The 55,488-nt window shown below is 70.2% G+C and carries 48 protein-coding genes and 1 riboswitch (1 of these 49 only partly in view); of the genes, 24 read left to right on the top strand and 24 right to left on the bottom strand.

Going from position 1 to position 55,488, the window contains the following annotated elements; translation table 11 throughout:
- Together dnaN and dnaA are read right to left on the bottom strand one after the other, a co-directional pair.
- Positions 1–871, bottom strand: the 5' portion of a protein-coding gene (gene dnaN, locus ABWV53_RS05650) for a DNA polymerase III subunit beta (protein ID WP_353363810.1). It extends 248 nt beyond the left edge of the window; only the first 871 of its 1,119 coding nucleotides appear in the window; the start codon lies at positions 869–871; its stop codon lies beyond the left edge, outside the window.
- A gap of 154 nt (positions 872–1,025) precedes the next feature.
- On the bottom strand, positions 1,026–2,447 hold the full coding sequence (gene dnaA, locus ABWV53_RS05645; RefSeq protein WP_353363808.1) for a chromosomal replication initiator protein DnaA: 1,422 nt from the start codon (positions 2,445–2,447) through the stop codon (positions 1,026–1,028).
- A gap of 322 nt (positions 2,448–2,769) precedes the next feature.
- Here dnaA and rpmH point away from each other — a divergent pair, with 322 nt between their 5' ends.
- From rpmH to ABWV53_RS05605, 8 genes are all read left to right on the top strand, one after another.
- The gene (gene rpmH / locus ABWV53_RS05640) at positions 2,770–2,904 is read left to right on the top strand and encodes a 50S ribosomal protein L34 (RefSeq protein ID WP_005798102.1); all 135 of its coding nucleotides are present in this window, start codon (positions 2,770–2,772) and stop codon (positions 2,902–2,904) included.
- A gap of 88 nt (positions 2,905–2,992) precedes the next feature.
- Positions 2,993–3,538 carry a ribonuclease P protein component gene (locus ABWV53_RS05635; RefSeq protein ID WP_353363805.1) on the top strand — a complete coding sequence of 182 codons (546 nt, stop codon included), beginning with the start codon at positions 2,993–2,995 and terminating at the stop codon, positions 3,536–3,538.
- Entirely contained in the window at positions 3,535–3,828 is a 294-nt protein-coding gene (yidD, locus tag ABWV53_RS05630) for a membrane protein insertion efficiency factor YidD (protein WP_353363803.1), read from the top strand. Before ABWV53_RS05635 ends, yidD begins: the two co-directional genes overlap by 4 nt.
- The gene (gene yidC / locus ABWV53_RS05625; RefSeq protein WP_353363801.1) at positions 3,825–5,549 is read left to right on the top strand and encodes a membrane protein insertase YidC; all 1,725 of its coding nucleotides are present in this window, start codon (positions 3,825–3,827) and stop codon (positions 5,547–5,549) included. Before yidD ends, yidC begins: the two co-directional genes overlap by 4 nt.
- Positions 5,550–5,718: 169 nt before the next feature.
- A complete protein-coding gene (locus tag ABWV53_RS05620) occupies positions 5,719–7,293 on the top strand; it encodes an ABC transporter substrate-binding protein (RefSeq protein WP_353363799.1) in 1,575 nt (524 codons plus the stop codon).
- Between the two features lie 258 nt (positions 7,294–7,551).
- Positions 7,552–9,015 (top strand): tRNA uridine-5-carboxymethylaminomethyl(34) synthesis GTPase MnmE, encoded by a 1,464-nt coding sequence (mnmE, locus tag ABWV53_RS05615; protein ID WP_353363797.1) that lies wholly within the window; start codon positions 7,552–7,554, stop codon positions 9,013–9,015.
- Positions 9,016–9,088: 73 nt separating this feature from the next.
- Positions 9,089–9,589, top strand: coding sequence for a Crp/Fnr family transcriptional regulator (locus ABWV53_RS05610; protein WP_353363795.1), 501 nt, complete (start codon positions 9,089–9,091; stop codon positions 9,587–9,589).
- A gap of 109 nt (positions 9,590–9,698) precedes the next feature.
- Positions 9,699–10,535: a hypothetical protein gene (locus ABWV53_RS05605; protein ID WP_353363793.1), complete on the top strand. Its 837-nt coding sequence runs from the start codon at positions 9,699–9,701 to the stop codon at positions 10,533–10,535.
- Between the two features lie 88 nt (positions 10,536–10,623).
- Here the strand turns inward: ABWV53_RS05605 and ABWV53_RS05600 are convergent, their stop codons facing one another.
- Positions 10,624–11,178, bottom strand: coding sequence for an adenine phosphoribosyltransferase (locus tag ABWV53_RS05600; protein ID WP_353363791.1), 555 nt, complete (start codon positions 11,176–11,178; stop codon positions 10,624–10,626).
- 152 nt (positions 11,179–11,330) lie between these two features.
- Between ABWV53_RS05600 and ABWV53_RS05595 the strand changes: the two genes are divergently transcribed.
- The gene (locus ABWV53_RS05595) at positions 11,331–14,462 is read left to right on the top strand and encodes an EAL domain-containing protein (RefSeq protein WP_353363789.1); all 3,132 of its coding nucleotides are present in this window, start codon (positions 11,331–11,333) and stop codon (positions 14,460–14,462) included.
- A gap of 13 nt (positions 14,463–14,475) precedes the next feature.
- On the opposite strand, the gene ABWV53_RS05590 is transcribed toward ABWV53_RS05595, so the two are convergent.
- Positions 14,476–16,461: a monovalent cation:proton antiporter family protein gene (locus tag ABWV53_RS05590; RefSeq protein WP_353363787.1), complete on the bottom strand. Its 1,986-nt coding sequence runs from the start codon at positions 16,459–16,461 to the stop codon at positions 14,476–14,478.
- A 58-nt stretch (positions 16,462–16,519) separates the two neighbouring features.
- Between ABWV53_RS05590 and ABWV53_RS05585 the strand changes: the two genes are divergently transcribed.
- From ABWV53_RS05585 to ABWV53_RS05570, 4 genes are read left to right on the top strand one after another with little or no spacing between them, the layout of a single operon-like run.
- Positions 16,520–17,521 carry a KpsF/GutQ family sugar-phosphate isomerase gene (locus ABWV53_RS05585; RefSeq protein ID WP_353363785.1) on the top strand — a complete coding sequence of 334 codons (1,002 nt, stop codon included), beginning with the start codon at positions 16,520–16,522 and terminating at the stop codon, positions 17,519–17,521.
- Positions 17,521–18,108, top strand: coding sequence for a KdsC family phosphatase (locus tag ABWV53_RS05580; protein WP_353363783.1), 588 nt, complete (start codon positions 17,521–17,523; stop codon positions 18,106–18,108). The genes ABWV53_RS05585 and ABWV53_RS05580 overlap by 1 nt, the downstream gene beginning before the upstream one ends.
- The gene (gene lptC / locus ABWV53_RS05575) at positions 18,105–18,740 is read left to right on the top strand and encodes an LPS export ABC transporter periplasmic protein LptC (protein WP_353363781.1); all 636 of its coding nucleotides are present in this window, start codon (positions 18,105–18,107) and stop codon (positions 18,738–18,740) included. The genes ABWV53_RS05580 and lptC overlap by 4 nt, the downstream gene beginning before the upstream one ends.
- Before the next feature lie 47 nt (positions 18,741–18,787).
- On the top strand, positions 18,788–19,588 hold the full coding sequence (locus tag ABWV53_RS05570) for an SDR family oxidoreductase (protein ID WP_353363779.1): 801 nt from the start codon (positions 18,788–18,790) through the stop codon (positions 19,586–19,588).
- A gap of 133 nt (positions 19,589–19,721) precedes the next feature.
- On the opposite strand, the gene rbp (ABWV53_RS05565) is transcribed toward ABWV53_RS05570, so the two are convergent.
- Positions 19,722–20,276 (bottom strand): RNA-binding regulator, encoded by a 555-nt coding sequence (gene rbp, locus ABWV53_RS05565; RefSeq protein WP_353363777.1) that lies wholly within the window; start codon positions 20,274–20,276, stop codon positions 19,722–19,724.
- A 315-nt stretch (positions 20,277–20,591) separates the two neighbouring features.
- Complete coding sequence (rbp, locus tag ABWV53_RS05560; RefSeq protein WP_353363775.1) at positions 20,592–20,993, bottom strand: RNA-binding regulator; 402 nt, start codon at positions 20,991–20,993, stop codon at positions 20,592–20,594.
- A gap of 236 nt (positions 20,994–21,229) precedes the next feature.
- Positions 21,230–21,345, top strand: a riboswitch (yybP-ykoY riboswitch).
- A gap of 99 nt (positions 21,346–21,444) precedes the next feature.
- Between rbp (ABWV53_RS05560) and ABWV53_RS05555 the strand changes: the two genes are divergently transcribed.
- From ABWV53_RS05555 to metW, 3 genes are all read left to right on the top strand, one after another.
- On the top strand, positions 21,445–22,011 hold the full coding sequence (locus ABWV53_RS05555) for a TMEM165/GDT1 family protein (RefSeq protein ID WP_353363773.1): 567 nt from the start codon (positions 21,445–21,447) through the stop codon (positions 22,009–22,011).
- Positions 22,012–22,227: 216 nt separating this feature from the next.
- Complete coding sequence (gene metX, locus ABWV53_RS05550; protein WP_353363771.1) at positions 22,228–23,373, top strand: homoserine O-succinyltransferase MetX; 1,146 nt, start codon at positions 22,228–22,230, stop codon at positions 23,371–23,373.
- Positions 23,370–23,954: a methionine biosynthesis protein MetW gene (gene metW, locus ABWV53_RS05545; protein WP_353363769.1), complete on the top strand. Its 585-nt coding sequence runs from the start codon at positions 23,370–23,372 to the stop codon at positions 23,952–23,954. Before metX ends, metW begins: the two co-directional genes overlap by 4 nt.
- Positions 23,955–23,996: 42 nt before the next feature.
- Here the strand turns inward: metW and eutC are convergent, their stop codons facing one another.
- From eutC to eat, 3 genes are read right to left on the bottom strand one after another with little or no spacing between them, the layout of a single operon-like run.
- A complete protein-coding gene (gene eutC, locus ABWV53_RS05540; RefSeq protein ID WP_353363767.1) occupies positions 23,997–24,854 on the bottom strand; it encodes an ethanolamine ammonia-lyase subunit EutC in 858 nt (285 codons plus the stop codon).
- A gap of 5 nt (positions 24,855–24,859) precedes the next feature.
- Positions 24,860–26,248: an ethanolamine ammonia-lyase subunit EutB gene (locus ABWV53_RS05535; RefSeq protein WP_353363765.1), complete on the bottom strand. Its 1,389-nt coding sequence runs from the start codon at positions 26,246–26,248 to the stop codon at positions 24,860–24,862.
- 17 nt (positions 26,249–26,265) lie between these two features.
- The gene (eat, locus tag ABWV53_RS05530; RefSeq protein ID WP_353363763.1) at positions 26,266–27,675 is read right to left on the bottom strand and encodes an ethanolamine permease; all 1,410 of its coding nucleotides are present in this window, start codon (positions 27,673–27,675) and stop codon (positions 26,266–26,268) included.
- Between the two features lie 193 nt (positions 27,676–27,868).
- Here eat and ABWV53_RS05525 point away from each other — a divergent pair, with 193 nt between their 5' ends.
- The 3 genes from ABWV53_RS05525 to ABWV53_RS05515 all read left to right on the top strand — a co-directional run bounded on the left by ABWV53_RS05525 (position 27,869) and on the right by ABWV53_RS05515 (position 31,380).
- On the top strand, positions 27,869–28,909 hold the full coding sequence (locus ABWV53_RS05525) for a helix-turn-helix domain-containing protein (RefSeq protein ID WP_353363761.1): 1,041 nt from the start codon (positions 27,869–27,871) through the stop codon (positions 28,907–28,909).
- A gap of 90 nt (positions 28,910–28,999) precedes the next feature.
- Positions 29,000–30,493 carry a M20 family metallopeptidase gene (locus ABWV53_RS05520; protein WP_353363759.1) on the top strand — a complete coding sequence of 498 codons (1,494 nt, stop codon included), beginning with the start codon at positions 29,000–29,002 and terminating at the stop codon, positions 30,491–30,493.
- Between the two features lie 23 nt (positions 30,494–30,516).
- Positions 30,517–31,380: an alpha/beta hydrolase gene (locus ABWV53_RS05515; protein ID WP_353363757.1), complete on the top strand. Its 864-nt coding sequence runs from the start codon at positions 30,517–30,519 to the stop codon at positions 31,378–31,380.
- Positions 31,381–31,487: 107 nt separating this feature from the next.
- Here the strand turns inward: ABWV53_RS05515 and ABWV53_RS05510 are convergent, their stop codons facing one another.
- From ABWV53_RS05510 to ABWV53_RS05495, 4 genes are all read right to left on the bottom strand, one after another.
- Entirely contained in the window at positions 31,488–32,234 is a 747-nt protein-coding gene (locus ABWV53_RS05510; RefSeq protein ID WP_353363755.1) for an SOS response-associated peptidase, read from the bottom strand.
- A 143-nt stretch (positions 32,235–32,377) separates the two neighbouring features.
- Positions 32,378–33,418 carry a diguanylate cyclase gene (locus ABWV53_RS05505; RefSeq protein WP_502903843.1) on the bottom strand — a complete coding sequence of 347 codons (1,041 nt, stop codon included), beginning with the start codon at positions 33,416–33,418 and terminating at the stop codon, positions 32,378–32,380.
- Positions 33,419–33,913: 495 nt separating this feature from the next.
- The gene (locus tag ABWV53_RS05500; RefSeq protein WP_353363751.1) at positions 33,914–34,642 is read right to left on the bottom strand and encodes a 16S rRNA (uracil(1498)-N(3))-methyltransferase; all 729 of its coding nucleotides are present in this window, start codon (positions 34,640–34,642) and stop codon (positions 33,914–33,916) included.
- Positions 34,643–34,719: 77 nt separating this feature from the next.
- Positions 34,720–35,856, bottom strand: a complete 1,137-nt coding sequence (locus ABWV53_RS05495) for an aminoglycoside phosphotransferase family protein (protein WP_353363749.1) — start codon at positions 35,854–35,856, stop codon at positions 34,720–34,722.
- An 82-nt stretch (positions 35,857–35,938) separates the two neighbouring features.
- On the opposite strand from ABWV53_RS05495, the gene ABWV53_RS05490 reads away from it, so the two are divergent.
- From ABWV53_RS05490 to rsmA, 3 genes are all read left to right on the top strand, one after another.
- Complete coding sequence (locus ABWV53_RS05490; protein ID WP_353363747.1) at positions 35,939–38,458, top strand: LPS-assembly protein LptD; 2,520 nt, start codon at positions 35,939–35,941, stop codon at positions 38,456–38,458.
- Positions 38,459–38,548: 90 nt separating this feature from the next.
- Positions 38,549–39,988, top strand: coding sequence for a peptidylprolyl isomerase (locus ABWV53_RS05485; RefSeq protein WP_353363745.1), 1,440 nt, complete (start codon positions 38,549–38,551; stop codon positions 39,986–39,988).
- Complete coding sequence (rsmA, locus tag ABWV53_RS05480; RefSeq protein ID WP_353363743.1) at positions 39,985–40,758, top strand: 16S rRNA (adenine(1518)-N(6)/adenine(1519)-N(6))-dimethyltransferase RsmA; 774 nt, start codon at positions 39,985–39,987, stop codon at positions 40,756–40,758. The genes ABWV53_RS05485 and rsmA overlap by 4 nt, the downstream gene beginning before the upstream one ends.
- 569 nt (positions 40,759–41,327) lie before the next feature.
- Here rsmA and ABWV53_RS05475 read toward each other — a convergent pair.
- The 10 genes from ABWV53_RS05475 to ABWV53_RS05430 form a co-directional block, all read right to left on the bottom strand.
- Positions 41,328–41,753: a barstar family protein gene (locus tag ABWV53_RS05475; protein ID WP_056661609.1), complete on the bottom strand. Its 426-nt coding sequence runs from the start codon at positions 41,751–41,753 to the stop codon at positions 41,328–41,330.
- Between the two features lie 151 nt (positions 41,754–41,904).
- Positions 41,905–42,321, bottom strand: a complete 417-nt coding sequence (locus tag ABWV53_RS05470) for a guanyl-specific ribonuclease (RefSeq protein ID WP_353363740.1) — start codon at positions 42,319–42,321, stop codon at positions 41,905–41,907.
- 155 nt (positions 42,322–42,476) lie between these two features.
- The gene (locus ABWV53_RS05465; protein WP_353363738.1) at positions 42,477–44,789 is read right to left on the bottom strand and encodes an NADP-dependent malic enzyme; all 2,313 of its coding nucleotides are present in this window, start codon (positions 44,787–44,789) and stop codon (positions 42,477–42,479) included.
- A gap of 180 nt (positions 44,790–44,969) precedes the next feature.
- Positions 44,970–46,439, bottom strand: a complete 1,470-nt coding sequence (locus ABWV53_RS05460; protein ID WP_353364302.1) for a M81 family metallopeptidase — start codon at positions 46,437–46,439, stop codon at positions 44,970–44,972.
- A gap of 2 nt (positions 46,440–46,441) precedes the next feature.
- The gene (locus ABWV53_RS05455) at positions 46,442–47,695 is read right to left on the bottom strand and encodes a Zn-dependent hydrolase (RefSeq protein ID WP_353363736.1); all 1,254 of its coding nucleotides are present in this window, start codon (positions 47,693–47,695) and stop codon (positions 46,442–46,444) included.
- Positions 47,696–47,729: 34 nt separating this feature from the next.
- Positions 47,730–48,437 carry an ABC transporter ATP-binding protein gene (locus ABWV53_RS05450; protein ID WP_353363734.1) on the bottom strand — a complete coding sequence of 236 codons (708 nt, stop codon included), beginning with the start codon at positions 48,435–48,437 and terminating at the stop codon, positions 47,730–47,732.
- Positions 48,434–49,210: an ABC transporter ATP-binding protein gene (locus tag ABWV53_RS05445; RefSeq protein WP_353363732.1), complete on the bottom strand. Its 777-nt coding sequence runs from the start codon at positions 49,208–49,210 to the stop codon at positions 48,434–48,436. Before ABWV53_RS05445 ends, ABWV53_RS05450 begins: the two co-directional genes overlap by 4 nt.
- Positions 49,207–50,202: a branched-chain amino acid ABC transporter permease gene (locus ABWV53_RS05440; RefSeq protein ID WP_353363730.1), complete on the bottom strand. Its 996-nt coding sequence runs from the start codon at positions 50,200–50,202 to the stop codon at positions 49,207–49,209. The genes ABWV53_RS05445 and ABWV53_RS05440 overlap by 4 nt, the downstream gene beginning before the upstream one ends.
- Positions 50,203–50,210: 8 nt before the next feature.
- Complete coding sequence (locus ABWV53_RS05435) at positions 50,211–51,071, bottom strand: branched-chain amino acid ABC transporter permease (RefSeq protein WP_013597079.1); 861 nt, start codon at positions 51,069–51,071, stop codon at positions 50,211–50,213.
- A gap of 73 nt (positions 51,072–51,144) precedes the next feature.
- Positions 51,145–52,350, bottom strand: coding sequence for an ABC transporter substrate-binding protein (locus ABWV53_RS05430; protein ID WP_353363727.1), 1,206 nt, complete (start codon positions 52,348–52,350; stop codon positions 51,145–51,147).
- A gap of 242 nt (positions 52,351–52,592) precedes the next feature.
- Here ABWV53_RS05430 and ABWV53_RS05425 point away from each other — a divergent pair, with 242 nt between their 5' ends.
- On the top strand, positions 52,593–53,405 hold the full coding sequence (locus tag ABWV53_RS05425; protein ID WP_353363725.1) for a FadR/GntR family transcriptional regulator: 813 nt from the start codon (positions 52,593–52,595) through the stop codon (positions 53,403–53,405).
- 30 nt (positions 53,406–53,435) lie between these two features.
- Here the strand turns inward: ABWV53_RS05425 and ABWV53_RS05420 are convergent, their stop codons facing one another.
- Positions 53,436–54,593, bottom strand: a complete 1,158-nt coding sequence (locus ABWV53_RS05420; protein WP_353363723.1) for a sensor domain-containing diguanylate cyclase — start codon at positions 54,591–54,593, stop codon at positions 53,436–53,438.
- 341 nt (positions 54,594–54,934) lie between these two features.
- On the opposite strand from ABWV53_RS05420, the gene ABWV53_RS05415 reads away from it, so the two are divergent.
- A complete protein-coding gene (locus ABWV53_RS05415; RefSeq protein ID WP_353363721.1) occupies positions 54,935–55,477 on the top strand; it encodes an OmpA family protein in 543 nt (180 codons plus the stop codon).
- Positions 55,478–55,488: the final 11 nt, after the last annotated feature.

Raw genomic sequence — 55,488 nt, 5'->3', positions numbered from 1 at the left:
TGTTCAGGCGCACGCCCTTGAACTTGTCGCTCGTCATGATGGCCGTGCGCTGCAGGCTGGCCAGCAGGGGCGCGCGGCCCAGGGTGACGCTGTTCTTGTGGCCCTTGGGGATCACGCGGTTGTAGTCGGGGAACTTGCCTTCCACCAGCTTGGTGACGAACTCCATGCCACCGAAGGTGAACTTCGCCTGGTTGTTGGCAAACTGCATCTCGATGTGGGGCTGGTTCTCGCCGCCGGCGTCCGACAGCAGGCGCTGCAGCTCCAGCACCGTCTTGCGCGGCAGGATGACTTCCTGCTTGGGCACTTCGACGTCGAGCGTGGCGCTGGCGAAGGCCAGGCGGTGGCCGTCGGTGGCGACCAGGCTCAGCGTCTTGCCCTCGGCCACGAACAGGATGCCGTTCAGGTAGTAGCGGATGTCCTGCACCGCCATGGCGAACGAGACCTGGCCCAGCAGGTCCTTGAGCACCTTCTGCGGCACGCTGAACGCGGGGCCGAAGGCGGCCGATTCCTGCACCAGCGGAAAGTCTTCGGCCGGCAGCGACTGCAGCGTGAAGCGGCTCTTGCCGCCCTTGAGCACCAGCTTCGACTGCTGCGATTCCAGGCTCACCGTCTGGTCGCCGGGCATGGTCTTCAAAATGTCGATCAGCTTGCGCGCGCCCACTGTGGTGGTGAAGTCGCCCGTGTCGCCGCCCAGCTCGGCCGTGGTGCGGATCTGGATCTCCAGGTCGCTGGTGGTGAGCTGCAGCGCGTTGCCCGTCTTGCGGATCAGCACGTTGGCCAGGATGGGCAGCGTGTGCCGGCGCTCGACGATGCCGGACACCGACTGCAGAACCGCGAGAACCTTGTCTTGTGTTGCCTTGAGGACAATCATGTCGTCAACCTTCGGTGATTGGGGAAAACGTGCGTGGGCGGTGCTTCATGGCCTGGAAGCCGCAGGCCCCCCTCCGGGCGCCCAACACGCCATTTTGCCTTTGAAAGCGGCCGCGAATGCGGGCGTGCTCCATCGGGCCAGGGCGCGCCACCGGCTAGCCCTTGAGCGTCTGCTCCAGCACGTGCAGTTGCTGGTTCAGCTCGGTCAGTTGCTGGCGCTCGCCAGAGATCTTGCGCACCGCGTGCAGCACCGTGGTGTGGTCGCGGCCGCCGAACAGCTCGCCGATCTCGGGCAGGCTCTTTTGCGTCAGCTCCTTGGCCAGGTACATGGCGATCTGCCGCGGCCGCGCGATGGAGGCCGGCCGCTTCTTGCTGTACATGTCGGCGACCTTGATCTTGTAGTAGTCGGCCACCGTCTTCTGGATGTTCTCCACGCTGATCTGCCGGTTCTGGATCGACAGCAGGTCGCGCAGGGCTTCGCGCGCCAGCTGGATGGAGACTTCCTTCTGGTTGAAGCGCGAATAGGCCAGGATCTTGCGCAGCGCGCCTTCGAGCTCGCGCACGTTGGAGCGCACGTTCTTGGCGACGAAGAAGGCCACCTCTTCGGGCATGTCGGCGCTCTCGGCGCGGGCCTTGTTGATCAGGATGGCCACGCGCATCTCCAGCTCGGGCGGCTCCAGCGCCACCGTCAGGCCTGAATCGAAGCGCGACACCAGCCGGTCGTGGATGTTGGTCAGGCCCTTGGGGTAGGTGTCCGACGTCATCACGATGTGGCTCTTCTTGGTCAGCAAGGCCTCGAACGCGTTGAAGAATTCTTCCTGCGTGCGGTCCTTGTTGGCGAAGAACTGCACGTCGTCGATCAGCAGCAGATCGAGCGAGTGATAGCGCTCCTTGAACTCGTCGAAGGTGCGCCGCTGGTAGGCCTTAACCACATCCGAGACGAACTGCTCCGCATGGATGTAGAGAACTTTGGCGTCCGCCTTGTCCTGCAGCAGGCGGTTGCCCACCGCGTGCATCAGGTGGGTCTTGCCCAGGCCCACGCCGCCATAGATGAAGAGCGGGTTGTAGAGGTGGCCAGGTGAGCCCGCCACGTGCATGGCGGCGGACCGTGCCATGCGGTTGGCGGTGCCTTCCACCAGCGTCTCGAAAGTCAGTGCGCTGTTGAGTCGGGTGCGGAACGCGCCGGCCCCCGGCGCGGACTCGTCGGCCGCCGCGGGCAGGGCCTCGCTGTGCGGTGTGGGCTCCACTGCGGCGGGGCGCACGTAAGTGCGGACCACGCTTTCCCGCTGAGCGAGCGCTAACTCCAGAGTCACGGGCTGGCCGTAGAGGCCCTCCAGCAGGGCGGCGATGCGGCCGGCGTACTGGGCACGGATCCAGTCGAGCTTGAAACGGTTGGCCACCAGCACGGTGACCTTGGTGAAATCGGGCGCCACCTGGGCGGCCAGCGGCTTGATCCAGGTGTTGAACTGCTGCTCGGGCAGGTCTTGGGCCAGCTGTTCCACGCAGGCTTGCCACAACCCCTGGCCGGCATCGCCGCCGGGCTCGTTCATCGGGTCGTGGGAGAGTTCCTCGGTCATGGCTGCGGCTTCTTTTTGTGTGGATAGGAGGAACGAATGAAGGGGCGCGATTCTAGCTTGTCAAGGAGTTATCCACAACCTGCGGCCTCTTGTCCCGGCAGCTTTGCGGGCCATCGCGCGCCGGCCGCCACGGCGGCGGCGAAAAAGTGTTGAAGCGGCATTCGATTGCCAGCCACGCCCAAGCCTGCAATAATCTCGGGTTTCCCTGAATGTGTTCAGGGTGATGAAGCCCGGGCGGCCTTTTTCTCCTTTTCGTGGGAAGTTGCTCGGCGGCGCATGCCCCTTACAGGGCCGGCCCGTAACTGACCCCCAAGGATCGATCATGAAACGTACTTACCAGCCTTCCAAGACCCGCCGCGCCCGCACCCACGGTTTCCTCGTGCGCATGAAGACCCGCGGCGGCCGCGCCGTCATCAACGCCCGCCGCGCCAAGGGCCGCAAGCGCCTGGCCGTCTAAGCGCGCAGGCCGTTCGGCTTTCGGCCCACCACCGCCTTCCCCGCTTGCTGCCTTGCGCTGCCACGTCCCCGGCCGGGACATCGCTGCCATGCACCGGCTGAAGACCCGCCTGCAGTTCCAGGCCGCCATGGCCGGCGGAACTGTTTCCCGCACCGCGCACTTCGCGTTGCACCGGCTGGGTCTGCAAGGAGGCGGCGGCGCCCCTTCCGCCCCCCCCGGGGCGGCGGTAGCATCGCCTTCCACAGGGCCCGGTTCCTTGCCGACGACGCAGGGGCCGCAGGCCCTGTTTGCCGTGGCGCGGAGCGAACGCCCCGGGCCGTGGATGGGGGCGATGGTGCCCAAGCGCTGGGCGCGCCGCGCGGTGACGCGCAATGCCATCAAGCGGCAAATCCACGCCGTGGCGGCCACCTTCGAGGCGCAGCTGCCGGTGGCCGCGCACGTGGTGCGGCTGCGGGCCACGTTCGACCGCAAGCAGTTCCTGAGCGCCACGTCGGATGAGCTCAAGCGGGCCGTGCGCGCCGAGCTGCTGCAGCTGTTCGGCCACGCCGTGCGGCGTTCCGGCGGCGCCCCCGCTTCGGCGGCTGCCCCCGCAGCGGCGGCGCCTTCCGCGGCGCCCGGCGGAGTCGCGGCATGATGCGCGCACTGCTCATGGGCCTCGTGCGGGGCTACCGCCTGCTGCTCAGCCCCTGGCTGGGTTCGGCCTGCCGGTTCGAGCCCACCTGCTCGGCCTATGCGCTGCAGGCGCTGGAGCGCCATGGCGCCGCGGCGGGCAGCTACCTGACCGTGCGCCGGCTGGCGCGGTGCCATCCGTGGTGCGACGGCGGGCTCGACCCCGTGCCGGACGAGCCGCCCCGGGCGGCGCGCCTGTTTTCGCGGCTGATGCCCTCCGCCTCCCCTTCGTCCTCACCTAAGAAGACTTCATGAACGACATTCGCCGCACCATCCTGTGGGTGATCTTTGGCTTCTCCATGGTCCTGCTCTGGGACAAATGGCAGATCCACAACGGCAACAAGGCCACCTTCTTCCCCGCGCCGGTCGCGCAGACGGAATCCGCGCCCGCCAATGCGCCCGCTGCTTCCGCCTCTTCGGCCCCGGCCGCCGCCAGCGGTGCCAACAGCGTGCCCGCCGCGCCCGCGGCCACCGGCACGGCTGGCGCTCAGCAGGTGCCGGGCGGCGCCGTGCCACCCGCGCAGGCCGCTGCCCGCGAGCGCGTCACGGTCACCACCGACGTGCTGCGCCTGGGCTTCGACACCGAGGGCGGCACGCTGGTGCATGGCGAGCTGCTGCAGTACGCCGACATGGCCGACAAGTCCAAGCCCTTCGTGCTGCTCGACGAGAGCTCCCAGCGCGTCTACCTGGCGCAGACCGGCCTGATCGGCGGCAACTTCCCCACGCACAAGACGCCGATGACGCTGGTGCCCGGCTCGCGCACGCTGGGTGACAACGAGAACGAGCTGAGCGTTCGTTTCGAGTCGGCCGACCTGGGCGGCGTGAAGCTGGTCAAGACCTGGACGGCCAAGCGCGGCGCCTACGACATCTCGGTCAAGCACGAGATCGTCAACACCGGCACGGCCCCCGTGTCGCCCCAGCTCTACCTGCAGCTGGTGCGCGACGGCAACAAGCCGCCAGGCGAGTCGTCGTTCTATTCCACCTTCACCGGCCCGGCCATCTACACCGAGGCCAAGAAGTACCACAAGGTCGAGTTCAAGGACATCGAGAGCGGCAAGGCCGAGATCGACAAGTCCTCGCCCAACGGCTACGTGGCCATGGTGCAGCATTACTTCGCCTCGGCCTGGCTGCTGGCCGACGGCATCCAGCGCGACCTGTTCGTGCGCAAGGTGGACAACAACCTGTATTCCGTCGGCATGATCATGAAGGTCGGCGAGATCGCACCGGGCCAGTCCAAGGCCGTCGATGCGCGCCTCTTCGCCGGCCCGCAGATCGAAACCATGATGGAAAAGCTGTACCCGGGCCTGGAACTGGTCAAGGACTACGGCTGGCTCACCATCCTGTCCAAGCCGCTCTACTGGCTGCTCGACCAGCTGCACAAGCTGCTGAACAACTGGGGCTGGTCCATCGTCGCCCTGGTGCTGCTGCTGAAGATCGCCTTCTACTGGCTCAATGCCAAGGCCTATGCGTCCATGGCCAAGATGAAGGCCATCAACCCCAAGATCACGGAAATGCGCGAGCGCCTGAAGGACAAGCCGCAGCAGATGCAGCAGGAGATGATGCGCATCTACCGCGAGGAGAAGGTCAACCCGATGGGCGGCTGCTTCCCCATCATGATCCAGATCCCGGTGTTCATCGCGCTCTACTGGGTGCTGCTGTCCAGCGTGGAGATGCGCAACGCGCCCTGGATCGGCTGGATCCGCGACCTGTCTTCGCCCGACCCGTACTTCATCCTGCCGCTTTTGATGACGGCCAGCTCGCTGCTGCAGACCGCGCTCAACCCCGCGCCGCCGGATCCGCTGCAGGCCAAGATGATGTGGTTCATGCCGCTGATCTTCAGCGTGATGTTCTTCTTCTTCCCGGCCGGCCTGGTGCTGTACTGGCTGACGAACAACATCCTGTCGATCGCGCAGCAGTGGATCATCAACACCCGCATGGGCGTGCCGCCGCAGTTCAATCTGCCGAAGTTCCGCTGACCGTGCACCGGCATGGTGCGCCGCCGCTGCGGCGCGCCATTCGGACAATCCCCAACGGCCGCCCTCGGGCGGCCGCTGTCTTTTCGGTACGTTCATTGCTAGGCTGTCTGCTTCCCTCAATCGTTTTCTTTCTGGAGGCTCGTTGATGCAACAACAGCGTTTGAAACTGATGAACCGAACCCTCGGCACCGTGGCCCTCGTGGCGCTGCTGGCAGCCGGTTCGGCGAGTGCGGCCACCCTGCGGTGGGCAGGCGCCAACGACATCCTGACCGCGGACCCGCACGCCCAAAACCATCAGACGACGCATGCCTTCCTGCAGCAGGTCTATGAAAGCCTGGTGCGCTACGACCAGAAGTACCAGATCCAGCCCGCGCTGGCCACGCAGTGGACCCAGGTCTCCCCGACTCAGGTGCGCTTCGAATTGCGCAAGGGCGTCAAATTCCACGACGGCTCGCCCTTCACCGCCGACGACGTGGTGTTCTCGCTGACCCGCGCCATGACGCCGCCCTCCAACATGCAGTCGTCCGTGCAGAGCCTGAAAGAGGTCAAGAAGATCGACGACTTCACCGTCGAGCTGATCCTCAAGGGCCCCAACCCCGTGCTGCTGCGCGAGCTGACCGAGGCGCGCATCATGAACAAGGCCTGGGCCGAGAAGAACAACTCGGCCAAGGCGCAGGACTACGCCGGCAAGGAAGAGAACTTCGCCTCGCGCAACGCCAACGGCACCGGTCCCTTCAGCCTGGTCGGCTGGCAGCCCGACGTGAAGATCACGCTCAAGAAGAACGACGCCTGGTGGGACAAGCCCACCGGCAACATCGACGAAGTGGTGTTCACGCCCATCAAGTCGGCGGCCACGCGCTCGGCCGCGCTGATCTCCGGCCAGGTCGATTTCGTCGTCGACCCACCACCGCAGGACCTGGCCCGCATGAAGGCCAGCCCCGACCTGAAGCTCATCGAAGGCGCCGAGAACCGCACCATCTACCTGGGGCTGGACCAGTTCCGCGACGAGCTGCCCGGCGCCGGCACGCCGGGCAAGAACCCGCTCAAGGACAAGCGCGTGCGCCAGGCGCTCTACCAAGCCATCGACTCGGCCGGCATCCACAGCCGCACCATGCGCAACCTGTCGGTGCCCGCCGGCACCATGGTCGCGCCCATGGTCAACGGCTGGAGCAAGAGCCTGGACGAGCGCGCCGCCAAGTACGACGTGGAAGCCGCCAAGAAGCTGCTGGCCGACGCCGGCTACCCCGACGGCTTCGCCCTCAAGCTCGACTGCCCCAATGACCGCTACGTCAACGACGAAGCCATCTGCCAGGCCGTCACGGCGATGTGGACGCGCATCGGCGTGAAGACCACGCTGCAGGCCGCACCCATGGCGCAGTTCGTCAGCCGCGTGATGAACAACGACGTCAGTGCCTACCTCTTCGGCTGGGGCGTGGCCACGTTCGACGCGCTCTATTCGCTCGACTCGCTCATGTCCACCAAGCAGGGCAAGACGGCGGCGGGCGTCTACAACGGCGGCCGCTTCAGCGACCCCAAGCTCGACGAGATGATCGGCCAGATCAAGGTGGAGATGGACACGGCCAAGCGCGACGCCCTGATCGGCAGCGCGCTGAAACTGGTCAAGGACGAGTACTACTACCTGCCGCTGCACCACCAGATCCGCCCCTGGGCGATGCGCAAGGGCGTGGAGACGCAGCACCGCGCGGACGACCGCCCGATGCCCATCTGGACGACCATCAAGTAAGCCCGCACGGCACACGGCTGCGCACCGCGGAGCGCGCCCGGGTGCTACCAAAATCGTAGCTGCCCGCGCTGGATCCATCGGCCCTGGGATGAGAAAATCATTCCAGAGGCCCGTGGAACCAGCGCGGGCAGCTATTTTTTTGATAGCGGCGGCTTGCGTGGAAGCTCGGCGGGCGCCCGCCCCGGGCCCGGCCGCAAGGGCGGCAGGGCTATCATCGCCACTCCCTTTTCCGCCCGCCCCGCCGGAGTCCCCGAGCCCATGCTGCCCCGCCACACCGACCCCATTGCCGCCATCGCCACCGCCCCGGGGCGCGGCGCGGTGGGCATCGTGCGCGTGTCGGGCAAGGGCCTGGGCGGGCTGGTGCAGGCGCTCTGCGGCCGGGCGCTGAAACCCCGCGAGGCCACCTACCTGCCGTTCCGCGACGCGGCGGGCCAGCCCATCGACCAGGGGCTGGCGCTCTACTTTCCCGCTCCGCACAGCTACACCGGCGAAGACGTGCTGGAGCTGCAGGCCCATGGCGGCCCGGTGGTGCTGCAGCTGCTGCTGGCGCGCTGCCTGGAGGCCGCCGCCGCGCCGGCGGCCGAGGGAGGCCCCGCGGTGCTGGCCGGGCTGCGGCTGGCGCAGCCGGGCGAATTCACCGAGCGCGCCTTCCTCAACGACAAGATCGACCTGGCCCAGGCCGAAGCCATCGCCGACCTGATCGACGCCAGCACCGAGGCCGCGGCCCGCAGCGCCAGCCGCTCGCTGGCGGGCGCCTTCTCGCAGGAGATCCACGCCCTGCGCGACGCGCTGGTGCACCTGCGCATGCTGGTGGAGGCCACGCTCGACTTTCCTGAAGAGGAAATCGACTTCCTGCGCAAGGCGGACGCCGCCGGGCAGCTATCGAAACTGCAGCAAACCCTGGCCGAGGTCATGCGCCGCGCCAGCCAGGGCGCGCTGCTGCGCGAGGGCATCAAGGTCGTCATCGCCGGCCAGCCCAACGCCGGCAAGAGCTCGCTGCTCAACGCGCTGGCCGGGGCGGAGCTGGCCATCGTCACGCCCATCGCCGGCACCACCCGCGACAAGGTGCAGCAGACCATCCAGATCGAAGGCGTGCCGCTGCACGTGATCGACACCGCCGGCCTGCGCGAGAGCGACGACGAGGTCGAGAAGATCGGCATAGCCCGCGCCTGGGACGAGATCGCGGCCGCCGATGCCGTGCTGTTCCTGCACGACCTCAGCCGCGCGGATGCTCCTGAATACAGAGCAGCAGAAGCCCATATCGCGGGCGCCATCGCCCACAAGGTGCCGGCCAGCGTGCCCGTCGTCGACGTCTGGAACAAGCTCGACCGCGTGCAGGGCGACGTCGTGGCGCTGCCGAGCATGGCGGGGCAGGGCGGTAGCGAGGCGGAGCAGGGCGGCGCGCCCCGGCCCTCGGTGCGGCTCTCGGCGCGCACCGGCGCGGGGCTGGACGCGCTGCGCCGCCTGCTGCTGGAGGTCGCCGGCTGGCAGGCCGCGCCCGAAGGGCTCTACATCGCCCGCGCCCGGCACATCGCCGCGCTGCAGGCGGTGGACGGCCACCTGATGGAAGCGGCCGCCCAGCTGCACGCCGCCGGGCCGGCGCTCGACCTGCTGGCCGAGGAATTGCGGCTCGCGCAGCAGGCGCTCAACGCCATCACCGGCGAATTCACGTCCGACGACCTGCTGGGCGTGATCTTTTCCAGCTTCTGCATCGGCAAGTGACCGGCAGGACGGCGCCCTGCGGCCCTGGCCGCCCCCTTGTGCCGATGCGCAATCAAGGGTACGGTCGCCGCCGATGAGCGCCGCCACCCCACCCCCCACTTCCCGCACCGACCTGCGCGGCCTGCTGCAGGCCCTGCAATCGGCCTCCGGTGCCAGCGACGACGGCCTGGACAACGTGCTGAACGCCGAGCAGTGGGACGCCCTCGCGCCCTACCTGCTGCCCCTGTCGCTGCCGGCCGGGCAGGTGCTCTTTCGCCAGGGCGAGCCGGACCGCACCCTCTACCTGGTGGAAAGCGGCACCCTCAGCGTGCATTACGAGGACGAAAAGGCGCGGCTGCGCCTGGCCATCGTCGGCCCCGGCTCCATCGTCGGCGAGGGGGGGTTCTTTTCGCACCGGCCGCGCAGCGCCACGGTGCAGGCCGGCGCCGCGTGCGTGCTGTGGACCCTGACGGCGATGCGCTTCGCCGAGCTCTCCAACCGCCAGCCCGCCGCGGCCCTGCAACTGGCGATGGTCGCCGGCGCCGTGCTGGCGCGGCGCATGGGCAACCGCCGCCGCCGGATCGCGGTGACCTGAGAACGCCGTCCGCACGCTGGCGGAATCGGGCGCTCCGCGTACGCAAGCCGGCCGGGCCGCGGGCTACACTGATCCGCCTCCCTTTACTGCGCCTCTCCGAAAGTACGGCATGTCCCTGTTCAGCTGGTTGTTCCGCAAACCCACGCCTTCCCGCCATGGGGCGGCGGCATCGGCGCAGCGGCACGGCCGCGTCGCAGGCTTCGCCCCGCCGGGCGCCGGGCCGGTGGAGCCCTCGCTGCAGCCCGCCGCCGGTGCGTCCGGGCGCCGCAACGAGCGCCTGGAGCGGCGCGAGCTGCTCTACGCCGTGGTGCGCGACGCCATGGTGCGCGCGGGCGTGCTGTCGGCCGGCTACAAATTCAAGGTGCTGTCGCTCGACCAGCGCGGCCAGCGCTTCCTGGCCATGGTCGATCTGTCCCGCGACTACGGCGGCGAGACCGTGCGGCTGAGCGAGATCGAGGCCCTGATCGTGCAGACCGCGAAGGCCCGCTTCGACATCGAGGTGACGGCGGTGTACTGGCGCATCAGCGACCAGGTGCCGGCCAGCGCCAACAGCACCCATTCCGCGCCCGTGCCCACGCCCGCGCCAACGCCGCCGCTGGTGGTGGTGGCCCCGGTGGTGCGCCCCGCGCCCGTGCTGCCACCCCGGCCGGCGTCCGCGCCGGGCGCGGGCCGCACCGAACCCCTCGAGGCCGACGAGGTGGCCGAATTCAAGCGTGCGTTGCTGCGCGCCGCCGCCAGCCGCCAGAACGCCGCCCCCGCCCCCGCCGCCGCCGCCGCCGCTGGCGCCGCCCCGGCCCCGGCTCCGGCGATGCTGCCCGGCGAATCCGTGCGCACCGGCCCGGTCGGCTCGGCGCTCTCGGGCCGCACCGGCTTCGAGGACACCGAATTGCCCGCGCAGGACCAACGCCCGCAAGAACTCAGCACCACGCAGTTCGGCCAGCTCTAGGGAATTTCTGCACGAAGCACCGCGCCGTGTGCATCTGCGGATCCGGGCAGTCTGCGGCGCTGCCAATCCTCGCCAGGGCCGGACCGGCTCAGTGGCCGCTGAAATCCACCAGCGTGAAGAGCGGCAGCCCGGCCTCCGTCAGGCGGCGCGAGCCGCCGAGTTCCGGCAGGTCCACGATGGCGGCGCCCTCCGTCACGGAGGCACCCAGCTTCTCCAGCAGGTTCTTGCCGGCCATCATGGTGCCGCCGGTGGCGATCAGATCGTCGATCAGCAGCACGCGGTCGCCCGGTTGCACGGCGTCGGCGTGCAGCTCGACGGTGGCGCTGCCGTACTCGAGCTCGTAGGTTTCCTCGACGGTGGTGAAAGGCAGCTTGCCCTTCTTGCGGATCGGCACGAACCCCACGTTCAGCTCGTAGGCCACCACGGCCCCCAAAATGAAGCCGCGCGCGTCCAGCCCCGCAACCACGTCGGGCCGCAGCGCGCGGTCCATGTAGCGGTGCACGAAGGCGTCGATCATCACGCGGAACACCTTCGGGTTCTGCAGCAGCGGCGTGATGTCGCGGAACTGCACGCCCGGCGCCGGCCAGTCGGGCACGGTGCGGATGTGCTGGCGCAGGTAGTCGTTGACGCTGAAATGCTGCATGGGGCTGAGTGTGGGGTAGGAATGGGGGGCGCCGCCCGGGGCGGGGCGCCAGTGTAAACAGCGCCCGGGCGCCGTCGCATAATGTCCGCGTCGGCTCCGACACGTCCCGCCTCCGCGGCCCGCGAGGCCTTTCTCGATGAAGCCCGACGCCCATGTCCCTTTCCATCCTGCTCGTCGACGGTGATGCGGCCCACGCGCAGGCCCTGGTGCGCGCGCTGGCCGACGCCTGGCTGGGCTGGGGGGTCGACGTGGCGCCCACCGTGGCCGATGCCTGGGGCTACCTGGCCGCGGTGCGCTGCGACGTGATCGTGGCGGCCGAGCAGGTGGCCGACGGCGGCGCCTACGACGTGCTGGAGATGGCGCGCGGCGTTCCGGTGGTGATCGCGGTCCCCGAGGACGGCGTCGGCCGCGCCGGCCCCGCGCTGCGCCACGGCTTCAGCGACTTCATCGTGCGCGACGCCGCGCATGCCTACCTGCTCACGGTGCCGGCGCAGATCGAATCGGTGCACGAGCAATGCAGCGCCGCCCGCGTGCGCGAAGCGGCGCAGACGCTGCAGGCGCGCCAGCACCGGCTGCTCAATGCGATCTCGCGGGCGCAGTCCTTCTTCATCGGCGGCGATGCGGCGGGCGCCTTCACCCTGCTGCTGCAGGAATTGCTGGTGCACACCCAGAGCACCTGCGGCTTTATCGCGCACCTCGGGCCGGACCTGGCGGCGGCGCCCCAGGGCGGCGCGGAAGGCGCCGGCCCGGCCGATGCGGCGTGCAGCGACGCCGCCGCTGCCCGCGTGATGCGGCTGGTGTGCGTGGCCGGCCCTTGGCCGCAGGGGCAGGCCGCGCCCGCCGACGGCAGCGCCTGGCCCCTGCCGGAGGCCGCCGGACCCGCGCCGGGGCTGCTCGCCCGGGCGCTGGCGGGCACGTCCCTGGCCTGTGGCGACGGCCGCGCCGCGGGCGCCGCCGGGCTGGAAGCGGCGCTGCCGGCGCAGCAGCCGTGCGCGGCCCAGGCCCTGGCCGCGTCGGGCGAGCCCGTCCTGCTGCTGCTGCTGTCGGGCCGCGCCGGCGGCTACCCGCCCGACGCGCTGCGCGGCCTGCAGCCGCTGCTGGGCACGCTGGTGCAGATGGAGATACCGCTGCGCGCGGACGCGGGCCGGCGCACGGTCGAGGCGCAACTGGCCCGCGCCACCGAACGGCTGCGCGAGCAGACCCAGGCGCTGGAAGGCACGCTGGCGGCGGTGGCGCAGGGCATCACCAACGTCGACGCGCAGGGCCGCATCCGGGTCCACAACCGCCGTTATCTCGAACTCCTGGAACTGCCCGAGTCCCTGCTGCAAGGCGCGCCCCGGGTGGAAGACGTGGTGCGCTTCCAGGCCGAGCGCGGCGACTTCGGCGACGCCTTCCGCTACATCGAGCCGGGCGCCCGCAGCTATGTGCAGGGCGAGTACGCCGCGCACGGCGGCCGGCTGCAGATGCCCGAGGTCTACCTGCGCAAGACCCGCTCGGGCCGCCACCTGGAAATACGCACCCGGCCGCTGCCGGGCGGCGGGCGGGTGCGCACCTTCACCGACGTGACCGACTACGTGGCCACGCAGGAGGCGCTGCGCCTGAGCGAGTCCCGCTGGCGCAGCCTCACGCAGCTGTCGTCCGACTGGTACTGGGAGCAGGACGCCGCGTTCCGCTTCACGCGCGTGGAAGGCGCGCACCACCTGGAGATCGGCACGCGGCCTGAAGAGCTGCTGGGCAAGACCCGCTGGGAGCTGCCCAGCCAGGGGCCGTCGCCGGCGCAATGGCGGGCCCACCAGCAGCAGCTGCAGGCGCACGAGGTGTTCCATGACCTGCAGCTGCAGTACCGCGGCCACGACGGCGCGTTCGCGTGGGTGTCGATCAGTGGCGAGCCCTTCTATGGCGCCGAGGGCGAATTCCTGGGCTACCGCGGCGTGGGCCGCGACATCACCGAGCGCAAGCAGGCCGAGGCCGAGATCCACCGCCTGGCCTTCTTCGACGAACTCACCGGCCTGCCCAACCGCCGGCTGCTGCTGGACCGGCTGGAGCAGGCCACCGCGCTCAGCGACCGCCTGGGCCGCTACGGGGCCGTGCTGTTCCTCGATCTGGACAACTTCAAGCACGTCAACGACACGCTCGGCCACGAGTGGGGTGACGCGCTGCTCGTGCAGGTCGCCCAGCGGCTGTCCGCCGGCCTGCGCGCCAGCGACACGGTGGCGCGCCTGGGCGGCGACGAGTTCCTCGTCGTGCTGCCCGACCTGGATGCGCTGGAATCGACCGCCAGCCAGGAAGCCCGGGCGGTCGGCCACAAGCTGCTGTCGGTGCTGAACCAGCCCTATCTGCTGGGGAGCCGGGAAGTGCACAACAGCCCCAGCATCGGCGCGGCGCTGTTCCGGGGGCGCGGGCAGTCGGTCAACGAGCTGCTGCAGCGGGCCGACCTGGCCATGTACCAGGCCAAGGCGCAGGGGCGCAACATGCTGTGCTTCTTCGATCCGGCCATGCAGGCCGCCGCCAACGCCCGCTCGGTGCTGGAGGCCGATCTGCGCGTGGGGCTGCAGCGGGCCGAGTTCTTTCCGCACTACCAGCCGGTGGTGGATGCCGAGGGCCGCGTGCTGGGCGCCGAGGCGCTGGTGCGCTGGCGGCACCCCCAGCGCGGCATGGTGCCGCCCGGCGAATTCATCGCCGTGGCGGAGCAGACGGGGCTGATCCTGCCGCTGGGGCGGCTGATGCTGCGCGCCGCCTGCGACCAGCTGGCGCAGTGGGCCGGCCAGCCCGCCACGGCGCAGTGGACGGTGTCCGTCAACGTCAGCGCCCCCGAATTCCGCCATGCCGACTTCGTGCAGCAGGTGGTGGCGGCGCTGGCGGCCAGCGGCGCCAGCCCGCGCCGCCTGAAGATCGAGCTGACCGAGAGCCTGCTGCTGCACGACGTGGAGGACACCATCGCCAAGATGCAGGTGCTGCGCCAGCAGGGCATCGGCTTCTCGCTGGACGACTTCGGCACCGGCTACTCGTCGCTCGGCTACCTCAAGCGCCTGCCGCTGGACCAGCTCAAGATCGACCAGAGCTTCGTGCGCGACGTGCTCACCGACCCGAACGACGCGGCCATCGCCTGCACCATCGTGGCCCTGGCGCAGAGCCTGGGGCTGGACGTGGTGGCCGAAGGGGTCGAGACCGAGGGCCAGCGCGAATTCCTGCTGCGCAACGGCTGCCAGCGGTTCCAGGGCTACCTGTTCGGCCGGCCGGCGCCCGCCGACCAGCTGGCGGCGGCCTTCGCAGCAGGCGGCTGACGGCGCCGCCGCTTCAGCCGCGCAGCAGGCGGTCCTCGGCCAGCGCCAGGGCCGTGGGGTGGCCGGACACGACCAGCGTGTCGCCCTCGGCCAGCGGCGTGCCGGGGTCGGCGGCCGACATGCGGCCCGTGCCGCGGCGCAGGCTGACCACCTGGGCGCCCACCGCGTGCAGCGCCATCTCGCCCAGCGGGCGGCCCAGTGCCGCGCTGCCCGGCGGCAGGGTGATGGATGCGAGCCGTTCCTGGTCGCGCTCGGAGGCGGTGTCGTCGTCGGCGCCGTGGAAGTAGCCGCGCAGCAGGTTGTAGCGCGCGTCGCGCTGCTCCTGCACGCGCCGCAGCACCCGGCGCATGGGCACGCCCACCAGCGCCATCGCGTGGCTGGCCAGCATCAGCGAGCCCTCGATGGCCTCGGGCACCACCTCAGTCGCGCCGGCGGCCTGCAGGCGGTCCAGGTACTGGTCGTCCTGGGTGCGCACCACCACCGGCACGTGGGCGGCATGGCTGCTGGTGTGCGCCAGCACCTTGAGCGTGGCCGGAATGTCCAGATACGTCACCGCCACGGCGCTGGCCCGCGCCAGGCCCGCCGCCACCAGCGCCTGCAGCCGGGTCGCGTCGCCATACACCACCGAATCGCCGGCGGCGGCGGCCTGGCGCACGCGGTCGGGGTCCAGGTCCAGCGCGAGGTAGGGAATGTTCTCGCGCTCCAGCATGCGCGCCAGGTTCTGGCCGCAGCGGCCGTAGCCGCAGATCAGCACGTGCCGGTCGGTGTTGATCGACGTGCGGGCGATGGTGGTCATCTGCAGCGACTGCTGCAGCCAGTCGCTGGCCACCAGCTTCATCACGATGCGGTTGCTGTGCAGGATGAGAAAGGGCGTGGCCAGCATCGACAGCACCATCGCCGCGAGGATGGGGTTCATCAGCGCGGCGGGCACCAGGCCGTGTTCCTGCGTGAGCGAGAGCAGCACGAAGCCGAACTCGCCCGCCTGCGCCAGGTAGAGCCCGGTGCGCAGCGACACGCCCGTGGTCGCGCCCATGCCGCGCGCCAGCGCCAGGATCACGCCCATCTTCAGCAGCAGCGGCACCACCAGCAGCCCCAGCACCAGGGCCCAGCGCTCCAGCAGGATGTGCCAGTCCAGCATCATCCCCACGGTCACGAAGAAAAGGCCCAGCAGTACGTCGTGGAAGGGCCGGATGTCGGTGCCCACCTGGTGGCGGTACTCGGTTTCCGACACCAGCACTCCGGCGATGAACGCGCCCAGCGCCAGCGACAGCCCGGCCTGCTCGGTCAGCCAGGCCAGGCCCAGCGTGATGAGCAGCAGGTTGAGCATGAACAGCTCTTCGCTCTTGCGCCGGGCCACCAGCGTGAGCCACCAGCGCATCACGTGCTGGCCGCCGGCCAGCAGCACGCCCACCAGCACCGTGGCCTTGAGCAGCGCCAGGCCCATCTCCACCATCAGCCGCTCGGGCGACGAGCCCAGGGCCGGAATCAGCACCAGCAGCGGCACCACCGCCAGGTCCTGGAACAGCAGGATGCCCAGCACCCGGCGGCCGTGCTCGCTCTCCAGCTCGGCGCGCTCGGCCATCAGCTTGACCACGATGGCCGTGCTGCTCATCACCAGCGTGCCGCCCAGCGCCAGCGCGGTCTGCCAGCCGATGTTCCACACGCCGCCCACCCAGCGCGCCAGCAGCAGCATGCCGGCCATGCCCAGCGCCATGGTGAGCGCCACCTGCATCAGTCCCAGCCCGAACACGTAGCGGCGCATGGCGCGCAGCTTGGAGAGGCTGAATTCCAGCCCGATGGCGAACATCAGGAACACCACGCCGAATTCGCCCAGGTGCCGCACGCCCTCCGAATCCTGCGCCAGGGCCAGCGCATGCGGCCCGATCAGGATGCCCGCCGCCAGGTAGCCCAGCATGGGCGGCAGCTTCAGGCTGCGGCACACCACCACCCCCAGCACGGCAGCCAGAAGGTAGAGCAGGGTGAGCGCGAGCGAGGACATGCCCGATGCTAGCCCAGCGCCAGCGCCGGTCGGGGGCCGGTCGATAGAATCGGCCCCCATGTCATCCGCCCCCGCCGCCGTGCCGCCGTTCGACCCCGCCGAGACCCTCCGCCTGGCCCGTGAAACCTTCGCCATCGAAGCCGCCGCGCTGGGCAGCATGGCCGCGCGCCTGGGCGAGCCGTTCGTCGACGCGGTACGCCGCATCCTGGCCACGCCGGGCCGCGTGGTCGTGATGGGCATGGGCAAGAGCGGGCACGTGGGCCGCAAGATCGCCGCCACGCTCGCCTCCACCGGCACGCCGGCCTTCTTCGTGCACCCGGCCGAGGCCAGCCACGGCGACCTGGGCATGGTCACGCAGGGCGACCTGGTGCTGGCCATTTCCAACAGCGGCGAAAGCAACGAGCTCACCGTGCTGCTGCCCGTGCTCAAGCGCCTGGGCGCCGCGCTGATCGCCATGACGGGCGGCCTGCAGTCGACCCTGGCGCGGCATGCCGACACGGTGCTGGACTGCAGCGTGGAGCGCGAGGCCTGCCCGCTCAACCTGGCGCCCACCACCAGCACCACCGCGCAGCTGGCCATGGGCGACGCGCTGGCCGTGGCGCTGCTCGACGCCCGGGGCTTCCGGCCCGAGGACTTCGCCCGCTCGCACCCCGGCGGCGCCCTGGGCCGCAAGCTGCTCACGCACGTGGGCGACGTCATGCGCGCGGGCGACGAGGTGCCGCGCGTGGGGCCGCAGGCCTCGTTCAGCGAACTCATGCGCGAGATGAGCGCCAAGCGGCTGGGCACGTCCGCCGTGGTCGGCCCCGACGGCCGGCTGCTGGGCGTGTTCACCGACGGCGACCTGCGCCGCCGCATCGAGGCCGGCGCCGACCTGCGCGGCGCCACCGCCGGCGAGGTCATGCATGCCGGCCCGCGCACCATCGCGGCCGACGCGCTGGCCGTGGACGCGGCCGCCGCCATGGAGCGCCACGGCATCACCAGCGTGCTGGTGACTGACGCCGCCGGCCTGCTGGTGGGCGTGGTGCACATCGGCGACCTCATGCGCGCCAAGGTGATCTGATGGCCGTTGCCGCATCCGCGCTCCCCACCGTCGATCTGCCCCCGCTGCGCCCCGCCCTGCAGCACGACCCCGAGCTGCTGCTGAAGGCGCAGGGCGTGCGCGTCGCCTTCTTCGACGTCGACGGCGTGCTCACCGACGGCAGCCTCTACTTCTCGGAAGCGGGCGAGACGCTCAAGCGCTTTCACACGCTCGACGGCCACGGCATCAAGCTGCTGCAGCGCGCCGGCATCGTGCCGGCCGTCATCACCGGGCGCGACGCCCCCGCGCTGCGCCTGCGCCTGCAGGCCCTGGGCGTGGTGCATGCGCGCTTCGGCACCGAAGACAAGCGCCCCGCGGCCGAGGCCATGCTGGCCGAGCTGGGCCTGGCCTGGAGCCAGGCCGCCGCCATGGGCGACGACTGGCCCGACCTGCCGGTCATGCGCCGCGCCGCCATCGCCTGCGCCCCGGCGCACGGCCACATCGAGGCCCGCGCCGTGGCGCACTACGTCACCCAGGTGCCGGGCGGCGCCGGTGCGGCGCGCGAATTCTGCGACCTGCTGCTGGTGGCCAGCGGCCGCTACGCCGCGCTCTTGGCGGACTACGCATGACCGTCGCCCGCCGCATGCGCCTGAGCTGGGACCGGCTCTCCCTCTACCTGCCCGCGCTGCTGATGGGGCTGCTGGCGCTGGGCACCTGGTGGCTGGTGCGCAACGCCCCCAAGCCGCCCCAGGCCCAGCAGGTCCGCGTGCCCACGCACGAGCCCGACTATTTCATGCGCGGCTTCTCGGTCAAGACCTTCGACGCCACCGGCCGGCTGGAGAGCGACATGCGCGGCGAGATGGCGCGCCACTACGAAGACACCGACACGCTGGAGGTGGACAAGGTCCACATGCGCTCGGTCACGCCGGAAGGCCGCGTCACCGTCGCCACCGCCAACCGGGCGCTCTCCAACGCCGACGGCTCCGAAGTGCAGCTCTTCGGCAACGCCATCGTCACCCGCGAATCGCTGCCCCGCAAGGGCCAGGCGCCCCAGCCCAGGCTGGAATTCCGGGGCGAATTCCTGCACGTCTGGGTCAACTCCGAAAAGGTGCAGTCCGACCAGCCCGTCACGCTCACCCGCGGCAGCGACCAGTTCACCGCCGACCGGATGGACTACGACAACCTCGACCAGATCGTGCAGCTGCAGGGCCGCGTGCGCGGCATCCTGCAGCCCGCGCCGGGCGCCGCCAACCGGCGCTGAAGCGGGCGCCGCGCCCCGCAGCCCTTTCCCTTCCAGGAGCGCACCGCATGAATCCGTCGTCCCCGCTGGTCTTCATCACCGGTGCCTCCAGCGGCATCGGCCAGGCACTGGCCTGGCGCTTTCATCAGGCCGGCTGGCGGCTGGCACTGGTGGCGCGCCGCACGGATGAAGTCAAAACATGGGCCAGCGCCCGTAGAATAAGCGCCGATAGCTATCAAATATATAGCGCAGACGTCTCCCTGCCCGACAGCATCGTCGCCGCGGGCCAGGCCTGCCTGCAAGCCCAGGGCCTGCCGGACGTGGTGATCGCCAACGCCGGCATCAGCGTGGGCATGGACACGGCCGTGCGCGAAGACCTGGACGTGATGGCCCGCACCTTCGCCACCAACAACCTCGGCATGGCGGCCACCTTCCAGCCCTTCGTCGCGGGCATGGTGCAGCGCGGCAGCGGCGCGCTGGTCGGCATCGGCAGCGTGGCCGGCATCCGTGGCCTGCCCGGCCACGGCGCCTACTGCTCCAGCAAGGCCGCCGTGATCAGCTACTGCGAAAGCCTGCGCGGCGAGCTGCGGCCCGCCGGCGTGCGGGTGGTGACGCTCTGCCCGGGGTACATCGACACGCCGCTCACGCGGCAGAACCGCTACGGCATGCCGTTCCTCATGCAGCCGCAAGACTTCGCGGACCGCGCCTACCGCGCCATCCGTGCCGGCGTCAGCTACCGGGTGATTCCCTGGCAGATGGGCGTCGTCGCCAAGCTGCTGCGCATGCTGCCCAACGGCTGGTTCGACCGCCTGCTGGCCGGCCGGCCGCGCAAGCACCGCCAGGGCGGGGGCGCCGGACCGGCGGGCTGAGTCGCCGGAGACGGCGTCGCCTGCCGTGGGCGCGCGATGGGGGCCGCACCGCCGGCTTCTCTCCCCCCTGCCGTTCGGGCATGAAAAAAGGCTCCCGAGGAGCCTTGTCTGTGCAGGGTTGCGAGGGGCGCGATCAGTAACCGCCGCCGCCGCCGTAGCCGCCGCCACCACCACCGTAGCCGCCACCGCCGCCACCACTGCGACCGCCGCCGCCACCGTTGCGCGAACCCGAGCCATAGGGGCTGCGGAAGCCGCCGTCACCCCGGCCGCCGCCACCACCACCGCCGTAACCGCCGCCACCGCCTTCGCGGCCGCCACCACCGTAGCCGCCGCCGCCGCCACCTTCGCGGCCGCCGCCATAGCCACCGCCACTGCTGCGGCCACCGCCGCCGAAGCCGCCACCACCGCCACCGAACCCACCGCTACGGGGCGGGCGGGCTTCCATCGGGCGGGCCTCGTTCACCACGATGCTGCGGCCACCCAGCGACTGGCCGTTCATGCCCTGGATGGCTGCCTGGGCCTCGTCGTCGCTGCCCATCTCGACGAAACCGAATCCCTTGGACCGGCCCGTGTCGCGTTCCATCATCACCTTGGCGCTGGTGACGGCGCCGAACTGGCCGAAAGCCTGTTCCAGATCGCTGTCACGCACGGAATACGGCAGGTTGCCGACGTACAGTTTGTTGCCCATTGAGGGACTCCTCAAAAACACACATTGATGAAGCGATGGAGTCCCGGAAACGCAGCCAGTTAATCACGAAAGATGCCCTATGCGCGAAATGGAAGGAATCACCGCAGACCTCGGCGCGGCCAGGCCGCCCAAAACATTATGCGCCACAAAATCCGCGAAAACGCAAGGGTTTTGGCCTGGGGCGCCAGGGGGGTTCTACCGTGTGGAAACGGGCGCGCAGCGGTTCGTGCGGGCATGAAAAAAGGCCCTCGAGAGGGCCTTTTTCGCGATGCGGGGAACGGCGCGCGGGGCGCCGTGCCGATCTGCCTTGAGGGCTTAGTAGCCGCCGCGGCCGCCGCCGTAGCCGCCGCCATTGCCACCACCGTAGCCGCCGCCGCCATTGCCGCCGCCGAAGCCACCGCTGCGGCCACCGCCGTAGCCGCCACCACCGTTGCCGCCGCCGAAGCCGCCGCTGCGGGGAGGACGGGGCTCCATCGGACGGGCTTCGTTGACCACCAGGTCACGACCGCCGAAGTTTTGGCCGTGCACGGCCTGGATCGCTGCCTGGGCTTCTGCATCGCTGCCCATTTCGACGAAGCCGAAGCCCTTCGAACGGCCGGTGTCGCGCTCCATCATGACCTTGGCGCTGTTAACGGCGCCGAATTGGCTGAAGGTCTGCTCGAGGTCGCTGTCGCGGAAGGAATAGGGCAGGTTGCCCACGTAAAGTTTGTTGCCCATAAGGGACTCCTACACAAAAAACCAAAAAAACGCGATGAGCCTTACGCAATCAACAAACCTGTGACGACTTCAAAGACGCGAAACCGACCAAACACCGCAGCTTGCATTCCTGCAAGGCAGAAAGGCGGAACCATTATCAACCATAGTTTCGCGCCCTGTGGTGAACTTTTTGCAGCACTCGCGCACTTTTGCTGCGTATTTACCCGAACTTTTGGGTCTCCGTTGCCCCTACAATGCCCGCAGTCTTTGGGGAGTAGCTTGCCCTGGCGCCACGGCGCGAGGGAGCACGCATCAACAAACTTGGGCCTCCGTGGCCCATGGTGCCTGCGGCGGCCATCCATGCATGGCGGCTGAGCGAGACCATTGACTGCGCACCGATCCAAGAGCCGGAGTCGGGGCGCAGTCAATGCTGTCTTACCGTTTTTCCGGCCGGATAACGATATCCCACCCCATGGAAGCCTTCTTCGTTTCGACCGCCATCGTCGCCCTTGCCGAGATGGGCGACAAGACCCAACTCCTCTCCCTCGTCCTCGCGGCCCGGTTCCGCAAACCCTGGCCCATCGTGCTGGGCATCTTCGTGGCCACGCTGGCCAACCACGCGCTCGCCGGCGCGGTCGGCGCCTGGGTGACCACGGTCGTCGGGCCGCAGGTGCTGCGCTGGGGGCTGGGGCTGTCGTTCATCGCGATGGCGGTGTGGATGCTCATTCCCGACAAGCTGGACGACGACGAATCGCCCGCCGCGCCGCGCTGGGGAGTGTTCGGCACCACGCTGGTGGCGTTCTTCCTGGCGGAGATGGGCGACAAGACCCAGGTCGCCACGGTCATGCTGGCCGCGCAGTACAGCGCCTATGTCGCCGTCGTCGCCGGCACCACACTGGGCATGATGCTGGCCAACGCGCCCGTGGTCTGGCTGGGCGAGCGCATCACCCGGCGCGTGCCCATCCGCGCGGTGCACGTGATTTCGGCGCTCATCTTCCTGGTGCTGGGCGCCATCGCCCTGCTGGCGCCGGTAGGCTGACCGCGCCGGTCGCCGGTCGCCGGTCGCCGGTCGCCGGTCGCCGGTCGCCGGCCGGACGGGGGCTTTGGTATAGTGCCTCCCGCGCCGATTTGCTTCAGCTTGCGGGCGCTTTACAAGTTCAGCTAAAGACCCGTCCGCGAAGGGATGCGTGCAGGAATGCATGGCCAAAGGCATCCACCGACCCGGCCTCGTTTTTAGCGATGCCGGGTTTTTTCCATGTCCTTCATCGCCACGCCCCAGTTCCTGCACTTCGCGGACACCCTGCCCCTGACCGGCGGCGGGTCGATCCGCGACTACACGCTCGCCTACGAAACCTACGGAACGCTCGACGCCGACGGCTCCAACGCCGTGCTGGTCTGCCATGCGCTGAACGCCTCGCACCACGTGGCGGGCGTGTATGAGGGCCAGCCGCGCAGCGAAGGCTGGTGGGACAACCTCATCGGCCCGGGCAAGCCGGTGGACACGAACCGCTTCTTCGTGATCGGCGTGAACAACCTGGGCTCGTGCTTCGGCTCCACCGGCCCCATGCACCGGCACCCGGACACCGGCGAGGTCTACGGCGCCGACTTTCCCGTGGTCACGGTCGAAGACTGGGTGAATGCCCAGGCCCGTCTGCTCGACCGCCTGGGCGTGCGGCAGCTGGCCGCCGTGCTGGGCGGCAGCCTGGGCGGCATGCAGGCGCTGAGCTGGACGCTGCAATACCCCGACCGCGTGCGCCATGCGGTGGTGGTGGCGAGTGCGCCCAACCTCACGGCCGAGAACATCGCCTTCAACGAGGTGGCCCGCCGCGCCATCGTGACCGACCCCGACTTCCACGGCGGGCATTTCTACCGCCACGGCGTCGTCCCCAAGCGCGGCCTGCGCATCGCCCGCATGATCGGCCACATCACCTACCTGAGCGACGACGTGATGAACGAGAAGTTCGGCCGCCAGCTGCGCGAGGGCCTGGCGCCGCGCTACAGCACGCAGGACATCGAGTTCCAGATCGAGAGCTATCTGCGCTACCAGGGCGACAAGTTCAGCGACTACTTCGACGCCAACACCTACCTGCTCATCACGCGCGCGCTCGACTATTTCGACCCGGCGCTCGCGCACGGCGGCAACCTCACGCTGGCCCTGGCACGCGCCACCGCCCGCTTCCTGCTGGTGAGCTTCACCACCGACTGGCGGTTCTCGCCCGGGCGCAGCCGCGAGATCGTCAAGGCGTTGCTCGACAACCGCCGCGACGTGAGCTACGCCGAGATCGACGCCCCGCACGGGCACGACGCCTTCCTGCTCGACGACGCCCGCTACCACGGCGTCATCGCCTCGTACTTCCAGCGCATCGCCCACGAGCTGGCCGCCCCGGAGACCGCACCATGAGCGACCGACACACCATGCACGCCATCGCCCGCCGGGTGCCGCACGGCGCCCGCGTGCTCGACCTGGGCTGCGGCGACGGCAGCCTGCTCGCCCACCTGCAGCGCGAGCGCGGCTGCACCGGCTACGGCGTGGAGATCGACGACGCCAACGTGCTGGCCTGCGTGCGCCAGGGCGTCAACGTGGTGCAGCTGAACCTGGAGGAAGGCCTGGCCCTCTTCGGCGACAACGCCTTCGACGTGGTGCTGCAGATCGACACCCTGCAGCACCTGCGCAATGCCGAGGTCATGCTGCGCGAGACCGCGCGCGTGGGCAAGAGCGGCATCGTCGCCTTTCCCAACTTCGCGCACTGGCCCAACCGCCTCTCGGTGCTGCGCGGCCGCATGCCCGTCACCCGGCGCCTGCCCTACCAGTGGTACGACACGCCCAACATCCGCGTGGGCACCTTCAAGGACTTTGAAGTGCTGGCCACCAGGAACCGGCTGCGCATCCTCGACGCCTTCGGCCTGCAGGACGGCCGCGAAGTGCGCCGCCTGCCCAACGCGCTCGCCGGCACGGCGGTGTTCCACTTCGAGCACGACTGACCCGGCCCGACCGGCGTGCGGCGCTGCGCGGCAGGCCCGCACTCAGCGGGTGTCGCCGCCCTCCAGCCGGGCCGCCGGGCCCTGCGCCTGTGCCTGCGCGATGGCCCACTCGGCATCGCTGTCGTCCTTGAGCGCCACGCCCGTCGCACCCAGCCGCCCGGCCTGGCGCATCAGCCAGGCCAGCTTGAACGCGGCGGCGGCATGGCTCAGCCCCTCGGCGCGCACGTTGGAGATGCAGTTGCGCTCCGCGTCGCTGCGCCCGCGCCGGGGCGCGTGCGTAAGGTAGATGCCCAGGCTGTCGGGCGAGCTCAGGCCCGGGCGCTCGCCGATCAGCATGGCGCTCATGGCCGCGCCCAGCAGCTCGCCCACTTCGTCGGCCACCGCCACGCGGGCCTGCCGCACCACGACCACCGGCGCCAGCACGGCATCCGGCGGCAGCAGCGGCGCCAGCGCCCGCAGCAGCGGCACGGCGTGGCGCTGCACGGCCAACGACGAGAGGCCGTCGCCCACCACCACGCACAGGGTGGGGCGAACGCCCGCCTGCGCGGCGCGTGCCTGCAGGGCCAGGGCGTCTTCGGGGTGCAGCTGGCGGCCCAGATCGGGGCGGCGCAGATAGGTGGTGCGGTCCTCGGCACGGCTGCGGGCCTGCAGCACCTCGTGCCCGGCCCCCCGCAGCGCGTCGGCCAGGGCCTCGGTGTCCAGCGGAGCGTGGATGGCGTCGCGGGCCATGGCGTGCGCCCAGCCGAAGCGCAGCGCCTCGTCGGTGGGAAGGGCCACGCCGGCGCGGCCGAGCGCGATGCGCGCCGGCGTGGCCTGGCGCCAGTCCTGCCAGGGCATGGGGGTGACCAGGGGCGCGGCGGCCGGGGTCGGGCCGGGGTCTGGGGGGGTACGGGCGGCCATGGCGGTCAAGGGGCGGCCGTGCCCAGCAGATGGGCCAGCGCCAGCGGCGCCGCGCCGCCCTGCAGCCGGCCCTGGGCGGTGGCGAGGCCCTGGCGCTGCAGCCAGGCCTCGAATTCGGGCGCGCGCTGCAGGCCCAGCGTGTCGCGCAGGAAAAGCGCGTCGTGGAACGAGGTGCTCTGGTAGTTCAGCATGATGTCGTCCGCTCCCGGCACGCCGATGAGGAAGTTCAGCCCGGCGGTGGCCAGCAGCACCAGCAGCGTGTCCATGTCGTCCTGGTCGGCCTCGGCATGGTTGGTGTAGCAGATGTCGCAGCCCATGGGCAGGCCCATCAGCTTGCCGCAGAAATGGTCTTCCAGCCCGGCGCGGATGATCTGCTTGCCGTCGTAGAGGTATTCGGGGCCGATGAACCCCACCACCGTGTTCACCAGCAGCGGGTGGTAGCGGCGCGCCAGCGCATAGGCGCGCACCTCGCAGGTTTGCTGGTCCACGCCGTGGTGGCCGCCGGCCGAGAGGGCGCTGCCCTGGCCGGTCTCGAAGTACATGACGTTGTCGCCCACGGTGCCGCGCCGCAGCTGCAGCGCGGCGTCGTAGGCCTCGTCCAGCACGGAAATGCTCACGCCGAAGCCGCTGTTGGTCTTCTCGGTGCCGCCGATGGACTGGAACACCAGGTCCACCGGCACGCCCGCGTTCATCAGCTGCAGCGTGTTGGTGACGTGGGTCAGCACGCAGGCCTGGGTGGGAATCTCCAGGCCCTGGATCAGCGTGTCGAACATGCGGCACAGGTTTTCGAGCGTGGCCATGCTGTCGGACACCGGGTTGATGCCGATCACCGCGTCGCCCGCGCCCAGCATGAGTCCGTCCAGCACCGAGGCGGCCACGCCGCGCAGATCGTCGGTGGGGTGGTTGGGCTGCAGCCGCACGGCGATGCGGCCGGCCAGCCCCAGCGTGTTGCGAAAGCGCGTGACCACGCGGCATTTGCGCGCCACGGCGATCAGGTCCTGGTTGCGCATGAGCTTGCTCACCGCCGACACCATCTCGGGCGTAAGGCCGGGCGCGAGGGCCGCCAGCGCCTCGGGCGTCGCCGAGTCGCCCAGCAGCCAGTTGCGCCAGTCGCCCACCGTCATGTGGCGGATGGGCGCGAAGGCGGCGGCATCGTGCCCGTCGATGACGAGGCGCGTGATGGCGTCGTCTTCATAGGGCACCAATGCCTCGTTCAAAAAGGTGGAAAGCGGCAAATCGGCCAGCACGTGGCGCGCCGCCATGCGCTGCTGCGCGGTGGCCGCGCCCACCCCGGCCAGGTAGTCGCCCGAGCGCGCCGGGCTGGCATGCGCCATCACCTGGCGCAGGTCGTCGAAGGCATGGCCCTGGCCGCCCAGGGTGGCGTGGTAGCGCATGGCGCAAGCTCCTTCCTTCAGCGGGTGGATGCATCCAGCAGGGCGTCGGGCGCGGCCTCGGCGCGGCGGCTGGCGGTAGCAGCGTAATACACCCAGGCCAGCGCCATCAGCGCGAGAAACACCGCTGCCAGCACGGTGTTGAACCACACCATGGCGATCAGGCACACCACGCCCAGCGCCAGCGCCAGCACGGGGAAGAAGGGATAGAGCGGGGCGCGGTAGGGCCGGTGCATGCCGGGCTCGGTGCGGCGCAGGCGCAGCAGTGCGGCCATGGAGACGATGTACATCACGATGGCGCCGAAAACCGCCATGGTCACGATGTTGGCCGTCAGCGTCTGGCCGCCGAACTGCACCCACTCGTCGCTGAAGATCGCCAGCACGCCCACCACGCCGCCCGCCAGCAGGGCGCGGTGCGGCGTGTTGAAGCGGGGGCTGAGCTGGGCGAAGGCGCGGGGCAGGTAGCCGGCGCGGGCCAGCGCGAAGATCTGGCGCGAGTAGCCCATGATGATGCCGTGGAAGGAGGCCACCAGCCCGAAGAGGCCGATCCACACCATCATGTGCAGCCAGCCGCTGTCCGCGCCCAGCAGCGCCTTCATGGCCTGGGGCAGCGGGTCGTTGATGTTCGAAAGCGTGCGCCAGTCGGTCACGCCGCCGGCCATGACCATCACCCCGAAGGCCAGCGCCACCAGCGTCAGGATGCCGGCGATGTAGGCGCGCGGAATGGTGCGCTGCGGGTCGCGGGCCTCTTCGGCCGCCATGGCCGCGCCTTCGATCGCCAGGAAGAACCAGATCGCGAACGGAATGGAGGCGAAGATGCCCGCCACGGTGGCGCCGCTGAAGGTGTCGCTGCCGGCCCAGCCCAGGTGGGCGAACTGCGTCCACGACCAGCCGGGGCTGACCACGCCCATGAACACCAGCAATTCGAAGATGGCCAGCAGCGTGACGATCAGCTCGAACGTGGCGGCGATGCCCACGCCCACCCAGTTCAGCCCAATGAACACCACGTAGGCGCCCAGCGCGATGTACTTGGCGTTGATGGCCGGGAACTGCACGTTCAGGTAGGCACCGATGGCCAGCGCGATGGCCGGCGGCGCGAAGACGAATTCCACCAGCGTGGCGTAGCCCGCCACGAAGCCGCCCGCCGGCCCGAAGGCGCGCCGCGCATAGGCGAAGGGGCCGCCCGCGTGCGGGATGGCGGTGGTGAGCTCGGTGAAGCTGAAGATGAAGCTGGTGTACATGGCGGCCACCAGCACGGTGGCGACGAGAAAGCCCAGCGTGCCGGCGCTGGCCCAGCCGTAGCTCCAGCCGAAGTATTCGCCGGAGATCACCAGCCCGACGGCGATGCCCCAGAGCTGGAAGGTGCCCAGCACCTTCTTCAGGTGCGGCGCGTGGGTGCCGGGGGTGGGTGGTGTGGGCTGGTCGTGCATGGGAGTGCGCCTTGCGGGATGGAGGGTGGCCCCATTGCACCAACGGCGGGCCGTGCCTGCCTATCCCGATCGGGCAAACCGGTGCGCGGCCCCCGTTTTTTTCCGATCAGGGATAGCGACACCGGGGTTTCGCGCGACGGCTGGTGTCTTTCTTGCATCGCTGGCGCCATCCACCGCCCGAATGCTCCACGCCATGGCTGCCCCGCCCACCTCCCGCACTGCCCCGGTGCCCGCCGGCCTGGGCGCCGTGCGCTGGAGGGTGCGCGCCAGCGACGATGTGAACGAGCATGCCGACCAGCTCTCCGACTGGTCGCAGGAATACGACCAGCTGCGCGGCGGCCGCTTTGCCGGACGGGTGCGTGAGCTGTGGCTGAGCGGCCCGCGCCTGCAGGTGTTCCACGAACACACGTCGCAGCCCACCAGCCAGCAGTGCGCGCCCTGGGCCGGGTCGGTCTGGTTCGGCCTGCCCGACGCACGCTGTGCGCAGCCCCTGCATTTCTGCGGCACCGAGTGGCGCACCGACGCCCAGCGCCCCGTGCTGCGGGCCCGCGCCAGCGGCGGCTTCACGCTGCGCACACCGCAAGACTTCGGCATCTACGGCGTGGTCATGGACCAGCAATGGCTCGGCGCCGAAGCCGACGCGATGCAGCTGCGTGGCGCAGCGGCCCTGCTGGCCAGCCCCGCGCATGCCGTGCCGCTGCCGCCGGCCGCGCACGCGGCGCTCTGCGCCACCATCGAGGCCCTGCTGCGGCTCTCGGACGGCGCGGCGGAGTCCGCCTGCACCGAGCGCCACCAGGCGCTGGCCCGGCAACTGCTGCGGCTGCTGTGCGGCGACGCCGCCGCGGTGGATGCCGCTTGCGCCGCGCCCCGGGGCAGGGCGCAACGCCGCTTCGCCCTGGTAATGGCCGCGCGCGCCTGGGCGTGCCAGCCGTGCGCCGAGGGCGACGAGGCCCGCGACCTGCCGGCGCTGTGCGAGCACCTGCACGTCACCCGGCGCACGCTGCAGAACCACTTCCATGCGGTGCTGGGGCAGTCGCCCGCCGAGTTCCTCAAGGCCGTGCGGCTCAACGCCTGCCGGCGGGCCCTGCGCACCGCCGCGCCGGGCGACACGGTGCAGGACACGGCCGCGCGCTGGGGCTTCTTCCACATGGGCCATTTCTCGCAGGACTACAAATCCCTCTTCGGCGAAGCGCCTTCGCACACCCTGCGCCAGCACGCGGGGCAGAGTCGGTAGCACAATCGTCCGTCTGGCGCGGCGGTTGTTCGCACCCGGTTGCCGGGGCCGCCGGCGCCGCCCGCCCACCGCACGAAAGAAGAGCCGCCCATGAACGCCCGCATCCCGTCTTCCGCCTTCCAGCCCGACCAGGCCCTGTCGCAACTCAGCCAGCGCTGGGACGAAGGAATCCTGCCGCAGCTGACCGACTACATCGCCATCCCCGCCAAGTCGCCCGGCTTCGCGCCCGACTGGGAGCAGCAGGGCCTGCTCGACCGCGTGCTGCGCAATGCCGCCGAATGGGTCGTGGCGCAGAAGGTGCCGGGCCTGAAACTCGAGATCGTGCGCATGCCCAGCCGCACGCCGGTGCTGTTCTTCGAGGTGGACGGCACCCAGCCGCAGGCCGCCAGCGGTCCCACCGTGTTGATGTACGGCCACCTCGACAAGCAGCCCGAGTTCGACGGCTGGCGCGCCGACCTGGGCCCCTGGACGCCCAAGTACGAGGACGGCAAGCTCTACGGGCGGGGCAGCGCGGACGACGGCTACGCCGTCTACGCCAGCATCGCCGCCGTGCAGGAACTGAAGCGCCAGAACGTGCCCCACCCGCGCATCGTCGGCCTGATCGAGACCTGCGAGGAAAGCGGCTCGCGCGACCTGCTGCCCTACATCGAGCAGCTGCGCCCCCGCCTGGGCGACGTGGCGCTGGTGATCTGCCTCGACTCCGGCGCCGGCAACTACGACCAGCTCTGGCTCACCACCAGCCTGCGCGGCATGGCCAGCGGCACGCTCAAAGTGGAGATCCTGACCGAAGGCGTGCATTCGGGCGACGCCTCGGGCCTGGTGCCCTCGTCGTTCCGCATCATGCGGCAGGTGCTCGACCGGCTGGAGGACTCCGCCACCGGCCGCCTGCTGCCCGCCAGCTTCCACTGCAACGTGCCGGCCGAGCGGCTGGCGCAGGCGCGCGCCACCGCCGCCATCCTGGGCGACGAGATCTACCGGCGCTTTCCGTGGGCGCACTACGACTGCGGCGGCTCCACCACCTTCGCGCTGCCCACCACCACCGAGCCGGTCGAGGCGCTGCTCAAGCGCACCTGGGAGCCCACGCTCAGCGTCACCGGCGCCGAGGGCTTTCCGGCGCTGCAGGACGCGGGCAACGTGCTGCGGCCCTACACCGCCTTCAAGCTCAGCCTGCGCCTGCCGCCCCTGGTGGACGCCGCCCGCTGCGTGCAGGAGATGAAGGCGCTGCTGGAAGACAACGCGCCCTACCAAGCGAAGGTCACCTTCGAATCCGCCGGCGCCGCCACCGGCTGGAACGCGCCCGACACCGCCCCGTGGTTCGAAAACGCGCTCAACGCCGCCAGCCGGGCGCAGTTCGGCGCGTCGTGCGGCTACATCGGCCAGGGCGGCACCATTCCGCTCATGAACCTGCTGAGCCAAGGCTTCCCGAAGGCGCAGATGATGGTCTGCGGCGTGCTCGGCCCCAAGAGCAACGCCCACGGCCCCAACGAATTCCTGCACGTGCCCTACGCCAAGAAGCTCACCGCCGCCGTGGCGCAGGTCATCGCCAGCCTGCCGCCCGCCGGCGCGGCCGAAGCCGCTGCCTGAATCCCTCGCCGCCGCAGCGCCCCGTGCCCGAGTCCGCGCCCGCCACGCTGAGCCCCTACACGGCCAGCGACGGCGAGAACCTCGCCGTGCAGGACTGGCCCGTGCAGGGCGGCGCGACGCGCGGCACTGTGCTGCTGGTGCACGGCCTGGGCGAGCATGCCGGCCGCCACGACGCGCTGGCGCGCCGTCTCAACGGCTGGGGCTTCGCCGTGCGCGGCTACGACCAGTACGGCCACGGCGAATCGGCCGGCCCGCGGGGCGGGCTGACGTCGGACACCCGCCTGCTGGACGACCTGGCCGATCTGGCCCGGGCCACCCGCGCCCGCCTGCCCGCCGGCCAGCCGCTGGTGCTGCTGGGCCACAGCCTGGGCGGGCTGGTGGCGGCGCGCTTCGTGGCGGAATCGTCGGCGAACGGGTGGCCGCCGGTCGACGCGCTGGTGCTCTCGTCGCCCGCGCTCGATGCCGGCCTGAACCCGCTGCAGCGCCTGCTGCTGGCCACGCTGCCGCGCATCGCGCCCGACCTGCGCGTGGGCAATGGCCTGGACGTGGACGCGCTCTCGCACGACCCCGCCGTGGCCGCCGCCTACCGGGCCGACCCGCTCTGCCACGACCGCATCAGCGCCCGGCTGGCCCGTTTCATCGCCGAGAGCGGCCCGGCCGTGCTCGCCCGGGCGGCCGACTGGCCCGTGCCCACGCTGCTGCTCTGGGCCGGCCAGGATCGGCTGGTGCGTCCGGCCGGCAGCGCCGCCTTCGCTGCCGCTGCGCCGCCGGCCATGGTGCAGGCGCACTGCTTCGACGCGCTGTTCCACGAGATATTCAACGAGCGGGACGCCGGCCCCGTCTTCGCCCGGCTGTCGCAGTGGCTGGCGGCGCAGTGCCCGGGCTGACCGGCGATTTTTTTACTCCAATCGGCCTCCAGCGCCCTTTGCATCGGCGCATGGTGCTATTGAAATGGTAGTGTTGGGTGGTTTCCTGGCCGGGGCGTGCCCTGGCTTCACTGACGGGCGTAGTCCCCTCTGGGCACCTTGTCCGCCTTCGTCTCCACCGGGTTGGCCGTAAGCGACTGCGCCGCGAAGGCGCGCATGAATTCACCGGCTTTGGCGACGGGCGCGGCGAGCCAGGCGGCGTGCGTGCCTTCGCTCAGGATGGCGGGCATGCGCTTTTCGCTGCCGGGCTGGCCGTAGCGGTGCAGCAGGGCGTGGCTGTTGGCGTTGACGGTGAGCAGGGTGAAGCTCAGCAGGGTGTCGCCGTCCGGCCCCGTCCAGCGGGCCCAGAGGCCGGCCACGCCCAGGGGCGCGCCGTCGATGCGGGCGATGCGCGTGGCCACCGGCTTGCCGCTGCGCAGGTCGTCCACATAGAACGCCTGCATCGGGACGATGCAGCGCTGGCCCTGCAGCCAGGCGTCGCGGAACGGGGTGGAGGTGGTGACGGTCTCCGAGCGGGCGTTGACCAGCTTGGGCGCGCGCAGCCGGCCGTCGGAAGCGGACTTGACCCAGTGCGGCACCAGGCCCCATTGCACCTGCAGCAGCTCGCGTTCGCGCTCGCGCTCCGGCGGCGGGGCATCGGCGGGGCTGTCAGGACCGGCCGTGGCGTCCGCCGTGCTGCCCTGCGGCGCCAGGCGGATCATGTAGCCCGGCTTGCGCGGCTTGATGCGGCGCTCGCCCAGGTCGGCGGGGGCGGGCACCTTGAACACGTCGGGATAGGCGTCGGGGGTGGTGAGGGCGTCGTAGCGGATCGTCATGCGGGCCATGGTACCCCGCCGGGCGCCCCATGCAGCATGAAAAAGGCCTCTGGCGCTTGATGTGCAAGCGCCTGAAGCTATTAAAAGAATAGCAATCGGAGCGGTGGAACGGGCGGGCGCAGGACGGCGGCCGCATTCCGCGCTCAGGTCATCCACGTCACCCGGTTGCGGCCTGCGGCCTTGGCGGCGTAGAGCGCGCGGTCGGCCCGCTCCAGCGTGTCCTCCAGCGCCTCGCCCGGGCGCAGGCAGGTCACGCCGATCGACACCGTCATCTGCAGCGGCGGGCTGCCGGGCCGCTCCAGCCGCTCGGCCGCGACGGCGTGGCGCACGCGCTCGAGCAGGTCGTCGGCCGGCGCGAGCGGGGTGTTGCACAGCAGCAGCACGAATTCCTCGCCGCCCCAGCGGGCCAGCACGTCGCTCGCGCGCACGCTGGCGCGCACGGTGCGGGCGAACGCCTGCAGCGCCCGGTCGCCCACCGCGTGGCCGTGGGTGTCGTTGACGGCCTTGAAGTGGTCGATGTCCAGCTGCGCCAGCAGCAGCGGCTGGCCCGAGCGCTGGGCGCGCAGCACCTCCAGGCGCAGCACCTCCAGCATGTAGCGGCGGTTGGGCAGGCCGGTCAGCTCGTCGTGCGTGGCCAGCTTGCGCACCTGCTCCACCGCCTGGGCCAGCTCGTAGCGCTGGCGGCGCAGGTGGTCGCGGGTGGCCTGCACGCGGCGGGTCAGGAAGGTGCAGCTGAGCAGCACCACCACGATCATGACGGCGTAGGCGAGCGACAAGGCCTGCGAATGGCCGGGTTCGCGGCGCCATTCGACCACCCCGCCGGCGATGCCGAAGAGCACCAGCGCATAGACCATCACGCCGATCATCTGGCGCGGCGTGAGCCCGAACATGCCGAACATCATCACCACCGCCAGGATGGGCAGCGCGATGCCGCGCGCCGGCCCGGCGATCACATAGGCCACCGCGTTGCAGGCGATGGCGTAGAGGATCTGCGCATGGGTGAGCGAGGGGTCGGCGAAGCGCAGCGAATAGCCGCTGCGGATCAGCCCATAGACGAGCACCAGGCCGGCGACGCACATCACCGTCCAGGCGTTCACCAGCCGCGAATCCGCCAGCCCGACCGCCGCGACGATGTGCATGGCCAGCATGCAGCAGAGCATCAGCAGCGCCGCCAGGCCCGCCATGGTCAGCCGCTGGCGCTGGCGCCGGTCGCCGGTCAGCACCCAGTCGTGCAGCCGCTGCCCCAGGCTGCGGTGGCGGCGGGGCGCCTGCCCGCCGGCCCGCGCAAGGTCGCCGTCGGCACGGTCCTGGGCCTGGCCAGGGTGCCAGGCGGCGGGCGAATCGGCCTCGTGCAAGCAGCGTCCTTTCATCAAAGTGGTGGCCTCGGCGGGGCTGCTTCGTTCATCGGGGGCCGTCCGGCGCATTCTAGGTTCGGCGCCGGCCGGCGTCAGCCCCGGGCTGGCGGAGCGAAGCGCGGCCGTGCAAGGGCGCTCGACGGCGGCGCACCGCGCCGGCGGGAACGGGCCCCGCCCCCGGATGGCAGGCAGCGGCCTGCGGCACGTCGCAAACATCGTGGTGGGCGAAGGCAGGCGCGCACGTAGGCGGAAACCGGCAGACCGCGCCGTGCCGCCAGGCGGGCGTTCGGCCCCCGGCATGACGGCCTGCCGGGCCGGTGCCCGTCAGCCGAACACCAGCTGGGCCAGTGCCGCCACCGAGGCCGTTTCCGCCCGCAGCACCCGGGCGCCCAGGCTGGCGGGCAGAAAGCCGGCGGCCAGCGCGGCGTCTTCCTCCTGCGCCGTGAGGCCGCCTTCGGGGCCGTGCAGCACCCAGACAGGGGCGTCGCCCGCGCCCGCCGCATCCCGCAGCGGGCGCGTGCCGGGCCGCAGCGACAGCACCAGCCGCGACGCACCGCCTTGCACGCCGCCTGGCACGCCGCGCAGGGCGTCGGCCAGCGGCAGGGGCGCGTGCACCAGCGGCACGCGGTTGCGGCCGCACTGCTCGCAGGCCGCCACGGCGATCGCCTGCCAGTGCGCCTGGCGCTTGGCGGCGCGCTCGCCCGAGAGCTTGAGCACGCTGCGCGCCGCGGCCACCGGCTGGATGCTGGCCGCGCCCAGTTCGGTGGCTTTTTCGACCAGCCAGTCCATGCGCTCGTTGGCCGGCATGCCCACCAGCAGGTGCACGGCGCGCGCGGCTTCGCGCTCGACGGGGTCGTGCGCGCCCACGTCCACGTCGACGTCGGAGCGGCCCATGCGCGTGACGGTGGCGGCATGCTCGCCGCCGCGCCCGTCGAAGAGCGTGATGGCATCGCCCGGCTGCAGCCGCAGCACCTGCACGTGGCGCGCGGCGGTGGGGGGCAGCGCGATGGCGGCGCCGGGCGCCAGCGGCAAGGGGCAGTGGAAACGGGGCATTGCTATTGAATTGATAGCTGCATGCGCTGATTTATCAAGCGCTGGCGGCTGATTTGCCTATGAAACCAGGCGGGTTGTCAGACCCGGCCGAAGGCGTAGCCCATGGGCGCCTGCGTACCCTTGATGTGGTCGATCACCTTGAGCAGCGGCCCCAGCTCGCGGTAGCGGTCGGCCGTGGAGCGGATGTAGCCGATGAACCGGGGCGTGTCGGCCAGGTAGCGGGGCTTGCCGTCGCGCAGCGTGAGCCGCGCGAAGATGCCGGCCACCTTCAGGTGGCGCTGCAGGCCCATCCATTCCACGCCGCGATAGAACTCGCCGAAGTCGTCGCCCCAGCCGCTGGCGCTGCCCGCGCCCAGCAAACCCGCACGGCGGGCCTTTTCCCAGTAACGCACGGTAATGTCGATGACGAATTCCTCGTCCCAGGAGATGAAGGCGTCACGCAGCAGGCTGGCGATGTCGTAGGTGACGGGGCCGTAGACGGCGTCCTGGAAGTCGAGCACGCCGAGCGGTGCGCGATCGCCATCGGGATGGGCCATCAGGTTGCGGGTCATGAAGTCCCGGTGCACGAACACCTGGGGGGCCGAAAGGTTCTCCCGCACGATGGCGTCGAAGGCGCGCTGCAGCGTCGCCTGCTGCGTCTCGTCCAGCACCACGCCGGCGCGGTGGCGGGCCACGTACCAGTCGGGAAAGAGGGCCAGCTCACGGCGCAGCAGCGGCTCGTCGTAGGCCGGCAGCACGCCGGGGCGAGAAGCCAGCTGCCACTGCAAGAGCGTGTCGGCCGCCTGCATGTACCAGGCGTGGGCGGCGTCGGGCCGGGCCGGGTCCAGCCGCTCGATCACCGTCTGCCGGCCCAGATCGCTCAGCAGCATGAAGCCGTTCGCCTCGTCCCAGGCCAGGATGTCCGGCACGCGCAGGCCCGCCGCCTGCATCAGCCCCTGCACATGCGCGAACGGGCGGCAGTCTTCCTTGTCGGGCGGCGCGTCCATCACGATGCAGCTGCCCCCGCCGGCGCGGTCCAGCCGCAGGTAGCGGCGAAAGCTCGCGTCGGCCGATGCCGGGCGCAGCGTGTGCGGCAGCACGCCGTGCGCGGCGGCCAGGGGCGCCAGCCAGGCATCGAAAGCGGCGTGGCGGGCGGGGTCGGCCCAGGCGACGGCGGCGGCACCGGGCACGGGCGAGGCGGCCGCGGGGGCCGGGGAGGAGGGTGGGTGGCTCATGGATAATCCGATTCTAGAACCCGGCCCGCCCCCCGCCGGGTGGCCCGCTGCGCCCGCGCCGCCCCGCCGAACGGCTGATTCCATGGACCGCCTCGCCTTGCCCGACCTGCTTTCACCGCCGACTTCCCCGCCGACCGCTGCCGCTGCATCCAGGGTGCGCTTCACCGCATCGAAGGTGCGCGCCACTGCAGTGCGCTTCGAGCGCAGCCGGCTGGCCCAGCTCGCCGCCTGGATGCTCTGCGGCGTGCCGCTGGGCGTGCTGGCGCAGATCGCCCCCGCCGACGCACCGGAGGCCGCCGCTGCCGCCAGCCCGGCCGCGCCGCTGCGCAGCAGCCCGATGCTGCAGGAAACCATCCCGGAGGGCACGCGCAGCCAGCTGCCCACCTTCCTCATGGGCGACCAGCTCATCGTGCAGCCCGACATCAAGGCCACGCTGGACGGCCACGCCGAGCTGCGCCGCGCCGACACCGTCATCCGCGCCGACCGCATGGACTACGACATGCCGGAGGACCTGGCCACCGGAACCGGCAACGTGCGCATCAACAGCGCGGGCAACGTCTACCAGGGCTCGCAGCTGCAATTGCGGGTCGATGCGTTCAACGGGTACTTCGACGACGTCAACTACCGGCTGCTGGCCAACTCCGCCCATGGCGAGGCCACGCGGGTGGACTTCATCGACCGCGACCGCACCGTGGTGCACAGCGGCAACTACACCACCTGCCAGCGCAACGACGAGGCCACCTGGCAGCCCGACTGGATCCTGCGGGCGCGCACCATCCGGCTGGACAAGGCCGAGGACGTGGGCACCGCCGAGAACGCGGTACTCGAATTCAAGGGCGTGCCCATCCTGCCGGTGCCACGCATCACCTTCCCGCTGTCCGACCGCCGCAAGTCGGGCCTGCTGCCGCCCACCGTCGGCATCGACAGCGTGAGCGGCATCGAGTATTCGCAGCCCTATTACTGGAACATCGCGCCCAACCGCGACGCCACCATCACCCCCACGGTGCTGAGCAAGCGCGGCGTGAACCTGGCGGCCGAGTTCCGCTACCTCGAACCCACCTACAGCGGCGAGCTGTTCGGCGACTACCTGCCCTCCGACCGCCTGCGCGACCGCGACCGCTGGGCCTACGGCATCAAGCACCGGGGCAGCATCGACAGCCCCATCGGCGGGCTGGGGCTGAACATCAACCTGCGCCGTGTGAGCGACGACCAGTACTGGCGCGACTTCAGCTTGCGCGGCGCGGGCGGCACCACCGCCGCCGACCGCCTGAACCAGCGCCTGCTGCCCGGCGAGGCATCGCTGTCATGGGCGCGGGGCGAGCATTCCCTGAGCGCGCGCATCGTCAAGTGGCAGACGCTGCAGGACGTCGATTCCCCCATCCTGCCGTCGTATGACCGGCTGCCGCAGCTGCACTGGCGCTATGCGCCCGTGCAGCTGGCCGGGGGCTTCGACGCCAGTGTGGACGCCGACTACACCGACTTCCACGCCGACCGGACGCTCACCGGCCAGCCCAACGCACGGCGCAGCTATGCCATGGCGCAGATCAGCCGGCCCTTCCTGGCACCGGCCGGCTTCATCACGCCGCGTGTGCAGCTGCATACGTCGCAGTACGAATTCGACGCGCCGCTCTCGAACGGCCAGCGCAGCTACCAGCGCACGCTGCCCACCTTCAGCCTGGACAGCGGCCTGGTGTTCGAGCGCGACACGCAGTTCTTCGGCCGCAGCTTCCTGCAGACGCTGGAGCCGCGCGCCTTCTACACCTACACGCCGTTCCGGGACCAGAGCATGCTGCCGGTGTACGACACGGCGCCGAACGACTTCAACTTCGCCTCCATCTACACCGAGAACGCGTTCGGCGGCAACGACCGCTTCGCCGACAACAACCTGCTGACGCTGGGCGTCACCAGCCGCCTGCTCGACTCCGACACCGGCGCCGAGGTGGTGCGCGGCGGCATCGCCCAGCGCCTGCGCTTTTCCGACCAGGACGTGACCATGCCGGGCGGCACGCCCGTGAGCGACCGGCTGTCCGACGTGCTGCTGGGCGCCGGCATCAACTGGACGCGGGAATGGGCGCTCGACTCGCTCGTGCAGTACAACCCCAAGACCGGCCGCTCGCTGCGCACCACCGTGGGCGCGCGCTACATGCCGGGCAGGTACCGCACCCTCACCGCCGCCTATCGCCTGCAGCGCGTGACCGACGTCATCACCGAGCCCAGCGAACAGATGGACGTGGGCTGGCAGTGGCCGCTGGCCCTGCCCTGGGGCGATGGCGGCAGCGCCGCAGGGGCCGCCGGCCGCGAAGGGGGCCGCTGGTACAGCGTGGGCCGGCTCAACTACAGCCTGAAGGACCGCCGCCTGGTGGATACCGTGGTGGGCGTGGAATACCAGGGCTGCTGCTGGATCGGCCGCGTGGTGCTCGAGCGCCTGCAGAACACCATCACCTCGGCCAATACGCGCCTCCTGTTCCAGATCGAGTTCTCCGGCTTCTCGCGCCTGTCGCTCGGCTCCAACCCGCTCACCAGCCTGCAGAAGAACGTGCCTGGCTACCAGGTGCTGCAACAGAACACCGCGGTGCCCAGCCGCTTCTCCAACTACGATTGACGCCCCGGCCCGGCCCGGCCCTGACCGCCGCGCCCCGGCGCGCCGGGCCCTACGGGAACCGCCACCCCGCCTCCACACTCTGAACACGCCATGAAACAACGCGCCATCACCCTCGGCCTGGCCTGCCTGACCGCCCTGGCGGGCACCGTGCCGCCGGCCGTCCACGCGCAGGGCCTGCGGCCTTCTTCCGGGACCGGGCTGAGCGCAGGCTCCACGGGCTCCGGCGCAGGCGGCTTTCCGCGCAACACGACCGCCATCACCCTGCCCGCCCCCGGCGGCAGCGGCAACGCCGCCGCGCTGCCGCGCCAGGCCGACTACATCGTGGCCGTGGTCAATTCCGAGCCCATTACCAACAACGAAGTGCGCACCCGCCAGGCCCGCATGGAGGCGCAGATCGCCGCCCAGGGCGGCGAGCGGCCCTCGCAGGCGCGCATCGCCAAGGAAGTGCTGGAGCGCTTGGTGCTCGAGAAGATCCAGCTGCAGCTGGCGGCCGAGGGCGGCATCAAGGTGGACGACCTGGCCGTGACGCAGGCCGCGCAGTCGGTCGCGCGCCAGAACAGCGTCAGCACGGACGAGATGTACCGCCGCCTGGCGCAGGACGGCATCAGCCGCGAGCGCTTCATGCAGGAGCTGCGCAACCAGCTGCTCATGCAGCGCCTGCGCGAGCGCGAGGTCGAATCCCGCGTGAAGGTGAGCGACCTGGAAGTCGACCAGTACCTGCGCGACCAGCAGAGCAGCGCCGACCCTTCCAAGTTCGAGATCAACCTGGGCCACATCCTGGTCGTGGTGCCCGAGGGCGCCGCGCCCGAGGTGGTGGAGCAGCGCCGGGCGCGCGCCCAGGCCGCGGCCGACCGCGTGCGCGGCGGCGAAGACTTCGCCACGGTGGCGCGCGATGTGTCGGAAGCGCCGGAAGGCGCCAAGGGCGGCGAGCTGGGCCTGCGCCCGGCCGACCGCTATCCCGAGCTGTTCCTCAACGCCACCGCCCGCACGGCGGTGGGTGGCGTCGTCGGGCCGGTGCGCTCGCCCGCCGGCTTCCACGTGCTGAAGGTGATCGAGAAGACGCGCCCCGGCGTGGCCGCCACGGCCATCCAGACGCATGCCCGCCACATCCTGCTGCGCGCCAGCCCACAGCTGTCCGAGGCCGCCGCCGCGCAGCGCCTGGCCGACTACCGCAGCCGTATCGAGGCCGGCACCGCCGACTTCGCCACGCTGGCGCGCGAACACTCGCAGGACGGCAGCGCCAAGGAAGGCGGCGACCTGGGCTGGGCCGGCCCCGGCCGCTACGTGCCCGAGTTCGAGGAGGCGCTCGCCAACCTCAGGCCCGGCGAGATCAGCCAGCCCGTGGTGTCGCGCTTCGGCGTGCACCTGATCCAGCTGCTGGACCGCCGCGAAGCCAAGCTCACGCAGCGCGAACAGCGCGACGCGGTGCGCGACGTGGTGCGCGAGAAGAAACTCGACGAGGCCTACGCCAACTGGATGCAGGAGATCCGGGGCCGCGCCTACGTCGAATTCCGCGACCCTCCCCAATGAGCGGCGGCGGCAAGCACGTTGCGCGCAAGCGCTTCGGCCAGCACTTCCTCAGCGACGGCGGCATCATCGACGCCATCGTCCGCGCCATCGACCCGCGCCCCGGCCAGCCCATGGTCGAGATCGGCCCGGGCCTGGCCGCGCTCACGCAGCCGCTGGTCGAGCGCCTGGGCCGCCTCACCGTCATCGAGCTCGACCGCGACCTGGCGGCCCGCCTGCGCCTGCACGGCCAGCTCGACGTGATCGAATCCGATGTGCTGAAAGTGGACTTTGCGCAGGTGGCAAAAGGCTTGGCTGCTCCTAAAATCAGAGTGGTGGGCAACCTGCCCTACAACATCTCCACGCCCATCCTCTTTCATCTGCTGGAGCATGTGGGCGTGATCGAAGACCAGCACTTCATGCTGCAAAAAGAGGTGATCGACCGCATGGTCGCATCGCCCGCCACCAGCGACTACGGCCGCCTGTCGGTCATGCTGCAGTGGCGCTACGCCATGGAAGACGTACTCTTCGTGCCGCCCGAGAGCTTCGAGCCGCCCCCGCGCGTGGACAGCGCCGTCGTGCGCATGGTGCCGCGCGCCGAGCCCGCGCCCGTCGCCCCGAAGCTGCTGGAAGAGCTGGTGCAGGTTGCCTTCAGCCAGCGCCGCAAGCTGCTGCGCCACACCCTGGGCCGCTGGCTGGAGGCCCGCCAGTTCGCCGGCACCTTCGACACCCAGCGCCGCGCCGAGGAAGTGCCGGTCGCCGAATACGTGGCGCTGGCGCAGGCGTGCGCCTGAACAGGGGACGTTAAGGCTGCGGCCTTGGTTGGCCGAAGGGATGAGTGCTGAGATGTGTAAGGGTGACAGGCAGCTTCAATCCGACCGCCCTTCCGGCGCATGGCAGAGGTAGCCTGTCGCATGTGACCCCGCAGCAAAATGCCGCCACGGCGCTTGGAACGGTCACGGCCCAAGGCCAGCAGCAGCTGCGCAAGGGCCGCCCCGCCGCGCTGGCTGCGTCCCCCTTCCCCTAGCGCGAAGCGCGTAGAGAAAAGGGGCTGAGGACCGCGGCTCACGGCCTGCCTGTGCAGGCCGGGACGTGACCGAAGAGCCGCAGCCTCAGGCGGCGGTGCGGAGGCGCGTAGCGCCTCAGGGGGATGTACGAATTCAGGCCGCAGCCAGCCAGTAACCCGCATTGAACGGGCTGCTCATGCGCAGCGCCAGCGGAGAGACGTCCACCAGCTTGTCGGTGGGCATCTTCTCGCCCGTGGCGGGCTCGATCACGATCCCGATGGCCGGTGCCGAGACTGCGGCGGTGTCGCTGCGGGCCTCGCTGGCCCGTTCTGCCTGGCCGGTGGTTGCAGAACGGGCTACAGAAAAGAATAGAAACAGCGGAACGGGATCTTGCGGTCGCCCCAGTAGTCGGCTGCGTCGCGAAAGATGTCGAGCAGCTGTTCGCGCGCTTCCTTGTCGAACTTCACGGTGGCGGGAATCTGTTCCAGCACCACGATGAAGCCCGGCTGCGGGCCCGATTTGTGCAACGGGTCCGTCATGCAGTCGTACAGCGCGTCGAAATTCTTGCCGAAGTGCGCCGGGAAGGTGAACTGCGCGGCAATCAGGTCGAGCACGTCCTGCTTGGTCTGCGCGTGCGCCAGGTTGGCATACAGGAAATGCTGCCCCAGGGTGCTGGCGGCGTTCTGCAAGTCCTGCACCCGGAAGGCCCGGATCGACTGCACGATATTGCCGCGCACGCCGCGCAAGGGGTTGTCCTGGTCTCTACGAAGTGGCGTTTCCATCTCCGCGCTCTTTCATTCAGATGTCTACAAAAAAGAAGTTCCGCAAGACCGGTGGGAGGATCCGACGGAGGAAAAATTCCCAGGCCATCCACGCTGGGTGCGCCTTGGCGCCACGGTGAACGCCAGTGGCGTTCAGTGCCTGGCCTATCCGTCATTCCTTGATTTCACGGAAGCTCGCGTAGTGGTCGGCGGTATAGAAGCAGGCGTCCGGCGTGCGGGGCGGGCCTCCGCAGACGATGCGCCTCGCGCCGCGATTGCGGGCTCCCGGTGTCCTGACGGTGTACTCGCGGTAATAACCGCGCCGGTTGGCCGGCAGCAAGCGTTCCCGGTTGCCGAACACCGTTCCGTCCTTGTCATGGGGGAAGGGGCCGCCTTGGCGGATCAGCGCGTAGGTGGTGCGCCCCTGGGGGGGCAGCTCGGCCAGCGTGATCGGAGGGGGAGCGGTGACTTCGGGGGCACTGCGGGCCGATGCCGCCAGGGGCGACAGCGTGAACGCCAGACCCAGTGCGCCTATCCCTACGGCCTTGCAACTTGCTTTGTACGCCTGCAGGGCGACAGCCTTCAACATCAACGACACCTTTCAGAAACTACGGGTTAACCCGAAATTTCGACCCGCAAGTGTGACGGAAAGGTGCCCAAAAAGCAAGCGCCTGCCCAAAGATTGGGCAGGCGCTCTGCGGTCGGAAGGTGGATAAAAGTTAGCGCTCGCTCGGCACCCGGCGCTTATCGGGCCACGTTGGCATCGGCCACGGTCAGCGCCGTCATGTTGACGATGCGGCGCACGGTGGCGCTGGCCGTCAGCACGTGCACCGGTTCGGCCGCGCCCAGCAGCACCGGGCCGATGGCGATGCCGCCGCCGGCCGCCGTCTTGAGCAGGTTGTAGGAGATGTTGGCCGCGTCGATGTTGGGCAGCACCAGCAGGTTGGCGCTGCCGGCCAGCGTGCTGTGGGGCATGACCTGGGTGCGCAGCGCGGCATCCAGGGCCACGTCGCCGTGCATCTCGCCGTCCACTTCCAGCCAGGGGGCCTGCACGCGCAGCAGGTCCAGCGTCTGGCGCATCTTGACGGCGCTGGGCTGGTTGCTGGAGCCGAAGTTGGAATGCGACAGCAGCGCGGCCTTGGGCTTGATGCCGAAGCGCATCATTTCCTCGGCGGCCATGATGGTGATCTCGGTCAGTTGCTCGGCGGTGGGGTCGTAGTTGACGTGCGTGTCCACCAGGAACACCTGGCGGTCGGGCAGCATCAGGCCGTTCATGCAGGCGTAGGTGTTCACGCCCGCACGCTTGCCGATCACCTGGTCGATGTAGTTCAGGTGGTGCGCCGTGTGGCCCCAGGTGCCGCAGATCATGCCGTCCACCTCGCCCTTGTGCAGCAGCATGGCGGCGATCAGCGCCAGGCGGCGGCGCATCTCGATCTTGGCGATGGGCACCGTGATGCCCTTGCGTTCCGTCATGCGGTGGTAGGTCTGCCAGAAGTCGCGGTAGCGGTGGTCGTTCTCGACGTTCACCACGTCGTAGTCCACGCCTTCCTTCAGGCGCAGGCCGAACTTCTCGACGCGCTGGGCGATGATGGCCGGGCGGCCGATCAGCGTGGGGCGGGCGATCTTCTCGTCCACCACGATCTGCGCGGCGCGCAGCACGCGCTCTTCCTCGCCCTCGGCGTAGGCCACGCGCTTCTTGGCGGCCAGCTTGGCGGCGCTGACGATGGGCTTCATCATCGTGCCGGAGGCATAGACGAAGGTCTGCAGGTGGTCGCGGTAGGCGTCCATGTCGGCGATCGGGCGCTGGGCCACGCCGCTGTCGGCAGCGGCCTGGGCCACGGCCGGCGCGATCTTGATCATCAGGCGCGGATCGAACGGCTTGGGGATCAGGTATTCGGGACCGAAGGCCAGCGGCTCGCCCACATAGGCGGCGGCCACCACCTCGCTCTGCTCGGCCTGCGCCAGCTCGGCGATGGCATGCACCGCGGCGATCTCCATCTCCAGCGTGATGGTCGTGGCGCCGCAATCGAGCGCGCCGCGGAAGATGTACGGGAAGCACAGGACGTTGTTGACCTGGTTCGGGTAGTCGGTGCGGCCGGTAGCCATCACCACGTCGCCGCGCACGGCGTGCGCGTCCTCGGGCGTGATTTCCGGATTGGGGTTGGCCAGCGCGAAGATCACAGGGCGCGCCGCCATCTTGGCCACCATGGCAGGCTTGAGCACGCCGCCGGCCGAGAGGCCCAGGAACACGTCGGCGCCTTCGATGACCTCGCCCAGCGTGCGCAGGTCGGTCTTCTGGGCGAACTGGATCTTGTCCTCGTCCATCAGCTCGGTGCGGCCTTCGTAGACCACGCCGGCCAGGTCGGTGACGAACACGTTCTCGCGCTTCAGGCCCACCTTCAGCAGCAGGTTCAGGCAGGCGAGGGCCGCGGCGCCGGCGCCGGAGGCCACCAGGCGCACTTCGCCGATGTCCTTGTTCACCACCTTCAGGGCGTTGAGCATGGCGGCGGCCACCGTGATGGCAGTGCCGTGCTGGTCGTCGTGGAACACCGGAATGTTCAGGCGCTTGCGCAGCTCGCGCTCGACGTAGAAGCACTCGGGCGCCTTGATGTCTTCCAGGTTGATGGCGCCGAAGGTGGGCTCCAGCGCGGCGATGACCTCGACCAGCTTGGCCGGGTCCTTCTCGTTGATCTCGATGTCGAAGACGTCCACCCCGGCGAACTTCTTGAACAGAACCGCCTTGCCTTCCATCACCGGCTTGGAGGCCAGCGCGCCGATGTCGCCCAGGCCCAGCACGGCCGTGCCGTTGGAGATCACGCCCACCAGGTTGCCGCGCGAGGTGTAGCGGAAGGCGGCGGCGGGGTCCTTGACGATCTCCTCGCACGGAGCGGCCACGCCCGGCGAGTAGGCCAGCGCCAGATCGTGCTGGTTGACCATCTGCTTGGTGGCCGCGATGGCGATCTTTCCCGGCTTTGGAAACTCGTGGTATTCGAGGGCTGCTTGGCGCAGCAGGGCGCGTTTGTCTGGCGTGGCGCTGACCGGGGAGTTATCGGACATCAAGGGGTCTCCAGCTATGTGAAAGTCTGCCAGACCGCGCCAACAGAGCGCTCCAGGGCGCGTCGGGGTCTTGGGGGAGTGCGATTGTAGTCAGCCCGCCGTAGAAACCCTGGTAAGTAATTCGTCTTAATCCAAGCGAAGCACCCATGACCTCCAGACACCCACCGCCCCGCCAGCCGTTCAGGCCGGATCGAGCGGAAACACCGGCCGGCGCACGTTCCTGAACGGAAACAGCGCGTAGTTGGAGCTCGTCACCCCGGTCGGGCTGTCGCACTCGACCAGCGCATGCGAGAGCGGCACGAACACCGGCCGGCAGTACATGCGCGACTTGAGCAGCACGAAGTGGTGGGCCGTCGGGTCCACGCCCACGCAAGAGAACACGCCCAGGTCCCAGGGCTCGTGCGTGCGCTCGGTGACCACGATGCGCGCCCGGCCCGTGTCGAACAGCACCGTGCGGCCCATGGCGCAGCGCTGGCCGGTGTAGATGGGGCCGGTGACGGTGTATTCGCCGTCGCTGATGGCCACCACCGTGCCCTCGACGGCCACCGGCTCCTTGGCCACGCCGAGCTGGGTGAGCGGCACCTTGTTGCCCAGGCGCACGGTGGCGCGGGCACCCGTGCCCGCCGCGACGAGTTCGGCGACGGCCTCGGGGTCGCACAACGGGCCCACGGCGATGTCCTGCAGCCCTTCGGCCAAGGCCGCCTGCAGCACGTCCATCGAATCGCAGGTGCCGCCGGACATGCAGTTGTCGCTGTGGTCCAGCAGCAGCACCGGGCGGTCCGCGCCCTGGGCCAGGGCCTGGGCGCGGCGCAGCGACGCGTCCAGCGGTTCGCTGTCGTAGACGAACTCCGCACGCTCCTCCCAGATGGCGGCGGCGATGCGGTCGGCGGCGGCCTGTGCCGGCGCGGGGTGGTCAGCATCGGCGGTGACGACCACGCTCATGCAGGGCGCCTCGATGTCGGCAAGCGAGAAACCCGCGAACACCGTGGCGGCGGGAATGCCTTCGGCCTCGGCCGCGCGCGCCGCGTCCACGGCGCGCAGCATCGCGCCCTGCAGCGTGGTGCTGCGCAGCGTGTGGCCCATCATCGGCAGCGGATGCCAGCGCACGGTGTAGCGCGCCCGGCCCTGCAGCATGTCCAGCAGCAGGCGGCCGGCGTGCTCGCCGGTTTCGTACATGTCGATGTGCGGATAGGTCTTGAAGCCCACCATCACGTCGGCGTGGGCGACCATCTTGGGCGTGATGTTGCCGTGCAGGTCCAGCGCCACGGCCACGGGCACGCCCGGCGCGGCGGCGCGCACGCGCTCCAGCAGGTCGCCTTCGCCGTCGGGGCTGTTCTCGGCCACCATGGCGCCGTGCAGGTCCAGCAGGATGGCGTCGCAGCCGGGCGCGGCCTCGACGATGCGGCGGGTGAGCTCGTCGTAGGCGGCGGCATGCACCGGGCCGCTGGGGTTGGCCATGGCCGATACGGGCGTCACCATCTCGGCGTTCAGGCTGCGGGCCAGGTCGATGAACGCCGCCATGGCGGTGCGCATGTCCAGGTTGTCCTGCAGCGCCTCCTGCCCGTAGCGGGGCGAGAAGGCTTCCAGCGGCGTGGGCACAGGCGAGAAGGTATTGGTCTCGTGGTTGAGCCGCGCGATCAGGAACTTCATCGTCATGCCGCCACCCCCGCGCTGCGCAGCATGGCGTGCAGCAGCACGTTGCAGCCGGCCTCCAGGTGCTCGGGCTCGGCGTCTTCGATCTCGTTGTGGCTGATGCCGTCCGCGCACGGCACGAAGACCATGGCCGTGGGCGCCAGGCGTGCGAGGTAGACGGCGTCGTGCCCGGCGCCGCTCACCACGTCCATGGCGCTATAGCCCAGCGCGGCCGCGTCGCTGCGCACGCCTTCCACCAGTTCGGGGGTGAAGGGCTGCGGCGGGAAGTACACCACCTGCTCCACCGCCATGGGCGTGCGGCGGGCCGTGCCGATGCGTTCGCAGGCCGCACGCAGGGCGGCGTCCATCTGCAGCAGCACCGCGTCGTCGGCGGCGCGCAGGTCCACCGTCATGCGCACGCTGCCGGGGATCACGTTGCGGGAACTCGGGAACACCTCCAGCACGCCCACCGTGCCGCGCGCGTGCGGCGCATGCGCCAGGGCAATGCGGTTCACCTCTTCCACCAGGCTGCTGGCCGCCAGCAGCGCGTCGCGGCGCAGGTCCATGGGCGTCGGGCCGGCATGGGCTTCCATGCCCTGCACGGTCACGTCGTACCAGCGCTGGCCCAGGGCGCCCTGCACCACGCCGATCACGCAGCGGTTGGCTTCCAGCACCGGCCCCTGCTCGATGTGCGCCTCGAAATACGCGCCCACCGCGGGCGTGGGGGTGGCCTCGCCGGCATAGCCGATGGCGGCGAGCGCCTCGGCCACGCTGGTGCCCTGGCCGTCGCGCTGCGCCAGCGCATGCTCCAGGGTGAAGGCCCCGGCGAACACGCCCGAGCCCATCATCACGGGCACGAAGCGCGAGCCTTCCTCGTTGGTCCACACCGCGACTTCGATCGGGGCCTCCGTCTCGATGCCGGCGTCGTTCAGGCTGCGCACCACCTCCAGGCCGGCCAGCACGCCGTAGTTGCCGTCGAACTTGCCTCCGGTGGGCTGGGTGTCGATGTGGCTGCCGGTCATCACGGGCGGAAGGGCGTCGTTGCGCCCGGCGCGGCGCGCGAAGATGTTGCCGATGGCGTCGATGCGCACGCTGCAGCCGGCCTCGCGCGCCCAGCGCACGAACAGGTCGCGGCCCTCGCCGTCCAGCGCGGTGAGCGCCAGCCGGCAGACGCCGCCCTTCGGCGTGGCGCCGATGCGCGCCAGGTCCATCAGCGATTGCCACAGCCGCGCGCCGTTCACGCGGGCCCGCAGCGCGGGGGGAGAAGTCTTCATGTCCACGATGGGTGATCCTGAATGGGGTTCGGAACTAGGCGAGGCCGACGCCCAGGTAGCGGTCTTTCGTCGCTTCATCGGCCAGGAAGGCTTCGTTGCGGGCTTCGTGCACGACCGCGCCCTGTTCGATGATGTAGTGGCGGTCGGCCAGCTGGGTGCAGACCTCCAGGTTCTGCTCCACCAGCAGGATGGCCACGCCCGCGGCCTTGATCGCCTTCAGCTGGGACACGATCTCCTCGACGATCACGGGCGCGAGGCCCTCCACGGGCTCATCGAGCATGAGCAGGCGCGGGGCGTTCATCAGCGCGCGGCCGATGGCCAGCATCTGCTGCTCGCCGCCCGAGAGCTGGCCGCCGCCGTTGCTGCGGCGCTCCTTCAGGCGCGGGAAGATGCGGTAGATGTCCGGCAACTGCCAGGGCGACTGCTTGCGCTGGCCCAGCAGCAGGTTCTCTTCCACCGTCAGCAGCCGGAAGATGCCCCGGTGCTCGGGCACCAGGCACACGCCGCGCTGCGCGATGCGGTGCGCGGGCAGGCCCTGCACGTCTTCGCCCTGGAAGCGCACGCGCCCGGCGCTCGGTTGCACCACGCCGCAGATGCTCTTGAGCGTGGTGGTCTTGCCCGCGCCGTTGCGCCCGAGCAGCGTGACCAGTTCGCCGTTGTCCACGTGCAGGTCGATGCCCTGCAGCACGTGGCTCTTGCCGTAGTGGGCGTGCAGCCCCTCGATCTGCAGGATGCCCGTCATGCCTTGCCTCCGGTGATCATGTTGCCCAGGTAGGCGCTGCGCACGCGCTCGTCGCTGCGGATCGCGTGCGGATGGCCCTCGGCCAGCACGCGGCCCTGCTGCATGACGGTGACGGTGTCGGAGATGTCCATCACGATGTTCATGTTGTGTTCGATGAGTACCACGGTGTGCTCGTCCTTCAGGCCCTGGATCAGCCGCTTCATGTCGTCCAGGTCGTCGATGCCCATGCCCGAGGTGGGCTCGTCCAGGAAGATCGCCTTCGGGCCCGCGGCCAGCGCCATGCCCACTTCCAGCCGGCGCTGCTGGCCGTGCGAGAGGTTGCCCACGGGCGTATCGGCATGGCGCTCCAGGCCCAGCCGCGCCAGCACGCGGGCCACCACGTCGGCGCGGGAGCGGGCGCCCACCGGCGCGCTCCAGCAGTTGAGCGCCTGCGCGGGCGCCGTGCCCTGGGCGGCCAGCCGCAGGTTCTCGCGCACCGGCAGCGTGAGAAAGAGGCTGGTCACCTGGAACGAGCGCGCCATGCCGCGCTGCACGCGGCGGTGGTCCGGCTCGCGCGTCACGTCGTGGCCGTCGAACACGATCCGCCCGCCGCTCACCGCCTTGGTGCCGGTGAGCATGTGGAACAGCGTGGTCTTGCCCGCGCCGTTGGGGCCGATCACCGAATGCACGGTGTTGGCGCGCACCTTCAGGTCGACGCCCGAGAGCGCGGCGAACTTGTCGTAGCGCTTCTCGATGCCGATGGCTTCCAGCAGGATGGGTGATGCCGTGCTCATGCTTTGTCTCCCGTGCCGGCAGGGATGGCGTCCGCGGCGTGCTTCGCGCCGCGCAGGCGGTCCCAGGCCGATTCGAACAGGCCCCAGAGGCCGCGCTGCATGCCGAGGCTGATGACCATCAACACCACGCCCAGCAGCAGCAGCCAGCGCGGCCAGAGGGTGGAGAGCCAGTCGCCCACGATCAGGTAGAAGGCCGCACCGAGCAGCGAGGCCAGCAGGTTGCCGGTGCCGCCGATCACGGTCATCACGAGGATCATCTCGCTCGTGTGGTATTCGGCGCTCGCCAGCGGGGCGACGCCGGTCATCATGGCGTGCAGCGCGCCGGCCAGGCCCGTGACGGCGCCGGAGATCACGAACGCCTGCAGCTTCAGCAGCTTCAGGTCGTAGCCGATGGCGCCCGCGCGCTCCTCGTTGTCGCGCACGGCCAGCAGGGTGCGGCCGAACACCGATGCCGACACTTTCTGCAGCAGCCAGAAGGCAACCAGGAACACCACGGCGACGAAGCCGTAGTATTGCCAGGGCGAGGCGAGCGGCCAGAACGTGAAGCCGCCTACGGCCAGCGAGGGGCGGGGGATGTCCATCAGGCCGTTGTCGCCGCCCGTGAGGCCGGGCATCGAATAGGCGAGGAAGTAGAACATCTGCGCGAAGGCGAGCGTCAGCATCACGAAGTAGGTGCCGCGCTGGCGGATCGCGACCCAGCCCACCAGCGCCGCGCCCACCGCGCCCGCCACCACGGCGAGCGCCAGGGCCAGCGGCATCGGCAGGGGCCAGCGCGTGAGCGTCAGGGCGATGGTGTAGCTGCCCAGCCCGAAGAAGATGCCCTGCCCGAAGGAGAGCAACCCCGTGTGCCCGAGCAGCAGGTTGCAGCCCATGGCCGCGAGGCCGTAGATCAGCACCTCGCTGGCGAGGGACCCGGACTGCATGGTGAGCGGCATCGCCAGCACGAAGGCCAGCGCCAGCAGCAGGTGGAAGTGTTTGCGCAAGATCGTCATGGCGGTGTTCATCCTTTGCGGCCCAGCAGGCCATGCGGGCGCAGCAGCAGCACGGCGGCCATGGCCACGTAGATCATCAGGCGCGCGCCCTCGGGCCACACGGTGCTCATCACGCTCTGCACGATGCCGATCAAAAGGCCCCCGACCAGCGCGCCGCCGAAGCTGCCCATGCCGCCCACCACCACGACCACGAAGGCCACGCCCAGCGCCTCGATGCCCATGAAGGGCTCCGCGCCGCGGATGGGCGCCGCCAGCACGCCCGCGATGGCGGCGGTGGCCGCGCCGAGCGCGAACACCAGGCTGAAGATGCGGAACACGTTGATGCCCAGCAGCGACACCATCTCGGTCGATTCGCTGCCTGCGCGCACCGCGCTGCCCAGGCGCGTGCCTTCGAGCACCCACCACAGGCCCACGGCCAGCACGGCGGTGAAGCCGATCACGAAGAGCCGGTACTTCGGGTAGACGAAGCTGCCCCACATCACCACGCCCTGCAGCAGATCGGGCACGGCCACGCTGTCGCCCAGCGGCCCCCACTGCAGGATCACCAGCTCCTGCACGGCGAGCGCCAGGCCCACGGTGACGAGGATGTGAAACTCGTGCGGCTTGGCGTACACGTGGCGCAGCACCAGCTTTTCGGTGAGCCAGCCCAGGGCGCCCACCACAAGCGGCACCACCGCCAGGGCGAGCCAGAAGCTCAGGCCCCAGCGCGTCATTTGGTAGCAAAAATACGCGCCCAGCAGGTAGAACGCGCCGTGCGCGAAGTTCACGAAGCGCAGCAGGCCGAACACGATGGACAGGCCGACCGCCAGCAGGAAATACAGCATGCCGATGCCGATCCCGTTGATGACCTGTAGCAGGTAGATGCTCATGGAGTGGGGCAGGAGGGAAGGATGAAGCCCCGCCGCAGCGCGGCGGACGGGGCGGCGGCGCGCAGGGGCGCGGTCAAGCCAGCTTGCAGCCGGTCTGGTCCACCGGCAGGAACGACCGGCCGGAGCTCACCACGTCCACGTAGTCGTCCTTGTTGGCCATCTTGGCCTTCGGCTTGCCCTTGAGCAGGTAGTAGTTCTTGAGCACCTGGTGGTCGGCCTTGCGGACTTCTTCCTCGCCCGTGAGGCCCGCGTACTTCATGCCCTCCATCGCCGCGACCACGGCCTTCGGCTCCACCGTGCCGGCCTTGATGATCCCGTCGATCAGCAGCTTGGTGCAGATGTAGGAGCCTGCCAGGCTGTAGTTGGGGTTGGACTTGAATTTCTCCTGGCTGCGCTTGACCAGCTCCAGGTTCAGCGGGGCGTCCACGGTGTGCCAGTACTGCGCGCCGAAGTAGATGCCGTCGCACAGGTCCGCGCCCAGCGACTCGAACTGCTCCAGCCCCGAGGCCCAGGCGATCAGGATGGTCATGTTCTTGTGCATGCCGAAGCTCACCGCCTGGCGCAGTGCGTCCGACGACTGCGAGCCGAAATTCAGCAGCAGCAGCACGTCGGGCTTGGCGGCCATCGCGTTGGTGAGGTAGCCGCTGAATTCCTTCTCGGTGAGCGAGTGGTAGCTGTTGCCCACGTGCTCCAGGCCCTTTTCCTTGAAGACGTTCTTGGCGGCCGACAGCAGGCCGTCGCCGAACACGTACTGCGGCGTGATGGTGTACCAGCGCTTGGCCTTCGGCAGCGCGTCGGACAGCGGGCGCACGGTCTGCTCGATCGCGCCGAAGGTGGGCACCGACCAGCGGAACGTGGCGGTGTTGCAGTCCTTGCCGGTGATCTCGTCGGCGCCGGCGGTGGTGATAAAGATGCCGCCGGCCTTTTCGGCCTCTTTGCCCATGGCCAGCGATTCGGACGACAGGATGCCGCCCGCGAAGAAGCGCGTGCCCTGCTGCTGCGATGCCTCCTGCACCTTGCGCACCGCGGTGGCGGGCTTGCCCTCGGTGTCGAGCACGGTGTAGGCCAGCGGGCGGCCCAGGGCCTTGCCGTACTGCTCGATGGCCAGCTTCATGCCCAGGTCGGCGAACTTGCCGTTCGCGGCGAAGGCGCCCGACATGGGCACGGGGCAGCCGAACTGGATCGCGCCCGTGGACTGCGCCCAGGCGCTGCGCGAGATGCCCAGCGATGCCGGCAGGGCAGCCAGGGCGGAGAGTTGCAAGAGGTGGCGACGTTGCATGGGAGGGCTCCTGTGGGGGTGGGTTCGGCTGGCCATCGGGCCTTGGCACAGCGTTTTGCAAAGCACATGGCGTGCCACGTGGTTTTTCGTATTTATAGTGATAAATAGAAGAAATGCGGTGCAGGTAAACCCTGCCCGCCGCGTCGCCGCCCGTTCGTGGTGCATACACTGCGCCACGGGCCGGCGGTGACACCCTTCATGCACCACGCCGCGCTCCTCCCGTCTTCAACCTGCAACGCACCATGGCCACGAAACCGCCCGCCGGCAAGCCGATCAAGACCCTCAAGCGCCCCGACCTGGTGGCGCAGGAGATCAAGCGGCTCATCACCGAGAAGAACCTGAGCCCGGGCGACCGCCTGCCGCGCGAGGTCGAGCTGCAGGCGCAGTTCGGCGTGAGCAAGGGCACCATCCGCGAGGCGCTCAAGTCGCTGGAGGTGCAGGGACTGGTGACCATCTCCACCGGCCCCTCGGGCGGCGGCACCATCGCCGAAGTGCCGCTCGACCGCACGCTGCAGTTCCTGCAGAACTACCTGTTCTTCCAGGACGTGACGATCGACAACATCTACGCGGTGCGGCAGTTCCTGGAGCCGGAGCTGGCGGCCGGCGCCGTGCCGCACCTGACCGATGCCGACTTCGAGGCGCTCGAGCACAGCATCGCCTGCTGCGACCCCCATTCCAGCAGCGAAGACCTGCTCGCCCAGCGCCGGGAAGACGTGAACTTCCACGACATCCTGGCGGCGGCCAACCCCAACCCGTTCCTGCGCTTCACCTGCGAGCTGATCAACGAGATGCTGCGCCAGCTCATCGTGTACGGCAACCGCACGCCCAAATCGGAACACCGCCGCTTCGGCGAGACCAATGCGCAGTTCCACCGCGAGATCGTGCAGGCCGCCCGGGCGCGCGACGCGGCCTTGGTGCGCGACCTGATGGCGCGCCACATGCTGGACGCCGCCAGCAGCGTCAAGCGCATGAAGGGGCGCATCCAGGGCCGGCTGATCCTGGATGCCGAGACGCTGCGCGGCCCGCGCGCCGCCCCGCTGCGCGGACGGCCATAGGACTCGGCATCGGCAAAAAAAGGCGGCGGCTCAGGCGTGTCCGTGCGCCACCTGTTGTGGCCCGAACACCTGCACGCGGTTGCGGCCCTGCAGCTTGGCGGCATAAAGGGCCTGGTCCGCGCAGGCCGCGAGCGTGTGGGGCTGGTCGGCATGCTGTGGGAAGGCGGCGACGCCGCACGACAGCGTGGCCGACAGCATCTCGCCCTCGAACTCCACCAGCACCGATTCGAACGCGCGGCGCAGCGCCTCGGCACGCTCGCTGGCGGTGGTGAGCGGGGTGTCGACCAGCAGCAGCACGAATTCCTCGCCGCCGTGCCGGCAGGCCAGGTCCTGCGGGCGCACATGGCGCTGCAGCAGCTGCGCCAGCGTCTGCAGCACGGCGTCGCCGGCGGCATGGCCGTGCGTGTCGTTGATGCGCTTGAAATGGTCGATGTCGATCATCAGCAGCGACAGCGGCTGGCTCTGCGTCTGGCTGCGCTGCATCTCGGGCGCCAGCACCGCGTCGAGCTGGCGGCGATTGAAGAGGCCGGTGAGCGGGTCGCGCAGGGCCTGGTCGCGCAGCCGGGTCTGCAGCGACTGGATCTCGTCGAACTGCTGGCGCAGCTTTTCGTTGGTGCGGTGCTGCGCCATGGCGCGCATGTAGCCGTCATGCGCGAAGGCGACGAAGTACACCGTGAGCGCGGCGATGCACAGCATGGCGGTCACGGTGTGCGTCTGCAGGTTCAGCGGCCAGCTGCCGGTGGCCACGAGCCAGCCGGCCGCCGAGGCGCCGATGCCGGTGCCCCCGGCCAGCAGCAGCCGGGGCAGCCCGCGCAGGTCGTAGAACACCACCATGTTGATGCAGTTGCCGATCATCAGCGAGAAGGTCAGCCAGAGCGGCAGGCCCAGCCCGCCGGCCCACAGGCCGCCGAAGACGACGTCGAGCCACAGGTTCTGCATCTCGGCGTGGCGCTGGCGCGGCGAGCGCAGGGCGCGCCAGTAGGCGATGTGCGGGAAGCCCAGGAATTGCACCGCCACCAGCGCGAAGGCCCACGGGCCGGCACCCGTGAACCACAGGTGCGACGCCACGGCCAGCCCCAGCATGGCGTAGAAGGAGGTGCGGTTGCGCCAGTTCATGCGCACCAGCCAGTGCGCGGAGCGTTGCGGACGGCCGGCGGCGGCAGGGTCGGCGGATACGGGAGCGGGCATCGGCGGCGGCGGGAAATGCGGAGAGCGGAGAGACGGCGGGAGGCGCGAAGGCGGGCCGGGCCACTTTAGCAGCAGCCCGGGCATTTGTGCTCCGGGTCGGCGAGGTGTGCGGGCCACGGGCGGACGGCGCACAATCTCCTCTTTTCGGCGGCGAGGCAGGTCGCGTCCGGCAGGTCCGGCCGACCTGGAAGCCGCGAGCCATCTCCCTTTCATCCCACCCTTTCGATCCGACGACCATGCGTTCAGACCGCGCCCTTTCGCCGTGCCCTGCACGTGCTGCCGCAACTTCCTCTCCAACGACTCGGGCGGCTCGCGCCAGGTCTGCCCATCCTGCGCGGCCGGTGGCTTCTCTCTTCGCCCGGCCGCTGCTGGCTTGCCTGGGTGCCGCGGCGCTGCTGGCCGGCTGCGCCAACCCCGCGGCCGAGGAGCCGCCACCGCCCGCCTTCGCCACCGCCCCGGCGGTCATGCCCGCACCCGCCCCGGCCGCGCCGCCGGTCCCGCCCGTCGCGCCGGCGCCCACGGTGCCCGCCGACGGCACGGTCGCCCGCTTCGTGGGCACCGCCACCCAGCTGCCGGCCGGCACGGGCGCGTTGCTGGACCAGCTGGCGCAGGACAAGCGCACGCGCTGGGAGATCAAGGGCTACAGCGAGCGCCAGGTGAACAAGACGGCACGCGAGGTGGCGCTGGCACGCGCGCTGGCCGTGCGCAAGGAGCTGGTCGCCCGTGGCGTGCCGGCCCAGAACCTGCGCGTGCGCTACACGACGGAAGAGGCCCGCGAAGCCGTGACGGTGCTGCCGCAGGTGGCCGAGGGCAAGCGCGCAGAGGCCGCGCCCGCACCGGCGCCGGCACCCGCACCGGCCAAGGCGCCGCCCGCCAAGCGCTGAGGCTTTGGCGG

This window comes from Acidovorax sp. FG27 (genome assembly GCF_040365715.1).
Classification (GTDB): domain Bacteria; phylum Pseudomonadota; class Gammaproteobacteria; order Burkholderiales; family Burkholderiaceae_C; genus Paracidovorax.
This window is presented reverse-complemented; position numbering and strand designations above follow the sequence as displayed.

Excerpts from the sequence above, each read along its gene's own strand:
- dnaA (WP_353363808.1), bottom strand. The coding sequence starts at position 2,447 with ATGACCGAGGAACTCTCCCACGACCCGATGAACGAGCCCGGCGGCGAT.
- rpmH (WP_005798102.1), top strand. The coding sequence starts at position 2,770 with ATGAAACGTACTTACCAGCCTTCCAAGACCCGCCGCGCCCGCACCCAC.
- ABWV53_RS05635 (WP_353363805.1), top strand. The coding sequence starts at position 2,993 with ATGCACCGGCTGAAGACCCGCCTGCAGTTCCAGGCCGCCATGGCCGGC.
- yidD (WP_353363803.1), top strand. The coding sequence starts at position 3,535 with ATGATGCGCGCACTGCTCATGGGCCTCGTGCGGGGCTACCGCCTGCTG.
- yidC (WP_353363801.1), top strand. The coding sequence starts at position 3,825 with ATGAACGACATTCGCCGCACCATCCTGTGGGTGATCTTTGGCTTCTCC.
- ABWV53_RS05620 (WP_353363799.1), top strand. The coding sequence starts at position 5,719 with ATGAACCGAACCCTCGGCACCGTGGCCCTCGTGGCGCTGCTGGCAGCC.
- mnmE (WP_353363797.1), top strand. The coding sequence starts at position 7,552 with ATGCTGCCCCGCCACACCGACCCCATTGCCGCCATCGCCACCGCCCCG.
- ABWV53_RS05610 (WP_353363795.1), top strand. The coding sequence starts at position 9,089 with ATGAGCGCCGCCACCCCACCCCCCACTTCCCGCACCGACCTGCGCGGC.
- ABWV53_RS05605 (WP_353363793.1), top strand. The coding sequence starts at position 9,699 with ATGTCCCTGTTCAGCTGGTTGTTCCGCAAACCCACGCCTTCCCGCCAT.
- ABWV53_RS05600 (WP_353363791.1), bottom strand. The coding sequence starts at position 11,178 with ATGCAGCATTTCAGCGTCAACGACTACCTGCGCCAGCACATCCGCACC.
- ABWV53_RS05595 (WP_353363789.1), top strand. The coding sequence starts at position 11,331 with ATGTCCCTTTCCATCCTGCTCGTCGACGGTGATGCGGCCCACGCGCAG.
- ABWV53_RS05590 (WP_353363787.1), bottom strand. The coding sequence starts at position 16,461 with ATGTCCTCGCTCGCGCTCACCCTGCTCTACCTTCTGGCTGCCGTGCTG.
- ABWV53_RS05585 (WP_353363785.1), top strand. The coding sequence starts at position 16,520 with ATGTCATCCGCCCCCGCCGCCGTGCCGCCGTTCGACCCCGCCGAGACC.
- ABWV53_RS05580 (WP_353363783.1), top strand. The coding sequence starts at position 17,521 with ATGGCCGTTGCCGCATCCGCGCTCCCCACCGTCGATCTGCCCCCGCTG.
- lptC (WP_353363781.1), top strand. The coding sequence starts at position 18,105 with ATGACCGTCGCCCGCCGCATGCGCCTGAGCTGGGACCGGCTCTCCCTC.
- ABWV53_RS05570 (WP_353363779.1), top strand. The coding sequence starts at position 18,788 with ATGAATCCGTCGTCCCCGCTGGTCTTCATCACCGGTGCCTCCAGCGGC.
- rbp (WP_353363777.1), bottom strand. The coding sequence starts at position 20,276 with ATGGGCAACAAACTGTACGTCGGCAACCTGCCGTATTCCGTGCGTGAC.
- rbp (WP_353363775.1), bottom strand. The coding sequence starts at position 20,993 with ATGGGCAACAAACTTTACGTGGGCAACCTGCCCTATTCCTTCCGCGAC.
- ABWV53_RS05555 (WP_353363773.1), top strand. The coding sequence starts at position 21,445 with ATGGAAGCCTTCTTCGTTTCGACCGCCATCGTCGCCCTTGCCGAGATG.
- metX (WP_353363771.1), top strand. The coding sequence starts at position 22,228 with ATGTCCTTCATCGCCACGCCCCAGTTCCTGCACTTCGCGGACACCCTG.
- metW (WP_353363769.1), top strand. The coding sequence starts at position 23,370 with ATGAGCGACCGACACACCATGCACGCCATCGCCCGCCGGGTGCCGCAC.
- eutC (WP_353363767.1), bottom strand. The coding sequence starts at position 24,854 with ATGGCCGCCCGTACCCCCCCAGACCCCGGCCCGACCCCGGCCGCCGCG.
- ABWV53_RS05535 (WP_353363765.1), bottom strand. The coding sequence starts at position 26,248 with ATGCGCTACCACGCCACCCTGGGCGGCCAGGGCCATGCCTTCGACGAC.
- eat (WP_353363763.1), bottom strand. The coding sequence starts at position 27,675 with ATGCACGACCAGCCCACACCACCCACCCCCGGCACCCACGCGCCGCAC.
- ABWV53_RS05525 (WP_353363761.1), top strand. The coding sequence starts at position 27,869 with ATGGCTGCCCCGCCCACCTCCCGCACTGCCCCGGTGCCCGCCGGCCTG.
- ABWV53_RS05520 (WP_353363759.1), top strand. The coding sequence starts at position 29,000 with ATGAACGCCCGCATCCCGTCTTCCGCCTTCCAGCCCGACCAGGCCCTG.
- ABWV53_RS05510 (WP_353363755.1), bottom strand. The coding sequence starts at position 32,234 with ATGACGATCCGCTACGACGCCCTCACCACCCCCGACGCCTATCCCGAC.
- ABWV53_RS05505 (WP_502903843.1), bottom strand. The coding sequence starts at position 33,418 with ATGGCGGGCCTGGCGGCGCTGCTGATGCTCTGCTGCATGCTGGCCATG.
- ABWV53_RS05500 (WP_353363751.1), bottom strand. The coding sequence starts at position 34,642 with ATGCCCCGTTTCCACTGCCCCTTGCCGCTGGCGCCCGGCGCCGCCATC.
- ABWV53_RS05495 (WP_353363749.1), bottom strand. The coding sequence starts at position 35,856 with ATGAGCCACCCACCCTCCTCCCCGGCCCCCGCGGCCGCCTCGCCCGTG.
- ABWV53_RS05490 (WP_353363747.1), top strand. The coding sequence starts at position 35,939 with ATGGACCGCCTCGCCTTGCCCGACCTGCTTTCACCGCCGACTTCCCCG.
- ABWV53_RS05485 (WP_353363745.1), top strand. The coding sequence starts at position 38,549 with ATGAAACAACGCGCCATCACCCTCGGCCTGGCCTGCCTGACCGCCCTG.
- rsmA (WP_353363743.1), top strand. The coding sequence starts at position 39,985 with ATGAGCGGCGGCGGCAAGCACGTTGCGCGCAAGCGCTTCGGCCAGCAC.
- ABWV53_RS05475 (WP_056661609.1), bottom strand. The coding sequence starts at position 41,753 with ATGGAAACGCCACTTCGTAGAGACCAGGACAACCCCTTGCGCGGCGTG.
- ABWV53_RS05470 (WP_353363740.1), bottom strand. The coding sequence starts at position 42,321 with ATGTTGAAGGCTGTCGCCCTGCAGGCGTACAAAGCAAGTTGCAAGGCC.
- ABWV53_RS05465 (WP_353363738.1), bottom strand. The coding sequence starts at position 44,789 with ATGTCCGATAACTCCCCGGTCAGCGCCACGCCAGACAAACGCGCCCTG.
- ABWV53_RS05460 (WP_353364302.1), bottom strand. The coding sequence starts at position 46,439 with ATGAAGTTCCTGATCGCGCGGCTCAACCACGAGACCAATACCTTCTCG.
- ABWV53_RS05455 (WP_353363736.1), bottom strand. The coding sequence starts at position 47,695 with ATGAAGACTTCTCCCCCCGCGCTGCGGGCCCGCGTGAACGGCGCGCGG.
- ABWV53_RS05450 (WP_353363734.1), bottom strand. The coding sequence starts at position 48,437 with ATGACGGGCATCCTGCAGATCGAGGGGCTGCACGCCCACTACGGCAAG.
- ABWV53_RS05445 (WP_353363732.1), bottom strand. The coding sequence starts at position 49,210 with ATGAGCACGGCATCACCCATCCTGCTGGAAGCCATCGGCATCGAGAAG.
- ABWV53_RS05440 (WP_353363730.1), bottom strand. The coding sequence starts at position 50,202 with ATGACGATCTTGCGCAAACACTTCCACCTGCTGCTGGCGCTGGCCTTC.
- ABWV53_RS05435 (WP_013597079.1), bottom strand. The coding sequence starts at position 51,071 with ATGAGCATCTACCTGCTACAGGTCATCAACGGGATCGGCATCGGCATG.
- ABWV53_RS05430 (WP_353363727.1), bottom strand. The coding sequence starts at position 52,350 with ATGCAACGTCGCCACCTCTTGCAACTCTCCGCCCTGGCTGCCCTGCCG.
- ABWV53_RS05425 (WP_353363725.1), top strand. The coding sequence starts at position 52,593 with ATGGCCACGAAACCGCCCGCCGGCAAGCCGATCAAGACCCTCAAGCGC.
- ABWV53_RS05420 (WP_353363723.1), bottom strand. The coding sequence starts at position 54,593 with ATGCCCGCTCCCGTATCCGCCGACCCTGCCGCCGCCGGCCGTCCGCAA.